Here is a 40,934-nt window from a genome sequence, read left to right on the forward strand (position 1 = left end):
GCACTATCAACCGGCCGACAATACCCGAATTACCACCAATTTTGCTAATCTGGCCAGAGGGGCGCATCGCCGGCAAAATTTGCGCAATGCTTTAACGATGATCAATAACCGTTTTAATGCGTTGGCGCAGTGGGATAACCCCAATGGTGATCGCTACTCGGTTGAGCTGGATATTATTTCGGTCGATATCAATATTGCCGGCACCGGCCATAGCTTCCCGACCATTGAAGTTTTAAAAACCACTATTGTTGACAGCCTTACCAGGCAACGTATTGCCGGTATTGTTGGCAATAACTTCTCGTCTTATGTGCGCGATTATGACTTTAGCGTGCTGCTGCAACGGCATAATAAGCAGCGGGCAGCATTCAGCATTCCCGACAATTTTGGTGAGCTACATGGCAAATTGTTTCAGCGTTTTGTTAACTCCGAGGCGTATCAGCAGCATTTTCACAAGTTACCGGTTATCTGCCTGAGCGTGTCAGATAACAAAATTTACCGGCGCACCGAAAACCAGCACCCTGTGTTGGGAGTAGAGTATCTGCAGAGTGAGTCTTCGCTAACCGAACAGTATTTTAAAAAGATGGGCTTACAGAACCGCTATTTTATGCCGCCGGACAGTGTTGCGCCGCTGGCATTCTATTTCTTTGGCGACTTACTGAATGATTTCAACAACCTTGAATTGATTAGCACCATCGCCACGATGGAAACCTTTCAGCGTATCTACCGGCCGGAAATTTATAATGCTAACGCGGTAGCGGGAAAACTCTATAAGCCTAACCTGAAAAATCAGGATCATTCGATCACGCAAATTGTCTACGATCGCGCTGAACGCAGCCGGTTAGCCATTGAACAGGGCAGATTTGCAGAGGAGCATTTTATTAAGCCGCATCAGGCGATTTTGCAGCAGTGGAGTTTAAGATGAATAAAATATTGCCAACATCGACTGCCGGCAGCCTGCCTAAACCACTCTGGCTGGCTGAGCCGCAAACATTGTGGTCACCCTGGAAGCTACAGGGTAAAGAACTGCATGCTGGTAAACAGGACGCGCTGCGTCTGGCTTTGCTACAGCAGCAACGGGCGGGTATCGATATTGTCAGTGATGGCGAGCAAAGCCGGCAACATTTTGTCACCACCTTAATTGAGCATCTGGATGGCGTTGATTTCAGCAGGCGTGAAACGGTGCGGATCCGTAAACGCTATGATGCGAGCGTGCCAACCGTGGTAGGGCCGGTGTCTCGTAAGGGGTCAGTGTTTGTTGATGATGCGAAGTTTTTAAGGCTACAAACTAAACAGCCAATTAAATGGGCCTTACCCGGGCCAATGACGATGATCGACACCTTGTATGACGCGCACTATAAAAGCCGAAAAGCGTTGGCGTGGGAATTTGCCAAAATTTTGAATGAAGAGGCTAAAGAGCTGGCCGCGGCAGGCGTTGATATTATTCAGTTTGATGAGCCGGCTTTTAATGTGTTTTTTGATGACGTTAATGAGTGGGGCATTGCCTGCTTAGAGCGTGCCATTGAGGGGCTTAAATGTGAAACTGCGGTGCATATATGCTATGGCTATGGCATTAAAGCCAATACCGACTGGAAAAAAACGCTGGGTAGTGAGTGGCGCCAGTACGAAGCGGTGTTCCCTAAACTGCAGCAATCGAAAATCGATATTGTCTCGCTGGAGTGTCATAACTCGCGGGTGCCGCTGGAGCTGCTGGCGCTTATCCGTGGCAAAAAAGTGATGGTAGGTGTTATTGATGTTGCCAGTGACAGTATGGAAACACCCGAAGAAGTCGCCGATACCTTGCGCAAAGCATTACAGTATGTCGACGCTGACAAGCTTTACCCCTGCACCAACTGCGGTATGGCACCTCTGGCGCGGCATATTGCCAACGGCAAGCTGCATGCTTTAGCCGCAGGTGCTGAAATAGTGCGCCAGGAACTGCTGGGTTAACTACTGCATGGTATTGCAACGGCCAATGCTCTCAGCAAATCAGGCGTTGCCATAAATATCTCTGTTAGCCAGCCAGCGGCGGATCAGTTGCAGGCAGGCGGGTTGATCCTGTTGCCAGAGTTTTGCAGCCAGCTGGCGGGCATGCGGAATAAGCTCAGCGTCGCGGCTGATGTCGGCAATTTTAAACTGCAGCAGGCCGGTCTGGCGGGTGCCGAGCAGCTCACCGGGGCCGCGAATTTCCAAATCGCGCTGGGCAATGACAAAGCCGTCGTTAGAGTCTCGTAACACGCTTAATCTGGCCTGAGCGGTTTTTGATAATGGGGCATGGTACAGCAGTACACAATGTGACACCGCACTGCCGCGACCGACCCTGCCGCGCAGCTGATGCAGTTGCGCCAGACCCAGCCGTTCCGGGTTTTCAATAATCATTAAACTGGCATTAGGGACGTCGACGCCCACCTCGATTACCGTGGTGGCAACCAGTAAATCGAGCTCGCCACTGCTGAACCGTGCCATAATGTCTTGTTTTTCAGCGCTTTTAAGCCGGCCATGTACTAAGGCAATATTAAGTTCTGGTAAGGCATCGGCCAGACTGGCTGCGGTGTCTTCTGCCGCCTGACATTGTAATACTTCGGACTCTTCTATCAGGGTACATACCCAGTAAACCTGGCGTTTATCCTGTAACACGCCATTACGCACCCGCTCGATAATTTCCTGGCGCCGGCTGTCAGGAATAGCAACCGTGGTTACCGGTGTGCGGCCGGGAGGCAACTCATCAATTACCGAGGTATCCAGATCAGCATAGGCTGTCATGGCCAGGGTGCGGGGGATAGGAGTAGCGGTCATAACCAGCTGATGCGGATATACTCCGGCAATACCGCCCTTTTCCCGCAGGGCTAAGCGTTGATGCACGCCAAAACGGTGCTGTTCGTCGATAATAATCAGTGCCAGTTTGCTGAAGCTGACGCTTTGCTGAAATAATGCATGGGTGCCCAGCACCATCCGGGCGCTGCCATCGGCCAGCTGGCTAAGTACCTCATCACGGGCTTTACCTTTGGTTTTTCCGCCAAGCCATGCCACCTTGATACCAAGCGGGCTAAACCAGTTATTAAAATTTGCCGCATGTTGTTCGGCCAGCAGTTCTGTCGGAGCCATCAGGGCCACCTGGTACCCCTGGCTAATGGCTGTCAGTGCTGCCAGAGCCGCAACCAGGGTTTTACCGGAGCCGACATCGCCCTGTACCAGACGCAGCATTGGCAGGGGCTGGGCTAAATCATGCCGAAGCTCGGTTACAACCCGCTGCTGAGCTGCCGTTAGCTGAAACGGTAAACTGGCCAAAAAGGCCTGCTCCAGATCCGGTTGCTGCCCCGGTTGCTGGCTCAGGGCAATCGCCCGCTGACGTTGGCTCTGGCAGCGAAGCTGATGCATGCTCAGTTGCTGGGCCACCAGCTCTTCCAGGATCAGCCGCTGCTGAGCCGGGTGTCGCCCCTGTTCCAGCAGGCTAAGCTCTGCATCTGGTGGCGGCCGGTGAATATAAATCAGGGCTTCAGCAAGAGACCAGGGCGAGCTAAGCAAGGTGGCTGGTAAATACTCTGCCGGCGCATAGCGGCTGAGATACTCCAGCGCAGTATCGGTAAGTTTGCGCCAGCTGGCCTGTTTTATGCCCTCAGTTGTCGGGTAAACCGGGGTTAGCGTTTCCGCTACCTGATGCAGTTGTTCGTCTTGCTGCACCCGGTATTCCGGGTGCAGCATTTCAACGCCACGCGGACCACGTTTTACCTCGCCAAACAGCCGTAACTTAATCCCGGGGGTAACTGCGTTTTTCTGGGCTGCGCTGAAATGAAAAAAACGGCAGGTTAAAAAACCACTGCCATCGGTCACTTTGATTAGCCAGCTGCGGCGTTTGCCAAACTGAATTTCGCTGCTGACTACCTCTGCCAGCACCGTGGCGTGAATAGCAGGCATAAGATCAGCAATAGCATATATCCGGGTGCGATCTTCGTAGCGTAGCGGCAGATGGAACAGCAGATCCTGAATACTGGCAATGCCCAGTTTTTCCAGACGCTGCGCCACCTTGGCACCAACGCCTTTGATCAGGCTGATACTCAGGCTATCCAGTCGGGTATGCGGCAAAAGAGGCTCTTACAGTAACGAAAGTATGTTTTAAGTGTAAACCGGGAATGGGCGCACGCAAAGTATTAATCTGCTTACTGTTTAAGCTCTGTTACCTCGGTCCGGCTTTCCGGGGGGCGGATCAGCCGTTTTACCGTGCCATCGTCAATCATCGTTTGCAAATGGTGTTGTAATAAGGGTTGTAATGCGGCATGGGGGCTGTTTCTGGCAATGGCCAGATGAATGTTGTTTGGTGCGTCACCACTGAAATCAAGAGGAGCTATTTTGAAGCGCTGCTGATAGCTACTGACCGCGTTAATCGCTTCCGTGGTGCTGATGGTGGGAGCGACCAGGCCATCAATCCGGTTACGAAGCAGCATTTCAAGGGCAACCTCAATGCTGTCTACTTCAGCGATATGGCGCGACTCTTCGGCAATCAGGGCCATAGTAGCCGGGTTGTACAGGTAGTCACGCAATGTGGCCAGGGTCATACTGCGTAACTGGGCCTTACTTTCAATAAGGCGCACATCGGTTGCCCGCAAAAATAAACTCTCAGCGACATTAGTACTGTAACGCAGCAAAAACATGTAGCTATTGCGTTCGTCGCTGTACCTGAGGTTTGTCATTAAATCGACATCCCCCTGTTCCATCAGTTTCAGGCAACGGGCCAGGTTGGTGCGTGGGGTAAAACTCAGCTGAAAACCCGCCCTTCTGGCCAGTTCCTGCATTAATTCTACTGATGGGCCGGTTGGCACGTCAGTGTTGTCATATTCATGAAAATGTGGAAAGTGGTCCAGGCACCAGACCAGTTTGGGCGCCTCTGTTACCAAAGGCTGAATTTCTGCCACAGCGGCCTGCGGCAGCAAATAAAGCCCAACAGCGAACAGCCAGGAATGACGTATTGTGCCTGTTCTTTTCATTAGTGGGTAGACGGCACTTCCATTACGCCGTCAATCTCAATTTGAGCGCCGCGGGGCAGTGCACTAACCTGAACGGCCGCTCTGGCCGGGTATGGTTCAGCAAAGTATTCGCTCATGATCTGGTTTACCGTGGCGAACTGGCCAAGATCCGTCAGAAAGATATTTACTTTGACCATATTGTTCAGGTTACCGCCGGCGGCTTCGCATACCGCGCTGAGGTTTTTAAATACCTGGTGTGTCTGGCTGGCAAAATCTTCTGACACCATCTGCATGGTGGTGGGCACAAGCGGGATTTGACCCGATAAATAGACAGTAGTACCAATTTTTACCGCCTGGCTGTAAGTGCCAATGGCAGCAGGCGCTGCTTCAGTGCGGATAATGACTTTTGACATGAAATTATTTCCTTCTGTAAACTTTTTGCACGTCTGGCATAACGCGGATTTTACGCATTACATTGGCCAGATGGACCCTGTCCTGCACGGAGAGGGTTATTTTAATCACATATTCCCCGGTATCACGATCGTCGGTCACCAGATCCTGAATATTTGAATTCTGACTGGCAATAAGGGTGGTCAGTTTTGCCAGAACCCCCTGGCGATTGATAATAAACACCCGGATATCACACAAAAACTGTTTGTCGCTGGTGTTATCCCAGCGGATGGGGAAGAACTTAGCCGGATCACGCTCCCAGCCTTTAATATTCCGACAGTCGCTGCGATGCACATTCAGGCCCTTGCCGGGAGTGGCATTGGCAACAATTTCGTCACCGGGAATTGGCCGGCAGCACTTGGCAAAGGTAACCAGCATACCTTCAGAACCCACAATAAAGGCATTACTTTTAGGCAGCGGTGAGCTGTTTTTGCCACTGGTATCATCAGCTTCAAACTCACCCAGTAAGCGCCTGGCGATAGCAACCGGCAGCTGGTTTCCCAGGCCAATTTCGCTGCACAGCGCATCAAAGGATTGCTGATGCACGTTTTTCAGCACTTGTTCAATCCGCTCTGGCGCGATATCTTCAAGTTTAACCTCGCCAAGGGCCGAGGTTAGCAAGCGTTTACCGAGGCTAATGGCTTCATTTTGTTGCTGGCGTTTTAAATAATTCCGAATACCGAGAATAGCGCGGCTGGTTACCACATAATTAAGCCAGTTTGCGTTTGGCTTTCCGCCGGGACTGGTAACAATTTCAACGGTTTGGCCGGTTTCCAGCGGTTTACTGAGCGAATAAGGCCGCCGGTCTACTTTGGCACCAACACAACGGTTACCGACATCGGTATGCACGGCATAGGCAAAATCGACCGCTGTAGCGCCAATGGGTAGCTCGACAATCTTACCTTTAGGAGTAAATACGTACAGCTCTTCGGGGTAAAGCTCAGATTTGACGTTTTCGACAAATTCATAGCTGGTACCGGCACTTTGCTGTAACTCGAGCAAGCTTTGCATCCAGCGATGGGCGCGGATTTGGGCGGTGGTGTCTTTATGTTCACCGTTAGATTTGTACATCCAGTGCGCGGCAATTCCCTTGTCGGCCATTTCATCCATTTCACGGGTACGCATCTGAATTTCTACCGGAATACCATGCGGCCCAATTAACGAGGTATGCAGCGACTGATAGCCGTTTTGTTTAGGGATGGCGATATAATCTTTAAAACGTATTTCAATAGGTTTGTACAGGTTGTGGACCAGGCCAAGAATGCGATAGCAGTTATCAATAGAATTAACGACCACCCGAAAAGCGTAGATGTCCATGACATCATTGAACATCAGCTCTTTGTTTTTCATTTTCCGGTAAATGCTGTAAAGGTGTTTTTCCCGGCCACTGACGTCGGCTTCAATAGCGGCGTCGCTGATCCGGCTCCGGATTTCATTCTGCACTTTTTCCAGCAGCTCGCGCCGGTTGCCACGGGCCAGTTTTACCGCACTGCCCAGCGCCCGGTAGCGCATCGGGTACAATGCCTGAAAGCCTAAGTCTTCCAGTTCGTTTTTAATATTATGAATACCGAGCCGGTTGGCGATGGGGGCATACAGCTCGAGCGTTTCTTTGGCAATTCGCCGGCGCTTTTCCGGGCGCAGGGCACCTAAGGTACGCATATTGTGAGTGCGGTCGGCCAGTTTGATCAGAATGACCCTGATGTCCTGGGTCATGGCCATAAACATTTTTTGCAGGTTTGTGGCTTCAAATTCCTGATAATCTTTAAATTTAACTTTATCGAGCTTGCTGACGCCCTGCACCAGTTCGGCAACAGTATCGCCAAACAGCCGGGCTAAATCTTCTTTGCTGTATTCGGTGTCTTCAATCACATCGTGCAGCAGGGCAGCCATCAGGGTTTCGTGATCCATCCGCATTTCTGCCAGAATACTGGTTACGGCAACAGGATGGGTGATGTAGGGCTCGCCACTGGAACGGGTTTGCGGGGCATGCGCATCGCGCGCGACGACATAGGCCTGCTGCACCAGACTAACCTGTTCGGCAGGCAGATAGGCGGAAATTTGATTTTTCAGGCCTTCAAATAAATACACAAACGCTCCCAAACTTCGACAGCTTAAAATTTATAATGCTGGTTAGTTAAGAATATACGTCTAAAACACGCAGATGCCAACGGCTAAAGCGCCGCTGGCAATGTTTGGCAGGGAGTTTTTACTGATCAGAACCGATAATTGCGGCAACCGCAGCCATTTCAGTGGCTTCTTGTTGCATCTGGTCGCGTTTTTCCTGTTCATCAAGAATGCTGTTGGTAATAAAACCCTGTTCAATTTCACGCAGTGCCACCACAGTTGGCTTGTCGTTTTCACGATCAACCATTGGCTCTTTGCCTTCAACAGACAGTTGGCGGGCACGACGGGCCGCAACCAGAATTAAATCGAAACGGTTACCAATTTTATCTACTGCATCTTCAACTGTTACGCGAGCCATTCGCCACTCCGGAGTGTTCAGGTATATTACAAGACCGCCTAGTTTACGCTATTTTGCCGGTTTCGCCAACAGTTGGTTAAGCAGCGCTTTCTGTTTATACAGCTGACTTTGATAGTTGTTGCGCTGCGCCAGCACGATTCGTTCAAACTCGCCAAGCGCGCTGTCAAAGTTGTCGTTGATAATCAGATAGTCATACTCGTCGGCATGGCTCATTTCATTTTGTGCCTCAGCCATCCGTTTAGCGATAACGATTTCACTGTCCTGACCACGCTTTTCAAGTCGTTGTTGCAGCTCATCCAGGCTTGGCGGCAAAATAAAAATACTCAGGGTACCCGGCGCTTGTTCCCGGATTTGTCTGGCCCCTTGCCAGTCAATATCAAGAAAAACGTCTATACCCTGGCTCAGATTAGCAGTAATGGCGCTGCGGGAAGTGCCATAATAATTACCAAAAACTTCGGCCCATTCCAGAAATTCGTTTTCAGCTATCAGCTTCTTAAACTGCTCGACACTAATAAAATGATAGTGAACGCCATCAATTTCTCCCGGCCGTGGCTGGCGGGTAGTGTGCGATACACTAACCAGCATATCGCCATGTTTGTTTAGTAGTGCACTGATAAGGGATGATTTACCGGCTCCGCTCGGCGCCGAGACAATAAAGAGGTTACCACTGAGTTCTTGCATTGCATTGCTCTGTCAGGCCGGGGGCCGGTTAGAATAAACCGCAATTTTAGACTTTCCGCTGCCATGGTGCAAACCAAACGCTAGCGTTTAGCTTTGGCTTTGACAGACAACGTCAGGGTGAAGGTAGCCATTGGCTCGTCGCCATGTAAACTGGGGCAGGTCACCACCACCGACACCGGTTTATTTACCCGTTCGCCGCTGGCCAGCGACTGGTCAATCATTTGGTCGATAACCGCTCCATCGTTACTGGTGAAATGGACCCTGGCTTCCGGTCTCTTTAAAAACTGGCCCTGAACATCTTTAAAGGCAAAATTAGCATTAATGCCGCGGGCTTTGGCTTTAGAAAACACCAGAAATGCGCCGGCCAGATCGGCGCCGATTGCAAGCGCACCAAAATAAACACTGCCCAGATGGTTTTTGGTGCGCCAGCTATGTGGCATGGTCACTTCCAGCGTGGTGTTATTCATCCGGATAATTTTAGGAGAACAAAAACCAATAAGTGGGATATATCGCCAGGCAAAGAGCTTGAGGCCCCAGTTAGCTTTAAACAAAGACATGATAAGCCTGCTGTAGTTATAACAATTCGCAGAGCTTAGCACTGGTAAGACCAATAGCGCAACATTACCGCTGAGAGGCTAAAAACCACCATTCGTCAGCTTTTGGTAAAAACTGGCACCGGCTTTTTAGTAAAGTAACAGCTATTATCAGAGTGTAAACAGAGCAAGGAGCTGGTCTGGTGTTCAGATATGTTGTCGCGGCAATATCGTTGTTGATGCTATTGTCAGTCAGTGCCGGTGTCGTGGCGATGCCAGGCGTGCTGGATAAAACGTCATTGCTGTTCCGTGGCTGGTCAGTTGAAGCAGGGTTGCCGCAAGTGTCTGTATCGGCATTGGCTCAGGATCAGCAGGGTTATATCTGGTTAGGTACTCAGGGTGGCCTTGCCCGTTTTGATGGTCATCAATTTACGGTTTTCAACACCGCTAATACACCACAAATTCAATCAAATTTAATTACTGCACTGTATTACGACAGCAGCAACCGGCTGTGGATTGGTACGGTAAACGGTTTAAGCTATTACGCCAACAATAAGTTTACCGCTGTTGATACCCAACAATTTAAACCCGGCGCGATAACCAGCTTTGCTGAGCTGCCAGATGGCCGCTTTTTTGTTGGGGCGAATCAGTTATATCAGTGGCAGACTGAGCAATTAGTGCCGGTAGCTGAACATGCGAGGCCGGTTTATCAGCTTAGTCAGCAGCAGGATACTTTATGGATAGGCAGCCAGCATGGCTTTGCGTCGTTGCAGCAACAACAATACCGTTGGTACCCGGCCCCTGAGGTTGATGAAGCAATGCAGGTAACGGAGTTGGCGGTAAAGGGCAACACGGTTTTCCTTGGCACCAACAAAGGGCTGTATCGCTGGCAACAAGGGCGCTGGCAGGCACTTGAGCTACCGGATGGCGTGCCCGGCAGTCGAATTGAACTGATGTATAAAGACAGCCAGCAGCAAGTGTGGCTGGCGACCCTTAATGGCCTGTATCAGGTTTCGGCTGGCCGGATCATTCAGGTGCAGCAACCTGGCAGCACTGGCCAACCTTTTCGCTGGATTGAAAGCATGCTGGAAGATCGGCATAACAATATCTGGCTTGGTAGCCGTACTCATGGCGTTCTTCGTTTACGCAACGCCCTTACCGAGCGGTACAGCACAGCGGTCGGTCTGCCAGATCCCTATAGCTGGGCGGTGCTGCCCTGGCAACGGCATTTAATGGTGGGTACCAGTCAGGGGATGGCGCTGTTGCGAGACGGAGAGTTTCAGCCTTTACTAGCCAATCAACAATTAGCCAGTCCTTATGTTTACAGTATGTTGCATCATGAAAATGATCTCTGGGTAGGAACCCGGGCAGGTTTAAGCTTACTTAATGCCGACACTCTGGCCTGGCAGAAGAACTTTGTGCAAACCGCGCACTTGCTGATTACTACCATGATAGCTGAGCAGCAGCAGATTTGGGTTGGCAGCAATGGCGGACTTTATGTTGTGCAGGATGGTGATCTGTCGCAGTTCGGTATTACACCACCATTAAATGAACTGAGTATCAGGGCGTTGCTGGCAGACAGCCACGGCCGGCTCTGGGTGGGTACGGAATCTGGTTTGTATTTAAGGTCTGCTGACAAGTTTGAACCGGTGCTGGATATGCCACTGGCAAATAAGTTTATCAGTGTGATTGTCGAATTTCCTGACGGCAATCTACTGATTGGCAGTTTTGATCAGGGGTTTGTGCTGGGTAAGCCTGGCAACTGGCAGCATTTTACCCAGCAAAATGGTTTACCGGGCAATGGTGTGATGCATGCTGCTCTGGCAAACGATAAACTGATTATCAGTAATTTTGAAGGTTTTTACCGGCTGGATTATCCGGCTCTGAAACAAGGTGAGATCTCAAAGCTTTATATGTTGGTTGATGACCGTCATCCGGAGGCCGCAACTGACTCGCACCGCTGCTGTAATGGCGCCGGTAGTAATAAAGGTGTGGTGCATCAGGGCCGGATCTGGTTTCCAACACTTGATGGCGTTGTTGCCCTTCGACTGGACCGGCTTAACAGCACTGCGCCGGTGCCGGTCCCGGTTATTGAAAGCTTAACCGTTGCCAATAAACAGGTTATTGGCGATGCTGCCCTGCTGGCACCTGAGCAGCGTGACTGGCACTTTCGCTTTAGTGCACCTTACTATCATCAGGCTTCATCGATTGATACCCGTTATCAACTGGAGGGGTATGAGCAAAGCTGGATAAATGCCGGTAGCCGGCGCGAGGCGTTTTACACCAATTTGCCACCCGGCAGTTATCGTTTCAATGTGCAGGTTAAGGTGGCCGGCGATTATCGCTGGAGTGATGCGGCTACCATGGATATTCAACTACAACCCTACTGGCATGAAACTATCACCGCGCGCTTGCTGCTGACGGGGCTACTGCTGGCATTATTCTGGTTGGTTTACCGGCTGCGCTTAGCATCTCTGGCACACGCCCGTGAAGAGTTAAGTCGCCAGGTAACTGAACGCACGCATGAGTTATATCAGGCTAATCAGAAGCTGCAGCAGATGAGTATGCAGGATGCCCTGACCGAGCTACATAACCGGCATTATCTGGATGTAAATATCGACGCTATGCTGGCCCGGGCGCAACGTAGTGAACAACCGCTGGCCTGGATTCTGCTGGACTTAGATTATTTTAAGCGGATTAACGATGAGTATGGCCATCAGCTTGGCGATAATGTGTTGCAGCATTTCGCCGGCATTTTGCAACAGCACAGCCGCAGTAACGATCATCTGATCCGCTGGGGTGGTGAAGAGTTTCTGCTGGTACTGGAGCAAAGCAGTGAAGTGCAACATTATATCGAGCGTTTGCAGCAATTGGTGCATAACTATCCCTGGCCCCAGCAAATGGGCGTGCCCGTCAGTGTTACCTGTTCAATTGGCGCAACCATTCAGCCACCGGGTTGGGACTGGCAATATGCTTTGTATCTGGCCGATGCAGCGCTGTATAAAATTAAAAACAGCGGCCGGGCAGATTATATGCTGCTGCAACCTGGGCCAGATGCGCCTGCCAATATAGCCGCCGGCGATAAGCGGGCAGAGCTTGATGAACTGCTTGCCAGGAAGTGGTTGATTGCCAGCACAGGCAAACAGCTGGCTGCAGTGTAAGCAAATAATTTAATCAGATTTTATACCGTCAAGACATGCCAGCAATGGCTGAATGATATTGAGAGCCAGTTGTACTTTAGCACTGTCTCTGGGCGATGTTTTGGTAACGATTGACTGGTTAAACGGATACTGATACTGGCTGGGACGGATGAAACGGAGTTGATTATTTTCGATATACGGCCGGGCAATTTCTGCCGGCAAAAAGCCGATATAACCGCCGGATAAAAGTAGCGCCAGCCGGGTATCAAACTGATAAGCACGGGCACTTGCTTTAAGTTTCTGCAGTTGTTTTCGCCCCTCCGGATTAATATCAATACCTGGGTGAATAGCCGGGTAACCGGCCAGCGTTTCATCATTAATATCTTCATCTGTTACTGAATATAACGGATGAGCGGAGCCACAGCACAGAAATATCGGGGTACTGAAAGCATGTTGATACTGCAAGCCATCAATTTGCCGGTAGCCTGGCATCAGTGCCAGATGAGCCTGATCTTTAAGCAGTGCCAGTTCAATTTGTTGCAGCGGCATCACATCTAATGCCAGTGTTAGCCGGGGAGCCTGTTGTTGCAAGGCAGCACATACCTTACTGAGCAGTGTTAATCTTGATTGGTCCAGCTGATCTGCAGTCAGGATAACCAGTTCGCCACTGCATTCGTCGGTTAGGCTGGCAACCAGTTGGCTGAATTGCTGATGGGCCTGCTCCAGTGTCTGAATGGCGTTGTATACCGCCTGACCTTCCCGGGTTAACGAAAATCCCTGTCGGCCGCGTTGACATAAGTTAAGTTTGAGTCGTTGTTCCAGATTAGCTATATAAATGCTGATGGTGGAACGGCCGATATTCAACTCAGTTTCCGCAGCCGTAAAGCCGCCACAGTCAACGACGGTCTGAAATACCCGCAACAGTTTAATATCGTGTTGGGTCAGGTTTTTAGGCAGCTTACTCATATAGATTGATAATTATCAAACTAAGCTTTGAATGTTTGGTATTTAACCTTGTTTGGTTGCGTGTTGCAATAGTCATAATTTGATGGAGATGACTATGCAACAGATTGCTTATCCGGCGTTAATCAGACAAGGCTCATTTATTAATGGTGCCTGGCAGCATACCGAAACCACCTTTAATGTGGTTAACCCTGCAAACCAGAAGCTACTGATCAGGGTAGCTGCTGCCGGTGCCGCTGAAGCAGAGGAAGCAGTACTGGCAGCAGCCAGCGCGTTTAGCGGCTGGGCGGCCCGGCCGGCCGCTGAGCGCGCTGACTTACTGCAGCGCTGGTATCAGCTGGTAATACAACATCAGGGGGATCTGGCCCGCTTACTGACGCTGGAACAGGGTAAGCCCCTGACCGAAGCGAAGGGCGAGATAGCCTACGGTGCCTCTTATATTCAATGGTTTGCCGAGGAGGCAAAGCGACTTTACGGCGATACCATACCAGCGCCGTCTGCTGATAAGCGTGTTATTGTCCAGCGTCAGCCGGTAGGCGTGGTAACCGCCATTACCCCATGGAACTTTCCCAATGCCATGATTGCCCGCAAAGCCGCTGCTGCACTGGCAGCTGGCTGTACTTTTGTGGTGAAGCCTGCTCATCAGACACCTTTATCTGCATTGGCGCTGGCAGAGCTAGCACACCAGGCCGGGATCCCGTCTGGGGTATTTAATGTGGTGGTGGGCACTGATGCCAAAGCGATTGGCGACGTGCTGACCCGGCATCCTAAGGTAGCCAAATTCAGCTTTACCGGTTCTACCGCAGTGGGTAAGCAACTAATAAAGCAATGCGCAGAAGGCGTAAAGCGGGTAACGATGGAGCTGGGTGGTAATGCGCCTTTTATAGTGTTTGACGATGCTGATCTGGATGCCGCTGTCCAGGGTTTACTGGCATCGAAATTTCGCAATGCCGGCCAGACCTGTGTCTGTGCCAATCGCATTTTGGTGCAGCGGAGGGTAGCACAGGCGTTTACTGACAAATTGGCCATTGCCATCACCCAATTGAAAGTGGGTGATGGTTTAACCGGCAACAGCCAGATAGGCCCGTTAATCGATAGCAATGCGGTCGAAAAAGTAGCGCAACTGCAGCAGCAAGCCCTGAGTTCAGGCGCGACCTTGTTACTGGGCGGCAAAACAGATGAAGCCGGCAGCCAGTTTTACCAGCCAACTTTACTGACAGACATCAGGCCAGATATGGAGATTGCCCGGCAGGAAATTTTTGGCCCCGTGGTGGCGCTGCAAACTTTTGACAGTGAGCAACAGGCCATAGCGCTTGCCAATGATACCGAGTATGGCCTGGCTGCCTATTTTTACAGCCGGGATATTGGCCGGGGGTTTCGGGTGGCACAGGCGTTGCAGTTTGGCATGGTTGGTATTAACGACGGCATTATTTCTAATGCAGCGGCCCCGTTTGGCGGTGTTAAACAATCCGGCTACGGCCGTGAAGGCTCACACTATGGCCTGGACGATTATACCGATTTGAAATACCTCTGTTTAGGCGGACTTTAACCGGCCTGATTTAACAAACTTACAAACTAAACCAAGAGCAAGGCAGCAAAATGACGAATCAGCAATTACAACAACGTAAGCAGGCAGTAATGGCGCGGGGGCAAGGCAATTTATATCCGGTATATGTACAGCGGGCAAAAAATGCGGAGGTATGGGATGTGGAAGGAAACCACTATATTGATTTTGGTACCGGGATTGCTGTCTGTAATACTGGCCATGCTCATCCGAAAGTGGTCGCGGCCGCTCAGGCACAGCTGGCAAGATTCAGCCACAGTTGCCTGATGATTAACCCATATGCCGAAGCGGTTGAGCTGGCAGAAAAACTGACCCGGCTGGCACCGGGTAGCAGTGCTAAAAAAGCCATTTTTGTCAGCACCGGCGCTGAAGCCGTGGAAAACTGCATTAAAATTGCCCGGGCCCATACCGGGCGCCGTGGGGTTGTCGCTTTTGCCGGTGGCTTTCATGGCCGGACTAATCTGACTATGGCACTAACCGGCAAGGTTGCGCCTTACAAACACTTGTTTGGTCCGTTTCCGGCTGATATTTACCATGTACCCTTTCCAATGGCGGCGCATGGGATAAGCACTGAGCAATCACTTGCTGCGCTGCACAACCTGTTTAAGGTTGCTATCGGGCCCGATGATGTTGCGGCGATTATTATTGAACCAGTGCAGGGTGAGGGTGGTTTTTATCCGGCTCCGCCGCAATTGCTGCAGGCACTGCGCGCACTATGCGATCAGCATGGTATTGTGCTTATCGCTGATGAAATTCAGACTGGCTTTGGCCGCACCGGTAAAATGTTTGCGATGAGCCACAGCGGTGTTGAGCCGGATTTGATTACGATGGCCAAAGGTATTGCCGGTGGCCTGCCGCTGGCTGCTGTAATTGGCAAAAGTGAGATTATGGACGCGCCATTGCCTGGCGGGCTGGGTGGTACTTATGGCGGTTCGCCAGTGGCGTGTGCGGCGGCGTTGGCGGTGCTGGATGTTATAGAGCAGGAAAATCTCTGTCAGCAGGCCAACGTGATAGGTGAAGCCTTTGCCGCCCGCTTAACTGCTGTGCAGCAAGCTTTTCCACAGCGGATTGCTGAGGTACGGCAACAAGGCGCAATGATCGCAGTAGAGTTTATTCAGAATGGCGACGCCGACCAGCCTGATCCTGCCCTAACCCGGCAAATTATTGATAATGCCGCTGGTCATGGCCTGATCCTGCTATCGTGCGGTTTTTACGGCAACGTACTGCGTTTTTTACCGCCGCTGACTATTGAAGCGAACATACTGCAGCAGGGGCTGGATAAACTGGACGTGTTACTGCGTTCGGTACTGACTGAGCAAGCAAAGTCAGTACAATAACAGCTATGGTTCAGACTGCATCAGGAAAAGCGTTAACCAGCTCTGCCAGTTCAGTCTGATAACAGCGCCAGCGGGCCACCGAGCTGGAATACAGTGGCTGGCGGATTTGGCTGGCACTACCGGTAGTGCTGGCTTGCTGGTTATGCTGATGAAACTGCAGGCATCGCTCGGTCCAGGTCAGGCCACAATACTCAAACAGCGCTTTACTTTGCGTCTCGGGCTGGCTGATTAAATCTTCGTACTGCACGGTATAAATAACCCCCGGCAGCACCTGTTGCCAGTGTGCCATCAGTGCCTGATAGGCCTGATAATACTTCGCCAGCTCGTCCAGCTGATATGAAAACGGGTAAGCATCTGCAAACAGGTGTTTGTATATGGCATAGCAATGATCTATCGGGTTGCGCTGGACATGAATAATTCGCGCCCGGGGCAGGGCCAGGTGAATTAGCCCGACATACAAAAAATTAAGTGGCAGTTTATCGACAAAGTGTTTGTGCTGGCCGGTCAGTGGCCGGGTACTGTCAATGTAGGCCTGGCCCAGCGCGGCAAAGTCCAGTTGTGTTGCCTGTTGCACCAAAGCAGGTTTATCCAGCTTACGGCCTGCTTGTAACTGCGCCTGCCGGGCGAACTGGCTGGCAAAATTGTTCAGCTCTCCGGCTAACTGCACTTGCTGATCGCAACCGAGTATGCGTTCAGCCAGAGTAGAACCGGCCCGGGGCATACTGACAATAAATACCGGTTCATCACTGTTGCAGCCGCCAGCGGACCTTTGCCGGAAAAAGTCTGCACCAAACTGCTGCTGAATGTGTTGCATTACTGCCAGATCATCATCCAGCTGATAGTTGATATGCTGACGGCGCAAGCTTGCACCTGCATGTAACTGCACAAATGACTGCGGGTACTGTTGCAAGTCTTCCAGCTCTTTTGCCAGAGCATAATGCAGTTGCACCCGTTGCTTCGGGCTCAGGTCCTGTTGTTGCAACATGGCGGTCAAGTCAGCGCAGTGATGCCTGGTTGGCTGCTGTTTGCGTAAATTGCTGCGCAGATGCCAGGCATCGGTATCACCCGGCTCTAAGGCGATGGCTTTGTCCAGCATGTGCTCGGCGTCAGTAAGCTGACCACAAAAGCGCAACATGGTGGCATAGTTGTAATACAGGGTGGCGTTATCGGGCTGCAGGGTAACCGCCTGCTGATATAACTGTGCTGCCTGGTTAAAACGTTGCAGCTGACTGCATTGCAGTGCCAGTTCGCTGAGAAAAGCGGCATCTGCCGGCGGTGTCTGGCATAAATGATCGGCCAATTGCAGCGCTGCAGCGGTTTGATGACAGCGTTGCAGACAATGCAAACGCCGCAATTGCAGTGCGGGCGCGTTCGGCGTGAGTGTCAGCGCTCTATCTGTTGCCTGCAATGCTTTGCCAAACTGACTTGTCTGCTCAGCAAATATACTGGCCGCCAGCCAGCTGTCAGCAACGTGCGGAAAATGTCTGATTAGTTGCTGGACGATGGTATTGGCTGTAGCCGGGTTGTTCTGGCCAACAGCCTGATAGAAGGTACTGAGTAAGTGGGTTGGGTCAGTCATCACTGCTTAACTGTCATCAGATGTAATCGTACAATAGCCGGGGCGTGTTGCCGACACAACCCCGGCTGATTAGCAATGCTGGCTGATCAGAACTGATAGCTGACACTCAGGCCAACAGTGCGCGGCTGGCTGATGTAGTCTTTTGATGCATTGCCGTAAAAGTTTTGCTCCGGAGCGGTGCCCATATAGCCTTCTGACAGGGTGCCGGTGACGCCCTCTTCATTAAACAGATTGCGCACAAACAGTGAGAACGTCCAGTTCTCGGTATACAGGCTGGTGCCAAGATTTGTCAGCCAGAAGCTGTTTAAATCAATGGCAAACACCGGGTTGCGCCCCAAAGCATTACGTGACTCTGACTGATAGTAAGTGCTGGCTGAACTGACCAGGTAGTAACCACTTCCCAGGTCAAAGCTGTGACTTAGACCTGCACTGACCGTATGCTCTGCCATACTGGGAAGTTGCTCGCCTTTTCTGGCATAAACGTAGGTTCGGGGGGTGGCAGCTGAACCTGCTGGGGCAATTAAATCATCGGTCAGCTTGGCATCGACAAAGGTGTAGCCAAAGTTGTATTGCAGGGCTTCGGTAAAGTACCCGCGCAGCTCAAGTTCAATGCCCCGCGAGTTCGCAGATTCACCGTTTACTGCCGCATAAAAGCCCCAGTTTGGCGTAGGAATATTTAATTGCGGATCATCCCATTCAGCGTTAAACACTGACAGAGAATAAAAGTGCCGTCCGGTATTGCCCTTAATTCCCAGTTCCATATTCAGCACACTGTCAGAATCGTAGTTCAGGTAAGCCGGGTTTTCGGCAAAACCTCCCGTTACCGGCACTGCACTGGTGCCGCCGCGACGGTAACCTTCAGAAATAGTAGCGTACAACATGGTATGTTCAGACCAGTCGTAAGCCAGATTAACTTTGAACAGGGTACCATTGTCTTTTACCGATGAACTGACATTGGATGCTCCCGGGTACAGGGGTAAATCAATAACAGTGTCGTTGCTGATATCGTTGCGAAAATGTCGCGCACCCAAAGTGGTTCGCAGCGTATCGCTGAAATGATAGGTTAACTCACCAAATACCGAGGTATCTTTAATGTTACGTTGATCGCGGTAGTAGAAATCCTGATCGCCCAGCACACCGCCCCAACTGGCGAGTGTGTCTGCAAAACCACTGGCCAGAGCCCACTCTGAAAAGCCCGGCATCAGGCTGTCCTGGCCGGAGGCGGTATCCTGATCCAGATAAAACAGGCCAACTATCCAGTCCAGACTTTGTTTACCATTGGAAACCAGCCGTAGTTCCTGGCTCAGGCCTTTATCCTGATAAAACCGGTTGGCGCTGGCCATTGGCCGGGGTGAGCCGCCATAGTAGGACGAAAACCAGCCATTCTGGGCGTAGAAACCGCTATTGTCACTGGTTGAGCTACCGACATGATCATAGCCGGAGGTGCTTGAAGTAGCCGTGGCAAAACCCAAATCCCATTCCATCTCGAGTGCCCAGGCATCCACATCCCGCTCACTAGGTTCAAGCTGAACCGCCCCATTCTGATAGTCGCCGTAAGGCTGTTCGGTACCGTCTACCCAGTTTGTACCGCGGGTAACCTGACGTCTGGCACCTATATTGTCCTGCTGAAATTGGTACCAAACCAGGGCATTGAATGTATCGGACGGCTGCCATAGTAAGGCTAGCCGGCCATAGTCAATTTCGACCGTATCGGCATCCTCCACTGACGTAAACACCGGCCGGCCATTGGCCACATCGTTGTCCTGTGCCACCGGAGCACCTGCGGCATTCAGCTGATATACGTTTACGTAGTCAACAATGCCGTCATTATCAATCCGGCCCAGATAGCCTCGCACTGCCACTGTTTCACTGAGCGGCGAGTTCAGCAGCAGATCAAGATTGCGATTAACACCATCTGACCCCTGGCTTTGGCTCAGCACCGCCGAAACCTTACCACTAAAACCCCGTAAATCGGGGCGGTTCATTTTATAGCGTACTGTGCCGGCCAGAGAGCCTGAACCGTACAGTGTACCTTGCGGTCCCCGCAATACTTCAACAGCATCAATGTCTTTCAAGATAAAGTTGGCAAACAATGGTGTGTCATTCAGGTAAGTGGACACTGTTGGCGCCGCATTTAAGGCGAAATCGCCATTGCCGGCTGAATCTATGTTCATACCACGAATAACAATATTATTAATAACGCCTGAGTTGCGGTAACCACGATCCACTACGGTAATACCTGACATTTCACGCATCATGTCAACGGCATCAATAATGTGTTTTTCTTCCAGCTGACTACCAGATATTACCGAGATATTGTACGGCGTTTCTTCCACAGTCTGTGGCCGGCGGCTGGCGGTAACGGTGATCCGCTCAACACTAGCCGCCTCTTTTTCAGTGTCGTCAGCATTTTGCTGAGCATGAACGTTACAACTTAGAAATAGTGCTGAGCTTACTGCCAGTGCCAGCGGGGCTTTGCTAAAAGCGATAGTGCGTGCTGTGTTCGTCATTATTCTGTTCCCTTGCTGATTTTTTATACTTTTGTTCAGAATAGGTAAGTGTGTCAGGCCAGGTAAGCACCAGTTCAAAACGTTTCATTGGTCCAGTTGCGGCCAGCGGGCTTTTCCAGTTTGCCCAGTTGATCCAGATAAGCAGATTGCTGTTGCTGATATTGCGGAAATACCACTTTGGTATCTCGGAAGCTTTTCAATGGCTGCCCCAGGGTATGCCACCCCTGCTGCCGCACCCGGCGCAGGTAGGCTAAATCGAGTTGCAGCACAATAATTTCCTGCTGATCACCAGCCTGATGCACGACTTCACCACCGGGGCCGGCCACTACAGACTGACCATTACCCATGCCGGCAGCAGAGTTGATGTCAACCATGTAACACTGATTCATGCAGGCGTTTGCCCGCGCCATGGCCAGTTCAATATTCCGGTCTACTGTGTTGGTAAGGGTGGGGTGCAGAATTACTTCGGCACCCTGCCACACCAGCGCCCTGATACTTTCAGGAAACCACATGTCATAACAAATAGATAAACCAAACCGGCCGACACCCGGAATATCAAAAACCTTAAACTTATTGCCGGCACTGATCCCTTCTTCATAGGGCAGAAACGGGTAGACTTTGCGATAACGACAATGAACTTTGCCGGTTGGAGTAATGACTGAGCTGGTGTTGTAAATATGGTCACCATCGCGTTCAAACAGCGAGCCGTTGCAAAGCCAGATCCCGGCTTCGATGGCCAGCTCGCAGTATTTGCTTTCAGTATTTCCTGGCAGGGTTTCGGCAAAACGGGGGGCCGGGCCGAACGTACACAGTTCCGGCAGCAATACCATGTCCAGCGCTGGAAAACGTCGTTTAGCTGCCAGTACCTGCTGCCGGATAGCAGCAAAATTATCCTGGTTAGCCGTCAGGGCCAGTTGCAAACCTGCAATATTAAAGGTGGTCATAACAAAACTCCGATGCAGACCGCACTTCTGAAACTGAATTACGGCGTATGGCTTTTTACAGACAGCTTAAGCAAGCCGGTCGGAGCAGGGTAGAACCAGTTTGCAGTGAAGTCAGGAACCAGTTAAGGGTGCAGCGCAAAAAACGCCGAATCGACCAGCTGACCGTTACGCAGCCAGTTAATCTGGTTTTTGGAAATATACAACTCAAAGCCAAGCACTTCGGCATAAGACCATTGTTGCCATTGCCGATACCAGATATCGCCATCCAGCCACCATTTGCCGGTATCCTGTTTTTCATCGTGATAACCTTCAAAGCCCTGCATACTGCCATCGGCAGCAAGCTTTATCCGGTATGGATCACCAAATACGGTGCGGCCAATGAATTCGCATTTACCGGCGAACTGGCGCAATGCTTCGCCGCGTAAGCGTTTACCATAGTCGACAGGGCTTTGCGGTTCCTCACTGTGTTGTTGCCACTGGTGCATCAGCTTAGCCAGCTGGCTGATGCCTTCGCGGATTTTTGGGGTTGGAATACTGCTGACACCCAGCCGGAAATAATGGCTGGGTTTGGCTTTTCCACCATAAAAGCGATTTACCGGTTCAATCAGGATCCCTGTTTTTGCCGCTTCAGCAGCAAATCGCTGGCTGTTCAGAGTGTCGGGGCCCTGGATCCAGCAAGTGCTGCCACCAACGGTGCGGCTGGTAACAATAGCGGTGGATAAATAATGGTTCAGTGCTTCGCGCATTTGCTGCCAGCGCTGGGCAATTTCCTGATTTAACCGGCGCATGGTTTGATCATAATACCCCAACGACAGAAACAGCCCCATAATCCGTTGATTATTGGCCGGTGGGTGGCGTGAAATCAGCGTTCTCAGTTGCCGGGCTTTGCGGATAAGGGGGGCCGGTGCCACCATAAAGCCAAGCCGCAGGCCTGGTGCCAGTACCTTTGAAAAGCTGGATACATAAAGCACCCGGCCGCAACGATCCAGGCTTTTAACGGCCGGATGGGGCTGACTGATAAAATTGCTTTCACATTCGTAATCATCTTCAATGATCAGAAAGTTATCCTGTTCGGCGCGCGCAATCAGCGCTTCACGCTTCTCCAGCGACATCGTTACTGCTGTGGGCATCTGGTGGCTTGGTGTAACGTAAACTAAATCGGCATGGGCAGGGATGTTAGCAACCGCAATACCGTCTTCTTCCACATCAACATAATGCAACGGCGCGTATGCAAGCTGTGCCAGTTGCCGCATGCCCTGATAGCCAGGCTCCTCTATCGCCAGCAAGGTTTGGTTGTTAAGCAGTAACTTGCTTATCAGGTACAACGCCTGCTGTGAACCCAGCGTGATTAGAATTTCATCTGCCGCGGCAAAAATGCCGCGCCTGGGCAGCACCTTGGTGCGTATTTCTTCGGTAAGAAGCTGATCATCATGCTGGCCACTGTCACTGGCCCAGCTTTTAATTTCGCCGACATTCAAGCTTAGTTTTGAGCATTCGCGCCATTGATTCACCGGGAACAGTGACGGGTCGAACTGACCATCGATAAAAGGAAACGGATATTGTTGCCAGTTATGCGGGTAGGGCGGCAGACTGCTTTCCAACCTTAGCTCAGACAACATCTTGTCCCACGGGTACTGACTGGTGCTGGTATCTGTATTCTGTGCCGGGACAGCGGGCTGTTCAAATTGCAGGTCGTTTACGTAAATTCCACTGCGTTCACGGCTGAGCAGATAGCCTTCGTCAATCAGCTGCTGATAGGCATGCACCACAGTGTTACGGGCGATCCCCAGTTGTTCGGCAAGCTTGCGCGAAGAGGGCATTTTGCTGCCAGCGGCGAAATAGCCACTGACAATAGCGCTGATCAGCTTTTGCATCAGCTGTTGCTGTAAATTGGTACTGCCGCTGGCATCAAGCACAAACAGATGCTGCATAGAGTTTTCTTATTATTATTTTACTGCTGGTTTACCCAGCATAATGGCCTGGCATAAGATGTGCAACCGGCAGGCATATGCTACTTAACCGATGGAGCCACATCAGCACCAGGTGCTTTATCTAAAATGCGGCATGGATACAGCGCCACGGCAGCAGCCAGCAACAAAAGGCCCACGGCAATATTGATCAGGCCGCTGTAACTGCCTCCGTCAATAATCAGTGCTGCAAACAGCGGGCCGCTGGCCAGACCCATTTTTGAGGCAAAGCCACCAAGCGCCGCCATTTGCCCGGCTTTATCAAATTCGGCGCACACGCCCAGCAAATAGGCAATGCTAAAGGCCCAGGTGACACCAACTGCCAGGTTAGCCAGCCAGAAAATACTGGCGCTAGCGCTGTAGTGCAGTGCGTAAGTGGCGGCAGCAGTAATAACAATGCTGATAAACACGGGCGCTGCCCTGCCTAACCGGGTTGACAGCCAGATAACCAGCACTGAGCCGAGCAGCCCCAGCCAGGCTGACACCCCCAGCGCAGGTGAGATAATGGCTATGCTCAGCCCTGCTTGTTCACCCAGTTCAATAATGTAGGCATACAGTGCCATATTGGCAGCCTGAAACATAAAAATAGCTAAAATTGCCGCCAACAATGGCCGGTAACGGATCGGTGGTGGCAGTTGAGTTGGGTCAGCGGTTACAAGGGGATAGGCGGGTAAGAAAGCCAGCATCAGCAGGGCGGTCAGGCTGAAAGAAATCAATGCCATAAACAACACCCATGAGCCATACAGAGGCACCAGCGGTGGCAGCAGCATTACGCCTAAACCGCCCAGGCCAAACTGCACCAGCAACAACATGCCAAAGGCCTTGTGTACCTGACCGCAGCGTGCCATTACCGCAAAGGCTATGCCAACCAGCAGGCCGCCGGTTAAGCCGTGTAGTGCACGTAACAGCATCATTGGCAGCGGGTTGTCCAGCAGCATTGATAGCAAATCTATACTGATTAGCAGCAACAGCAAACTGGCACTGGCAGCTTTCCACGGTATTTTTTTTACCAGAAAAATGGCAATAAAGGCACCAACGGCAGCGCCATATACATTGCAGGAACCAATAATGCCGGCGTCCCGGGCGCTGAAAGCCCGGCCTTCAATCAAGCCCGATACCAGTGCCGGCATAATATTAACGTAAAACAGCCCTGCGGTTGCCAGAAAAGCCAGCATCAACCTTGCCAGGGTGCTGTCGGCAGTCGCCGCGGGTAATTGCCGGAAGCGGTTAGGGGCTGCTGGGCTGCTAAGTGTCTGTTGTTGCTGGGTCATAGCGGCGTTACCTTATAGCTTATTGGCGCTTCTTATTATTATTGTTACAGTAGCCTAACAGCTTTTCTGTTAGACAAAAGAGCCAGTTTACGCTTTAGGACGGAACCAGTTGCAGCTCTGTCTGCCAGTTTGCTAGCTGCAGACCGGGCTGATTTTTGCCAGCTCTTTCACCGTTTTGGTAAAGCCGTATTCGCTGTTATCGCTAACGTAGTAGTACACCATCTTGTTGGGTAGCATAACAACGCCAATGCCGCCAAATCCGGACATATAAGGTACCCAGCTCGGGTTTTCGCAGCTTAGCAGGGCCGAGTCACTTAAATTATACGCCCAGAAGCCATAGCGGTAACGGCTGCTGGCTTTACCGGCACTCAGGCCGCCATTAGTGCCCCGCTGCATTGCGTCCTGCAGCATGTCAGGGGCAAGCAGCTGCTGGCCATTAAGCTGTCCCTGTTGCTGATAGGCGAAGCGGCCAAGTTTAATTAAATCATCACTGATAAAGCTCAGGCCATAACCGGCCCAGGTAAGGGCGATCGCATCGTAGGTTCGTTTGCTGTTATAGGTAAGGGGGCTTAGTTGCAGCGGTCGCCAAAGCTCAGAAACCAGTAATTCTGTGTAGTAGTCAGTACTGGCACCAGCCAGGCTGCGATAGTACTGTTGCATAGCGCGACTGAGAATGTAGCTGTCAGAGCTATGGTAAACAAACTGGCTGCCAGGCTTGGCTTTGCGCGGATAGGCACAGGCATGCTGAATTTTCTGCTGATGGCTGGCCGCCAGAAAAAAGTTATCGATGGTTGCTTGCGCGCTTTCATCTGCTGAGAGTTTAACCGAGGTGTAGTTGCCGGTAGCCATATCAAGAGTCTGGCCAAAACTGACATCAGCCCAGCGGCTGGCGGCACATTCCCTGACATAATCGCTGATCGCCAGACCACGTTGATTGCCAGCATATTTTTGTTCCAGCCGCATCAGGGCGAACCCTGCAACTACTGATTTTGCTACAGAGTATGATGGCAGCACCATCTGCTCACAGAACGGATAATCGCCAGTGCGGGTTGCGCACCTGCCGGCATAATGCACGCCATTATAGTAGACGCCATACGCTGATAAATGGCTGCTGCTTTGGTCGGACCCAAGATTGCTCAGCACTATACCGGCCTGCGGATAGTCATTGATTAAAGCCGTGAGCGGTTTAACCGGTAACCGTTCGGTTACCTCTCGGACATAAGCGGTTTTTATGGCGGCTGCACCGCTTACGGTGGCAGGCTGGTAGCTGGCATTCAGGATGCCATGCAGGTTAAATTTAAAGTACTGACAGGTTTCCTGGGCTATCTGATAAGCCACTCTCGACACATTGCCATCATCTTTGAACAGGAAGGTCATCACACCGTTGTGAGTGCAGTTGGCATTAACTTCCTGCAGCGCAAACGGCAAGGCTACCCTGCTGTAGCCGTTGTCTGTGATCTCCTGCCATACCCTGCCAGGCAGCAACAAATATTCCCAGGTTGGATGACTGGTAGTGATTAACTGACGTTGTACTGGGATCAGGTGGCTGCCGTACTGCACAAACTGGAAACTAAAATCCGGTAAGCGATCAGGGTTAGTGTAGCTGCCGGCGAGATCTGTACCTTGCTCGGTTAAAGTACCGTTGACAATATTCAGGGTTAAGGTGCCGCTAAACTGGTTTAATGGGTTAGCTGCATTGGCGGGCAAGGCGAACTGGCTGTAGTTTTGCAGGCTGATATTGCCGGTACCGGTAAGCTGACTGTAACTAAGACCAGTGCGTGACACCCTGCCATCGCCAGGCAGGTCCAGACTGCTGGCTGGCTCAGACTCCACCGCTCTGTCAGAAAACTGGTCGGCAACTGCGACGTGGCATAATAACGCCACTATCACAGCAAATAGGCATCTATGCATTGAGCTAGCTCTGGCTGGATAAACATCAACTTGACTTTCGCACAACAGCTGAAAGGTCAGAAGGGCCAGTTTGCCAGAAAAAGCAGGGCCAGATTACAGCCTGGCTAAAAATCGCCGAAAGGGTTATCTGGCAATATCCAATTGTCGCATTGCGTTGCAGCCGCGCGGCAGTTATAACAGAGGCAGCCAGGTTTTGAGGAAAAGTACTGTGACAATAAGTACCATTGAGAAAGCTGAAATCCAGCTGGTTTACATCAGTGAGCGCTGTGCCGGCACCAACGATGCGGCGATAGCTAAGATCAAGCTGCGGGCAGAGCACAATAACCATCGGCGTAATATCACCGGCGTGTTGTTGTATTCCGAGCGTTACTTTTTGCAGTATCTGGAAGGTGAAGCGGCGGTAGTTGATGCACTTTACGCCAGTATTTGCCGTGATTCACGCCATACCAATGCGCGCCTTCTGTTACGCAAACCGATAACACAACGGGATTTTTCGCGCTGGAGCCTTGGGGTAAAAAAGCTACTGGATATTGAAGAAAACCAGGACCTGTTGGCGGTGCTGAATATGATAGGAGAGGCCAGTAACGTATCAGAAAGCCAGCTTGAATGGTTTAAACTGACGTTAAAGTAGCGAATACCTTAACGCCTTGATCTGATTATTCCACGTTTTGGATCTATTTGTAGAGTGTAAATTTATTTTTGTTTTAAATCAGCAGTTTGAGTTTTATGCTGTTGGTATTTTTGTAGTTCTACCCGCCGCTTTACCCACCGTTTTTCTTTTGCTTATGCTGAGCGTTATTGCTAAAAATTTGGTTCAAGCTTTAGTAAGAAATGCCTCTGTAAACGCCTCTGTAAATATTGCTGGTTTAAAAACGCTTGAGGCGATTATGTTATTGCTGCAACAAAATCTGCACTTAACGCGCCAGCAATTAGACAATCTAGTAGGTAAAATGCCGTGATACATTCAGTAGATCCGCCGCTTCTTAAGTAGTTAGCTCCGTGTGGATTGGCAGCAACTGTTGTTCGTCGTCTATCTTTGGCGGTAATCCTAATTATCGCCGAACTGTTGCTCAAGCTTATGCGAGTTAGATCGACTATTAGGTTTACAGTTTATTACCTGAAAAGTGTGTTCTTGTGCACTATTCGATTGACTATTATCCGTTTTTATCTACACTTTATTACGTATTTGGTTATTTGGTGTGTACCTATGTCAAAATCTGACAAATTATTGCTCGTTTTTGCCAACGCGGTAAAGGCTGGCGGCGGTATTCATAGCGCTGCAGAGCTAGCTTTTATGTTAGGTGAGCCATACACACCTGCTTTTACGAAATTTCTGGCCGACCGGGTAAAAAAAGGTCAGCTTAGGAGAGTAGCTAAAGGGTTATACGAAAGTGTGCTAACGCCGCCAGAGCCTGAAACAGCAATTTATAAAATCATCAAAAAATTGCGTAGCGATGAACTGAGTTATATCAGCTTGGAAAGTCAGCTAAGCCATACTGGTGAGATTTCGCAAGTGATGATGGACAGGGTTACCGTAGTGACAAAAGGTAGAAGCGGCACCTTTGCCACGCCTTATGGCGTGATTGAGTTCACCCACACCAAAAGGCCTGTCGAGCAACTTGTTGCTAATCTGTATTTTGACCCTGACATTAAAATGTATCGCGCCAATACCGAACAAGCACTGACCGACCTGAAATACTGTCAGCGAAATCTGCATATGCTGGAGCATGAATAGAGAGAGGATCAGGATGTTAAAACAACAGCTTCGTCAAATTGTACAAGCGAATCCAGACTATGCCGCTATTACCCCTGTTATTGAGAAAGAGATCCTGCACCACGACATTATGGCGGTCTTGATCAAGCAAGGTGCGATGCAAAGTCTGACCTTTATTGGCGGGACTTCTTTGCGTATGTGTTACAACAGTGCACGCCTATCAGAGGATCTCGATTTTAACGGTGGCCATAATTTCAAGCCAGCAGATTTCGATGGTCTGGAAGCCGACATTCAAAACTATATTCAGAATAAATATGAAACTGAGGTATGGGTAAACAAACCTGCAGCAGACAATCAGGGAGATACGGTTTCCTGGAAAATCAGTATCGTAAAAGAAGCGAACCGTCCGGACTTGCCTCGGCAAAAAATGCATATTGATGTCTGCGCCATTCCGTCATTCGACATTGAAAAAAGGCCCTTGTTAAACCATTACAATATCGTGGTACCCACCGAGGGTATTTTGGTGCCGGTGCAATCATTGCAAGAAACGTTGGCAGATAAATTTATTGCCGTCGCTTATCGGGCCAGAAGAATTAAACCGCGAGATATCTGGGATATCGTCTGGATCAAACAACGAGGCGTAGCGCTATCAAAAGAACTGGTAGAAAAAAAATTAGCGGCAAGACATAAACATAAAGACGACTTTAGAACCGCGCTTGAGCTGCAGATCAAAAAGTTACAGCAAGATGATGAAGTACGTGCTGATTTTAATATGGAGATGAGCCGTTTTATCCCAAGTCAGATCAAGGAACGTACGGTGGATAACCCGGAATATTGGGCTTATGTGCAGGCCGAAGTCAGTGCGATGGCATCGCAGTTACTCAGTAATGGTTCGCCAAAAACCAGGTTTGATATGGGGATGTGAAGCCTGTCTAACGATACTTAGAATTTTCTTAGTGCGTCTGATGAGGTGATTAACCTTACTATTCGCCTCACTGTGTGAGCAGATTAGCTAGCGTATTCACCTAAATCATGTAAGCCCGGCAACTGCGAGCTTGTACAACAAAGTGCCGTATTTTTGCTAAGCTACTGCCAAGAAATGCCAGAGGTGCCTTGTGCCAAAGTTAAGTTTAAAGCAACAGGTTGAGCAGCAAATTAGTCGCACTAACCAAGATGTTTTTCTGCGTGCTGATTTTGAGCAATTGGGTGGCTATGATCAGGTAGGGCGGGCACTTCGAGAGTTAGTGGCTGAGGGTAAGCTACTGAAAATTGGTTATGGCTTATATGCTAAAGCCCGGATCAGCAGCATCACAGGTAAACCTATGCTGGCATCTAACGGCGGTTTTAAGGCCGTATCAGAGCAAGCCCTAGAGCGGTTAGGTGTTGCCTGGCAGCCATCAGATGAACTTGTGCGCTACAACAAAGGTGAAACCACTCAGGTTCCTGTAAATACCACAGTTATTATAACAAGACGTTTTAACCGCAAAATTTCTTTGCGTGAGATGCAGTTGCGGGTTGAGCGCGGCTCAAAGCGTTAAAATAGCAGCTTAAATGGGCTTAACCTTGTTACTGTTTCCGGCAGTTTTTGCTTTAGCAGGCAGTCCAGATATTCTTCCGCAGTAAAAGGCGGATTTTTTAGGCTGGCTCTATGCCGTCTTACCGCCTCCAAAACAGCCCCAATATTTAATTCCATCAGATCGGTTATAAAGTCATCAGGGTGCAGTGCTTTAAGGCCGTATTGCCTCAGGGATTGGTCTGGAAAATCTTTTAAGTTAAAAGTGACAATTGCTTCTGCGCGGGTTTGAATAGCAGCAGCTACAACATGTCGATCGTTTTCATCTGGCAGTGTTATTGATGGAATCAACGGTTGGTAGTTTGTCACTAATGAACCAGGTACATGTAGGTCCATTAAATCGCGTACTTTTTCAAGTTGGGTCCGGGTTAAGTCTGCTCTGGTTACCAGCAAGTTTCTGATCCACTCGTCTTGAATATCAGCAGACCAACGGGCTCTAAACTGGCCGCTTAATGCAAGATACATTAAGAGGCTTCTTAATGGCGCTGGGTACAACACGCAGGCATCAAATACTACGGTGTAGTTCGAACTCATTAATAGCCCAGTCCTAATTCCTGGTCGAGTTGAGTAAGCTCATCTAGCGCCAGTAATCGCTGCGCTTCTAACTGGCTTTGGTAGCGCCGTAAATCATTAAAGCGTACTTTTCTGCGATTGCCCGTGCGATGGAATGGCAGCGCACCTTCATCAAGTAGCTTAATTAACGTGGGCCGAGATACGTTTAATAGATCCGCCGCTTCCTGAGTAGTAAGTTCCGCATGGATTGGTACCAGCTTGACAGTATTACCTTCACCCAATTCGGTGAGAATGTTTACCATCAATCGAAGCGCACTGACAGGGATCTCAACTTGCTTTAGTTGACCATCTGGTGAGCTCAGAGCAAGCGATTGTACATCCAGTTTAGTTTCTATGACGGCCGCCAGTTCCTGGCTACAAAGCTTGGCGAGTGCCGCCTCTTGTGCCGTCGGAAGTTGTTCATAGGCTTGCATGGTAAATTACCTTAAAAATTGAATACTGTGCAATTATTCGCAATATTCGAAAAATGTCAAGTTTTCGTATTATTCGAAAATTGAAGGTTTCGGTTTGCAGGCAGCGGTTCAATTGCCGCTACCACCTAGTCTAAATATCTTGCTAGACAAATAACTCATTAAATTTCTTACTGATAAGTATAGAAAGCATTCGCTTCTCAGATACATTCTTTTTCTTAGCAATTTCTCTTAATTGCTGCATGTCTGATGAACTTAACCATACGTTTGCTCCTTTTTCTGATTGCGGTTTACTGCGGAATTTTTTCGACTGATATGCTTGATAGACTTTATCCAGTGTAATTATTCGTGAGTCTTTAAGTGGTATTTGGGCATAAAGATATGCCAAAACACAGGCTGATTTCGTCGTCTCCGCTTGTGAGGTGGCGGTGCTAATAGGTATACCGATTACATCTGCAACATAATCGCAGAACCAAGCTGATACCTCTTTATTACTTGTTTCAAGATGCTTGAGCATTTTATGTTTAAAAGCAGCGTGGAGATTCCACCTATCCCTGAGAAACTTTAGGCACAGGTATTTTATCGATTGCGGAACATCCCACAGTGCAAAAAAATAGAGTATGAGTTCTCTGCATTCAATGGGTGATGAGGGGTGGTTGTCTCGCCATAAAGCGTCATAGCAAGTTTTTTCATAGCTAGTGTGGAAATCGTACGGCATTTTCAAAGTGAACAGAGGTTCAAGATTACTGGCCTCTGGATCAAAGCATATCTGTTTTAATTCCAGCCAGACTGTGTAGCAGAGTAGGGGGTTCTTTGTAGTGACCCATTCAAATTCGTTTAAAGGGACGCATTGGTCCTCAAAGAGTTTCAACTGAGAATCTAGCTCGTCACGTCTATGCCGCTCTAAATCGATCCGAGCTAGTAAACGTTCAATCTGTGTTCGGATCTGTTCAACCGATAGATTGATATTTCTTGGCGGCGACGGTGTTTGACCATTTAATTTCTTTAGCAAGGACGACAAGATAAATATAGCTTTATATTTACAATTCACTTTCTCAATTTCAGGAACTTCACTAGTATCATCACTCATGGGTGTCTAGACCTCTATAAATCTACATGTCCAATTTTTGGAAATTATTTAATCTGTTTTTTACTCATTTAGAATTAATTTTAAATTGGTATTTAATCGATTTTTTTTCAATCATAATTTGCTTACTTATATGCTTGTCAATCCATATAGGCAAGTAGTAATTGAAAAGTGGTATAACTCCAGAGCTCTAAAAATAACACATGAATATAAATCACAGCAGGGAGGGCGGAAACTAAGTACGTTGATAGGAGCTTTTTCCGCATAGCCGGTGACGGTTATAGTAGTATTAATTGTTAATGAAATGCTGATAATAGAGTCTTGGGTATTTAAATTTAACTCTCCTCACCTATCCCTGTGAGCATAATCACAGGAGACCAATCACCATGCCGCGACAACAATCAGCAGGTTCAAAGTTAAGATTAACCAACAGCGATGAGTACAAAGGCTATCCAATTTTGACGAACAGAGGACCTTTAGTTGAAGGATACTTAGAGCAGGCATTAACCGTAATCCATAATGCGGTTGCTGAACATCCGCGTACATTGGCTATCCGTGTTGATTTACGTTTACCCATGTACTACCAGGTAGTAAATTCTGATTTGATGTCTAAGTTTACCGAATCCCTTAAGGCGCAAATTCGGGCAGACTTATTGCGTAAAGAAGCTCAGGGCAAACGTGTTTACCGTTGTTCGTTAAGGTACATTTGGGTGAGAGAGCGTAGCAGTTCCGCAAATCCCCACTTCCACGTTTTGTTGTTGCTAAACATGGATGCCTATTTCACATTAGGCGATTTCACAGTTGAACATGGCAGAAACATGGCTACGCGCATCAAAAAAGCATGGGCTAGTGCATTGGGAATAAAGGTGGAGCAAGTTGCTGGATTGGTCGAGTTTCCCAAGAACCCGGTTTATCGACTTAACTATTACGCTGATAACTTCGATCAAGTGAAAGTCGATCTGTTTAGACGGGTTAGCTACTTTGCCAAGTTAGAAACCAAAGAGTATGGCACGGGAAGCCGTAGCTTTGGTTGTAGCCAACGATAGTCAATTAAGGTGTTTTTTAAAGATAATATAGGTCTGAGTTTTTACCGGTATCGCCAACCAACAAAAAAATAACCCCCAGCACAAAGGCTACCGCCGAAGCGGTAGCCGATAGCTGTGTTAAATTTCCAGTTCAACGAAGTCTTTATCAATATCCTCCTGGGTAATACCGATGTAGCGCAGCGTTACACCTTCAGAACTGTGGCGCAGCATTTTCATTACCCGGCCGATGTCCTTGGTGCTTTTGTATAAGTGGTAGCCTCGGGTTTTACGCATTGAGTGCGTGCCCAGGCTGATACCAACATCTTCACCGATTAGCGCAAATGCACGACTAACATAGCGGCGTGACAAAGGCGCGGGTGGCACGTTGCCGGCGCGCTGGTTTCGATACGACTGAAACAGATAAGTGTGATCGGGATACTGCCGTCTTATCCGGTTGGTAATTTCAATCGTCTTCTGGTTCAGTTTAATATTGGCTACCTTGCCGGTTTTTCCTTCCTTTAATAGCAGCCGCTCAGCCTGGATATCTGAAAAACGGATCGACAGCAAATCTGAGATCCGCAGTGCCAGGTTTAACCCCACATTCCAGATATCCGCCATTTGTTGGCCGTAGTGCCTGTCCAGTAAGTGACTAATCAGTTTCACCGTGTCCAGGCTTTTGACCGCTTGTACCTCAGCCATAGTCAACTTCCTCTTTTCGATTAAAACGCAGTTTTGAGAACTTCAGCACAGTGCAAAAAGTGACAGTGCCGGTTTATAAGGCTTTCCAAGTTCCCAAAAGACTAATTTGGGAACTTGGCATTTATGCCGTTTTGCGGTTGGTGTAAAAGCTTGCCGTTGGCGCTAAATAAGCCCGCGTTCAGCAAATGACACTGGCGTTTCACCCACAACGATATGGTCCAGCACTTTTACATCAATTAGCGCCAGCGCATCGGTTAACCGTTTGGTAATGCGCTTATCTGCCTCAGATGGCTCGGCCACACCAGATGGATGGTTATGTGCAAAGATCACAGCGCCAGCGTTATGCTCCAGTACCAGTTTCACTACTTCACGCGGGTAAACCGGTGCCGCATCAATGGTGCCGTGAAACAGCTCACAGAACTCAATAAGCCGGTGCTGGTTATCCAGCAGGATCACCGCGAAGACTTCACGCTCATGATGCGCCATACGGTATTTCAAATATTCCTTGGTGACATCGGGGCTAGTAAAGGCGTCTTTGCGCGCGTACTTCTTAGCAATTAGCGTTGCGGCTTTATCCAGAATTTCCAGTGCAGCAACGGACCATTTAACAACATCGGCAGGGGTTGGTTTTGGTGTCATGGTATATCTCCTTAAAGGCATTTATTTGCTTATGCACATAGGTGATATAGGTCTGAGATTTTTTCGATTTGGCTGCTGGCGCCTTTAAGTTAAAAAATACGCATCAGGCACATGGTCTGGACTAATACGAGGACCTGACCATGAAACTTATCAAATTAAAAACCGTAATGGATTGCACCGGCCTGGCACGCTCAACCGTGTATAAATTTATCGCTGAGGGGCGCTTTCCAAAGCCAGTGAAATTAGGTGCCAGAATGGTGGCTTGGGTAGAGAGTGAGATTCAGGAGTGGATCAAAGAGAAGATTGAACAGCGGCAGCACGTGCAAGCTAGTTAGCTTTAAAGAGAATAAGGAGAAGAAAGAAACTGATGGGTAATAAAAACAAAACCGAGCCACAAGGACTCGGTTAACCATTAGGATTAACAAAATGACATACTTTCGCACGACATATTGTTAAGGTAAAGATTATCTGAAGAGTAAGTTATTGTCAATACGAGTTAGTAAATTTTAAATTTTTGCGATTTTAGTTGGTATATCACTATGCCAGAGAAACTAGTTCTGATTTAATGATTGCAAAGATGTTTATACTCATAGTTCTGATTTGCGCCAAATCAAATCTACTAACCGGACATGGAATGAGATGCATAAAGTTCAACAAAGCTACAAGGCAAAAAATCTATCTTCATTAAAATCTTCAACCAACTCATACGAAAGTAGGAAAGTAACACGAAGCGAGTATGAATACTTAAAATTAGGCCAGGTAATGAAACGGCTTTATGGTTTAGGCTTTAAAGTTAAATGGAATAAGCCTTTAAGTAAAAGCATTTACCGTGAAATTCGAGAAAATGTGTCTAAAGACGAAATAAGCAGTCGAGATCTTTATAACGCAATTGGTTATCACGTAAGATCTATTAAGTATCTATTGAAAATGAGGCCAGGCCATGGTCGTTTTAACATCTATGGAAAAAAAGTTGACGAAGTCACATCTGAAGAGTCAAAAAATGCTTTAGGTCAGTTACTTAGCTACCATTCAGAATTCATGCGTAAAAGAAAACAAAAAAGTAGCAAAATCGCAGGAACAAAAAAGGCAGCAAGAGCAGAAAAGCGATAATGCGCTAAAACGCATGCCGCTTAACTTCATCTAAATTCGCCACCATAATTTGCTGCGCCTCCGGGCGCGCTTCAATTTTTGCCAAATCCAGGTTTAACGCCTGCACGGCATAAGGCACCAGCGCAGAGCGCACTGAGAACACCCGCTTGCCATGTTGCATATTGTAATCTTCGGCAATAATGGCTTTTTGATAATCGGTTAAGCGGGAATCGGGTACCAGTATGATATCAATGGTAGTATTCCAGCGCTCATCCTGCTCTTTGGTCATTTCGGCATCGCCTTCAATACCATTGATGCCGCGAAAGCGGCTTAACACAAAATCCCGAAACTCGCGGTTCTTCTCGCAGTAGGCGCGCACATGCCAACGCAGTGGCGTGCATACCAGCGTATGCGGGGCAATAATGCGGCTTTCTTCATCCGGGCTGGTGAGTGATACATAACCCATATCAATCTTTTTACCGTCGCGTGCGGCTTGTACCAGTGCCCGCAGAATATCCGGGTTTACCTGGCGTAGTGGTGGCGTGAGCATTTCGGTATGGGCAAAGCCTAAATCGAGCTGGCTAAAGGTGTGGGCAAAATCTTTGGTGCTGGCCAGCGCATGCAGGTATTCATCGGCCAGGCCACTGGTCACTTTGGGGGTAAAACAGGCAGCAGGTTTATAGCCTTTTAGTTTGCCGTCATACACCAAATTACCCGGCGCAATATCGCGCAAATAGGCGTTAATATCTTTTGATGCCTGCTGGCGCGCGATACCAAAGCTATTGCATAAATGCTTGGTAGTTAAACGGCCTTCCCATAGCGCGACTATTTCAATTAGCCGGTAACGCATTAACAGCTCCCAGCGCAGCGGCCAGCCGCTGGCAACTAAACAGCCGTTGACCTCAGGGTTACTATTGTTATCTGTCGAAAGCGGTTGATTAGGTTGAGGGTTTTGCATCTAAACTCCTGTAAAATGTGTCTGATTAGCATACATATCTGCAATCAATATGTTTCAGGCGTTATCCGTTTCTGCATTAAAGGTAGCAACCGGCCAGGGTAAATTAAACTGCTTTAAAATGGCTTGCTCTGCCGCTAACCATTGGCTGAAGTTATCAATCTTTAAGTCATACGGAATAGCCAGCACATAATATTCATAAGCCAGATAAACCAAATCGGCATAGCGCCAAATACGCCCAGCATACACCACTTTATCGTGCTTAGCGTTGACTAAGTGTTCAATAGCATTGATAGTTTTACACAGCTCTTGCAAGCGGGTTAGCCGGGGCAAGTCCTCAGCGCGAATGGGCTGGTTGTTCATAGTTAGCTCGCGTTATGTTGGGTGTTGCCCCAACTCTAAGCCAGTACGCGAACGTCTTAAAGGGCTTGGCGCAAACACTCAAAAACATCTGCCTGAAAAACATACACTGAACGCCTGCACAGTATGGCGTGAAAAAAGAAACAGCCTAAGATGGTGGCTTATGGATGACATGTCACTAACCATGACAGCAAAGGACAAGATAGCAGGATGCTATCAACAGGGTAGGAATTTACTGGCAGGGATGCCCATACTTGGAGGAAGTTGGAATGACGGTACTGCAACAAGATCTATTCTTAATAACCTTAGAAGCGCAATTTCGCGATCTATTCCAGGCCAGTAAAGCGGGCAAAGATAACAGCGAGCAACGCTTGCGGGCACAAGGCTTTATTCATGCTGGTGAGCTATTGCAACTATGCAGCCGCCAACAAGTGCAGCAACTAATGGAAAAGGTGCACTTAGAGGTATTTGGTATCAGCATTGCCGAGCGCAAGCCCTCAGCGCAGGCGCGCCGCCAGCAGGCTTTGCAGCTGGGCGATTATGCTTATTTTGAAGAGCCGGCGTTTAATCGGTTGTATCAAACCTCTGATGAATAATAAAACTGCAAATCAGTCTATTGACGACCTGGCTGGATTAACGCTGTTTAAACGCTTTGAAGGCGGAGCAGTGTACACCCAAGAGAGCAATGGAAAATACTGCGTGGTTATTGATGAAAGCAGCATTGCTAGTCTGCTTCCACCGGAAGAACTGGATGACATGGATCTTATCAAGGTGCTTGAGTTTAATACCGAGCAGGAGCGGTTAGTTTATTTAACTGCGAAATTTGGTAAGAATAGGTAATTTTTTTATGCTGACATAATAATTTTGCAAATGCATTGCGGTTAGCCATTCAGAATGTTGCTTCAATATGCAGGTAATAATTTGAAATTAATTGTTATTTATTCTTATCCATGTAAAGTAAGGCTTGTTAACTATATCAGGGACGAGTTATGGGCATAACAATTCAAAAAGTCATTATTCATGAGCTAGTTAAAGAACAGCATAAGCCGTTCGAGAAGGCTGTCATCAAATCAAATGTATTACCCGCAGATAATGCTGTGGTACTCCAGTTACTTGAAGGTGTAACAGGGTTATATGGGCGGCGTAACAACAGCGCGCATTACGGTACTTTTTTAGATGGCGCTAAAGCGGGCTACTTTCCTCCTGCATTTAAAAGCTATTTTGAACAGCCTAAACCTTCGGATGAGTCTTTTATAACACTGTCACATACTGCAATGGATGAGCTTGAGCGAGCCGCACTTGGTGCACCGGCTGCATCCGGTGGTTATATTCTTGCAGCTGATTATGAAAGCGATCAAGGACGCTTCTTTCTGATTGCGATGCTGAAAAAAAAGGCAGGCATCAAACTTTCAGAGCAACTAGTGCCAGAAACGGTGCAAGAGTTGGATCTGAACAGTTTGCATCAAGCTGCCCGGATTAACTTTGAACGGTTTAGCCAATACGTAACAGCAAAACAGGAAGAAAAGTCAGAGATTAATTACCTTAGCTTTGTAAGCCCTTCGACAAATAAATCAACGGCAGGTTACTTCATTAAAGCGCTTGGCTGTTCGAAAGGAACAGCGTCCGCAAAAGCAACAGATTTGGTCATTACTGAATCCTCTGCTTTTTTTAAAGCCAAACCGGAATTAGCTAAACAGCGCATTAAATTTAAACAAGATCTAACCTCTTACCTCGCTGAGTGTGCACAAACTGGCCAGTCAGCAACTTTAAGTAAGGTTGAAACGCTCGCCCGTAAATATTTTCCAGAAGATGATCACCAAAAAGCTGATGAGTGGGCTGAAGAGTTATACGCACGATTAAATGGTGAAAAAAATGCCGTTCCAAATGAGTTTCCAGTTAGCTCGACAGTGCTTAAGAAGCATACGTTTATTAAGTATAAAGCAGACAAATGGGATATTAATTTTGAAGTAAATGCGCTTGGTATAACGCCAGATGCGGAAATTCAGTATGATAAGCAAGGGGCAAAGCTAACTATACGACACCTGCCTGCCGAGATGAGAGAGAAGATAGAAGAAGCATTACGTGATCTAAAGGTAGAGAGCTAGGTTTATGCTTGCAAATCTTGTCATGTTTTATCGATCTCTTGGAAATCCATCAATCAAGGATGATCTTTGGCTTGATACCTCAGTTGTACTTAATGATGAACTTTATCAGCAACTAAAACAGGTCGAACAGCATCGCCTAGTTAGCTTTGATGAACTCGTACTAGATGGGGAAGAGAAAACGTTAGATGAGATAAGTGCTACTGATTATGGCAAAGAACTTCATGTTACTTGCCGAATTAGCACTGGTGACTGCAAATTTTACAGCGATATAAAAGATCTACTTAAACGTAATAGCAGTCTTAGTAAAGGTGATGTGAATGTGGCGTTTTACGTAGCAGAGGATGATTATTACTCAGCAGAGCAAAAACAACATTTATCAAAATACCAGCAGCTAAACGCTATTGTTCTTTTAATTCATGAACTCAAAGATCTAGCCCATTATCACGACTCAAAAGTTGGACAAGATGCTTTAAATTTAGTTTTTGTTAGGGAAGCAGAAGGAACAAGCTCAAAATCCTTGCAGCTGACGCCAAGATTAAGTTCAAATCTGGTCGAAGTACCACCAATCGATATTTCTGTCATAGTCGAAATAGGTCAACAGTCTGCCATAAACCCACATATTGGCAGAGAAAAGTCTGTTTTTCGCTCGACGGTAATTGAATTCTTAACTAACTCAGCCGGTAATGTTCAGGATAAGTTCGCTTATTTGGTGTTGCATTGGGCTGAATTTATTAAGCTATTCAAGAAGAATTTTGATACATACATCAGCGGTTTTGCTTTCCACAAAGCACGAAAAGAAGTGGCCGATGCTGAGGTAGCCGCTGCAGACCAACTTGCTAAAGTACTTAATGATATTTCTGGTAAAATCCTTGGTATACCGATATCACTCGGTTCACTTCTCCTGATAGTTAAGGCTGAGAATGTATTTGAGCAATTAGTTTTGGTTTTAGCCACTTTACTAGCATCTTGGTTACTTGCAGAGCTCATGCACAACCAACAGTTGCAGCTTGCACGCATCAAAGATGCTCGTTCGATTTTATTCGATGAGATAAATATCAGAGCAGTAGATTACCCGGAACCTTTACGCAAAAAGATCGAAAGCACCACCGAGTGTCTGGATAAGAACGAAAAAAAGGTAACAAGACTGCTTCTCTGTCTAAGGCTTTTTAGTTGGTTACCAGCAGTTGCAGCAGCTTTACTACTGATACATCTCAATGCATCAAGCCTTATGCTCAGCATTGAGGTGCTAGATAACTATTTTAGTAGCTTGCTCAGGTAGCGAATGCTGAGCAACTTTTGCGTATAGCGCATATTTTTTAGATGTAAAAAAAGAAGACAAAATGGCAATTGAAAAAATTACTCTTTCCCAACTTGAACAATATCTGTCCAAAGCAGCCTGGATCCTAAAGGGCCCAGTCGATGCTTCAGATTTCAAAGTTTACATTTTCCCGTTGCTGTTTTTTAAGCGCATTTCTGATGTATACGACGAAGAATACCGCAACGCATTAGCCGAATCTGACGGTGATGAGGTTTATGCCGCATTGCCAGAAATGCACAGGTTTGAAGTGCCTAAAAATTGTCATTGGTCTGATGTACGCGAAAAAACCGTCAACGTTGGTGAAGCGATTGAAAACGCGCTTCGTGGCATTGAGCAAGCGAACCAATCGTACCTGTACGGGATATTTGGTGATGCGCAGTGGAGTAATAAAAATAAGCTGTCGGATAAACTGCTGATAGATTTAATCGAGCATTTTTCGCAATACACGCTGGGCAATGTCAACGTAGACCCCGATATGCTGGGTCAAGCCTACGAATATCTAATTAAGCACTTCGCCGACTTATCGAATAAAAAAGCGGGGGAATTTTATACCCCGCGCTCAGTGGTGCATCTACTTGGCTTAATCTTAGATCCCCATGAAGGCGAAACCATTTATGACCCAGCTTGCGGTACTGGCGGTATGTTGCTCGAATGTGTTGACCATCTCAAACACAACAACGAAGACTATCGCACCTTAAAGCTATTTGGTCAGGAGAAAAACCTAACTTCTAGCTCAATTGCCCGCATGAACATGTTTTTACATGGCATTGAAGATTTTGAGATTGCCCGCGGCGATACCTTACGTAACCCTGCATTTTTTGCCGCCGATGGCTTAAAAACCTTTGATTGCGTGATTGCCAACCCGCCATTTTCATTAAGTGATTGGGGCTCTGAAAATTGGGCCAGTGATCCTTATGGGCGCAATATTGCTGGCGTGCCGCCGCAAGGCAACGGTGATATGGCCTGGATACAGCATATGGTGAAGTCCATGAATAGCAACGGCCGGATGACCGTGGTATTTGTAGTGGTCAAGTAAAATTGGCCACGGTTTTATAGTAAAGCCAGTATCTTTTCTCTGACTCATTTGGTGTTAAACC

38 protein-coding genes and 1 pseudogene (1 of these 39 cut by a window edge) are annotated in these 40,934 nt (G+C 48.4%); 18 read left to right on the forward strand and 21 right to left on the reverse strand.

All coding sequences use genetic code 11. The features are described from left to right. Together KQY15_RS16000 and KQY15_RS16005 are read left to right on the forward strand one after the other, a co-directional pair. A protein-coding gene (locus tag KQY15_RS16000) for a DUF1852 domain-containing protein (protein WP_217670921.1) crosses the window boundary here: on the forward strand, positions 1–922 show its 3' portion. Its footprint begins 47 nt before the window's first position; only the last 922 of its 969 coding nucleotides appear in the window; its start codon lies off the left edge, out of view; the stop codon is at positions 920–922. Next, positions 919–1,947, forward strand: a complete 1,029-nt coding sequence (locus KQY15_RS16005; protein ID WP_217670922.1) for a methionine synthase — start codon at positions 919–921, stop codon at positions 1,945–1,947. Before KQY15_RS16000 ends, KQY15_RS16005 begins: the two co-directional genes overlap by 4 nt. Before the next feature lie 39 nt (positions 1,948–1,986). Here the strand turns inward: KQY15_RS16005 and recG are convergent, their stop codons facing one another. The 7 genes from recG to KQY15_RS16040 all read right to left on the reverse strand — a co-directional run bounded on the left by recG (position 1,987) and on the right by KQY15_RS16040 (position 9,128). Next, positions 1,987–4,080 (reverse strand): ATP-dependent DNA helicase RecG, encoded by a 2,094-nt coding sequence (gene recG, locus KQY15_RS16010; RefSeq protein ID WP_217670923.1) that lies wholly within the window; start codon positions 4,078–4,080, stop codon positions 1,987–1,989. Positions 4,081–4,154: 74 nt separating this feature from the next. Then, positions 4,155–4,907, reverse strand: a complete 753-nt coding sequence (locus tag KQY15_RS16015; protein ID WP_308160257.1) for a substrate-binding periplasmic protein — start codon at positions 4,905–4,907, stop codon at positions 4,155–4,157. Between the two features lie 71 nt (positions 4,908–4,978). Then, complete coding sequence (ridA, locus tag KQY15_RS16020) at positions 4,979–5,371, reverse strand: deaminase RidA (RefSeq protein WP_217670925.1); 393 nt, start codon at positions 5,369–5,371, stop codon at positions 4,979–4,981. 4 nt (positions 5,372–5,375) lie between these two features. After that, positions 5,376–7,496, reverse strand: a complete 2,121-nt coding sequence (gene spoT, locus KQY15_RS16025; protein ID WP_217670926.1) for a bifunctional GTP diphosphokinase/guanosine-3',5'-bis pyrophosphate 3'-pyrophosphohydrolase — start codon at positions 7,494–7,496, stop codon at positions 5,376–5,378. A 118-nt stretch (positions 7,497–7,614) separates the two neighbouring features. Further along, positions 7,615–7,890: a DNA-directed RNA polymerase subunit omega gene (gene rpoZ, locus KQY15_RS16030; protein WP_214000530.1), complete on the reverse strand. Its 276-nt coding sequence runs from the start codon at positions 7,888–7,890 to the stop codon at positions 7,615–7,617. A 48-nt stretch (positions 7,891–7,938) separates the two neighbouring features. Further along, entirely contained in the window at positions 7,939–8,571 is a 633-nt protein-coding gene (gene gmk, locus KQY15_RS16035) for a guanylate kinase (RefSeq protein ID WP_217670927.1), read from the reverse strand. Between the two features lie 80 nt (positions 8,572–8,651). Then, positions 8,652–9,128, reverse strand: coding sequence for a DUF4442 domain-containing protein (locus KQY15_RS16040; protein ID WP_217670928.1), 477 nt, complete (start codon positions 9,126–9,128; stop codon positions 8,652–8,654). Positions 9,129–9,307: 179 nt separating this feature from the next. Here KQY15_RS16040 and KQY15_RS16045 point away from each other — a divergent pair, with 179 nt between their 5' ends. Continuing rightward, positions 9,308–12,265, forward strand: a complete 2,958-nt coding sequence (locus KQY15_RS16045; RefSeq protein WP_217670929.1) for a ligand-binding sensor domain-containing diguanylate cyclase — start codon at positions 9,308–9,310, stop codon at positions 12,263–12,265. A 9-nt stretch (positions 12,266–12,274) separates the two neighbouring features. On the opposite strand, the gene KQY15_RS16050 is transcribed toward KQY15_RS16045, so the two are convergent. After that, positions 12,275–13,210: a LysR family transcriptional regulator gene (locus tag KQY15_RS16050; protein ID WP_217670930.1), complete on the reverse strand. Its 936-nt coding sequence runs from the start codon at positions 13,208–13,210 to the stop codon at positions 12,275–12,277. A gap of 94 nt (positions 13,211–13,304) precedes the next feature. Here KQY15_RS16050 and KQY15_RS16055 point away from each other — a divergent pair, with 94 nt between their 5' ends. Together KQY15_RS16055 and gabT are read left to right on the forward strand one after the other, a co-directional pair. Then, positions 13,305–14,756 carry an NAD-dependent succinate-semialdehyde dehydrogenase gene (locus KQY15_RS16055; RefSeq protein ID WP_217670931.1) on the forward strand — a complete coding sequence of 484 codons (1,452 nt, stop codon included), beginning with the start codon at positions 13,305–13,307 and terminating at the stop codon, positions 14,754–14,756. 50 nt (positions 14,757–14,806) lie between these two features. Next, entirely contained in the window at positions 14,807–16,108 is a 1,302-nt protein-coding gene (gabT, locus tag KQY15_RS16060; RefSeq protein ID WP_217670932.1) for a 4-aminobutyrate--2-oxoglutarate transaminase, read from the forward strand. Between the two features lie 10 nt (positions 16,109–16,118). Here gabT and KQY15_RS16065 read toward each other — a convergent pair whose 3' ends face one another. The 6 genes from KQY15_RS16065 to KQY15_RS16090 all read right to left on the reverse strand — a co-directional run bounded on the left by KQY15_RS16065 (position 16,119) and on the right by KQY15_RS16090 (position 26,290). Beyond that, positions 16,119–17,687, reverse strand: a complete 1,569-nt coding sequence (locus tag KQY15_RS16065) for a tetratricopeptide repeat-containing sulfotransferase family protein (RefSeq protein ID WP_217670933.1) — start codon at positions 17,685–17,687, stop codon at positions 16,119–16,121. An 86-nt stretch (positions 17,688–17,773) separates the two neighbouring features. After that, entirely contained in the window at positions 17,774–20,197 is a 2,424-nt protein-coding gene (locus KQY15_RS16070) for a TonB-dependent receptor (protein ID WP_217670934.1), read from the reverse strand. Between the two features lie 74 nt (positions 20,198–20,271). After that, a complete protein-coding gene (locus KQY15_RS16075; protein ID WP_217670935.1) occupies positions 20,272–21,141 on the reverse strand; it encodes a carbon-nitrogen hydrolase family protein in 870 nt (289 codons plus the stop codon). A gap of 122 nt (positions 21,142–21,263) precedes the next feature. Then, on the reverse strand, positions 21,264–23,072 hold the full coding sequence (gene pdxR / locus KQY15_RS16080; RefSeq protein WP_217670936.1) for a MocR-like pyridoxine biosynthesis transcription factor PdxR: 1,809 nt from the start codon (positions 23,070–23,072) through the stop codon (positions 21,264–21,266). Between the two features lie 80 nt (positions 23,073–23,152). Next, complete coding sequence (locus KQY15_RS16085) at positions 23,153–24,379, reverse strand: MFS transporter (RefSeq protein ID WP_217670937.1); 1,227 nt, start codon at positions 24,377–24,379, stop codon at positions 23,153–23,155. Positions 24,380–24,511: 132 nt separating this feature from the next. Further along, the gene (locus tag KQY15_RS16090) at positions 24,512–26,290 is read right to left on the reverse strand and encodes a serine hydrolase (RefSeq protein ID WP_217670938.1); all 1,779 of its coding nucleotides are present in this window, start codon (positions 26,288–26,290) and stop codon (positions 24,512–24,514) included. Between the two features lie 208 nt (positions 26,291–26,498). Between KQY15_RS16090 and KQY15_RS16095 the strand changes: the two genes are divergently transcribed. From KQY15_RS16095 to KQY15_RS16115, 5 genes are all read left to right on the forward strand, one after another. Continuing rightward, positions 26,499–26,921: a BLUF domain-containing protein gene (locus tag KQY15_RS16095; protein ID WP_217670939.1), complete on the forward strand. Its 423-nt coding sequence runs from the start codon at positions 26,499–26,501 to the stop codon at positions 26,919–26,921. A gap of 37 nt (positions 26,922–26,958) precedes the next feature. Further along, entirely contained in the window at positions 26,959–27,249 is a 291-nt protein-coding gene (locus tag KQY15_RS16100) for a hypothetical protein (RefSeq protein WP_217670940.1), read from the forward strand. Positions 27,250–27,497: 248 nt separating this feature from the next. Beyond that, positions 27,498–28,025, forward strand: a complete 528-nt coding sequence (gene abiEi, locus KQY15_RS16105; protein ID WP_217670941.1) for a type IV toxin-antitoxin system AbiEi family antitoxin — start codon at positions 27,498–27,500, stop codon at positions 28,023–28,025. 13 nt (positions 28,026–28,038) lie between these two features. Beyond that, positions 28,039–28,929 carry a nucleotidyl transferase AbiEii/AbiGii toxin family protein gene (locus KQY15_RS16110; protein WP_217670942.1) on the forward strand — a complete coding sequence of 297 codons (891 nt, stop codon included), beginning with the start codon at positions 28,039–28,041 and terminating at the stop codon, positions 28,927–28,929. 190 nt (positions 28,930–29,119) lie between these two features. Continuing rightward, on the forward strand, positions 29,120–29,542 hold the full coding sequence (locus tag KQY15_RS16115; protein ID WP_217670943.1) for an S-adenosylhomocysteine hydrolase: 423 nt from the start codon (positions 29,120–29,122) through the stop codon (positions 29,540–29,542). Here the strand turns inward: KQY15_RS16115 and KQY15_RS16120 are convergent. The 3 genes from KQY15_RS16120 to KQY15_RS16130 all read right to left on the reverse strand — a co-directional run bounded on the left by KQY15_RS16120 (position 29,539) and on the right by KQY15_RS16130 (position 31,650). Then, a complete protein-coding gene (locus KQY15_RS16120) occupies positions 29,539–30,111 on the reverse strand; it encodes a PIN domain-containing protein (RefSeq protein ID WP_217670944.1) in 573 nt (190 codons plus the stop codon). The two genes, KQY15_RS16115 and KQY15_RS16120, sit on opposite strands and share 4 nt — an antisense overlap. Next, complete coding sequence (locus KQY15_RS16125) at positions 30,111–30,563, reverse strand: helix-turn-helix domain-containing protein (RefSeq protein WP_008606811.1); 453 nt, start codon at positions 30,561–30,563, stop codon at positions 30,111–30,113. Before KQY15_RS16125 ends, KQY15_RS16120 begins: the two co-directional genes overlap by 1 nt. Before the next feature lie 142 nt (positions 30,564–30,705). Further along, a complete protein-coding gene (locus KQY15_RS16130) occupies positions 30,706–31,650 on the reverse strand; it encodes a hypothetical protein (protein ID WP_217670945.1) in 945 nt (314 codons plus the stop codon). Positions 31,651–32,033: 383 nt separating this feature from the next. Between KQY15_RS16130 and KQY15_RS16135 the strand changes: the two genes are divergently transcribed. After that, on the forward strand, positions 32,034–32,693 hold the full coding sequence (locus tag KQY15_RS16135) for an inovirus Gp2 family protein (RefSeq protein ID WP_217670946.1): 660 nt from the start codon (positions 32,034–32,036) through the stop codon (positions 32,691–32,693). 117 nt (positions 32,694–32,810) lie between these two features. Here KQY15_RS16135 and KQY15_RS16140 read toward each other — a convergent pair whose 3' ends face one another. Both KQY15_RS16140 and radC read right to left on the reverse strand, forming a co-directional pair. Further along, positions 32,811–33,371, reverse strand: a complete 561-nt coding sequence (locus tag KQY15_RS16140; protein ID WP_217670947.1) for a tyrosine-type recombinase/integrase — start codon at positions 33,369–33,371, stop codon at positions 32,811–32,813. Between the two features lie 162 nt (positions 33,372–33,533). Further along, positions 33,534–33,953 (reverse strand): annotated as a pseudogene (gene radC, locus KQY15_RS16145) (RadC family protein); the annotation flags it as partial. A 197-nt stretch (positions 33,954–34,150) separates the two neighbouring features. On the opposite strand from radC, the gene KQY15_RS16150 reads away from it, so the two are divergent. Further along, complete coding sequence (locus KQY15_RS16150) at positions 34,151–34,345, forward strand: helix-turn-helix transcriptional regulator (RefSeq protein ID WP_057787568.1); 195 nt, start codon at positions 34,151–34,153, stop codon at positions 34,343–34,345. A gap of 304 nt (positions 34,346–34,649) precedes the next feature. Next, the gene (locus KQY15_RS16155) at positions 34,650–35,120 is read left to right on the forward strand and encodes a ProQ/FINO family protein (protein WP_057787570.1); all 471 of its coding nucleotides are present in this window, start codon (positions 34,650–34,652) and stop codon (positions 35,118–35,120) included. 4 nt (positions 35,121–35,124) lie between these two features. Here the strand turns inward: KQY15_RS16155 and KQY15_RS16160 are convergent, their stop codons facing one another. Beyond that, a complete protein-coding gene (locus KQY15_RS16160) occupies positions 35,125–36,057 on the reverse strand; it encodes a helix-turn-helix transcriptional regulator (RefSeq protein WP_254795770.1) in 933 nt (310 codons plus the stop codon). Between the two features lie 54 nt (positions 36,058–36,111). Continuing rightward, entirely contained in the window at positions 36,112–36,417 is a 306-nt protein-coding gene (locus tag KQY15_RS16165; RefSeq protein WP_217670948.1) for a hypothetical protein, read from the reverse strand. A 266-nt stretch (positions 36,418–36,683) separates the two neighbouring features. Here KQY15_RS16165 and KQY15_RS16170 point away from each other — a divergent pair, with 266 nt between their 5' ends. The 5 genes from KQY15_RS16170 to KQY15_RS16190 all read left to right on the forward strand — a co-directional run bounded on the left by KQY15_RS16170 (position 36,684) and on the right by KQY15_RS16190 (position 40,873). After that, the gene (locus tag KQY15_RS16170) at positions 36,684–37,010 is read left to right on the forward strand and encodes a hypothetical protein (protein ID WP_217670949.1); all 327 of its coding nucleotides are present in this window, start codon (positions 36,684–36,686) and stop codon (positions 37,008–37,010) included. After that, positions 37,003–37,254: a hypothetical protein gene (locus KQY15_RS16175; protein ID WP_217670950.1), complete on the forward strand. Its 252-nt coding sequence runs from the start codon at positions 37,003–37,005 to the stop codon at positions 37,252–37,254. The genes KQY15_RS16170 and KQY15_RS16175 overlap by 8 nt, the downstream gene beginning before the upstream one ends. Positions 37,255–37,403: 149 nt before the next feature. Further along, positions 37,404–38,519, forward strand: a complete 1,116-nt coding sequence (locus KQY15_RS16180) for a nucleoid-associated protein (protein ID WP_217670951.1) — start codon at positions 37,404–37,406, stop codon at positions 38,517–38,519. Positions 38,520–38,523: 4 nt separating this feature from the next. After that, entirely contained in the window at positions 38,524–39,798 is a 1,275-nt protein-coding gene (locus KQY15_RS16185) for a hypothetical protein (RefSeq protein WP_217670952.1), read from the forward strand. A gap of 61 nt (positions 39,799–39,859) precedes the next feature. Next, positions 39,860–40,873: a type I restriction-modification system subunit M gene (locus tag KQY15_RS16190; protein WP_217670953.1), complete on the forward strand. Its 1,014-nt coding sequence runs from the start codon at positions 39,860–39,862 to the stop codon at positions 40,871–40,873. Positions 40,874–40,934: the final 61 nt, after the last annotated feature.

This window comes from Arsukibacterium indicum, from assembly GCF_019100565.1.
Taxonomy (GTDB): domain Bacteria; phylum Pseudomonadota; class Gammaproteobacteria; order Enterobacterales; family Alteromonadaceae; genus Alishewanella; species Alishewanella indicum.

Bases quoted from the DNA above. Each gene is read 5' to 3' on its own strand.
- KQY15_RS16155 (WP_057787570.1), top strand. From the start codon at position 34,650: ATGCATAAAGTTCAACAAAGCTACAAGGCAAAAAATCTATCTTCATTA.
- KQY15_RS16120 (WP_217670944.1), bottom strand. From the start codon at position 30,111: ATGAGTTCGAACTACACCGTAGTATTTGATGCCTGCGTGTTGTACCCA.
- KQY15_RS16185 (WP_217670952.1), top strand. From the start codon at position 38,524: ATGCTTGCAAATCTTGTCATGTTTTATCGATCTCTTGGAAATCCATCA.
- KQY15_RS16070 (WP_217670934.1), bottom strand. From the start codon at position 20,197: ATGACGAACACAGCACGCACTATCGCTTTTAGCAAAGCCCCGCTGGCA.
- pdxR (WP_217670936.1), bottom strand. From the start codon at position 23,072: ATGCAGCATCTGTTTGTGCTTGATGCCAGCGGCAGTACCAATTTACAG.
- KQY15_RS16165 (WP_217670948.1), bottom strand. From the start codon at position 36,417: ATGAACAACCAGCCCATTCGCGCTGAGGACTTGCCCCGGCTAACCCGC.
- KQY15_RS16135 (WP_217670946.1), top strand. From the start codon at position 32,034: ATGCCGCGACAACAATCAGCAGGTTCAAAGTTAAGATTAACCAACAGC.
- KQY15_RS16055 (WP_217670931.1), top strand. From the start codon at position 13,305: ATGCAACAGATTGCTTATCCGGCGTTAATCAGACAAGGCTCATTTATT.
- ridA (WP_217670925.1), bottom strand. From the start codon at position 5,371: ATGTCAAAAGTCATTATCCGCACTGAAGCAGCGCCTGCTGCCATTGGC.
- KQY15_RS16085 (WP_217670937.1), bottom strand. From the start codon at position 24,379: ATGACCCAGCAACAACAGACACTTAGCAGCCCAGCAGCCCCTAACCGC.
- KQY15_RS16180 (WP_217670951.1), top strand. From the start codon at position 37,404: ATGGGCATAACAATTCAAAAAGTCATTATTCATGAGCTAGTTAAAGAA.
- KQY15_RS16170 (WP_217670949.1), top strand. From the start codon at position 36,684: ATGACGGTACTGCAACAAGATCTATTCTTAATAACCTTAGAAGCGCAA.
- KQY15_RS16075 (WP_217670935.1), bottom strand. From the start codon at position 21,141: ATGACCACCTTTAATATTGCAGGTTTGCAACTGGCCCTGACGGCTAAC.
- KQY15_RS16040 (WP_217670928.1), bottom strand. From the start codon at position 9,128: ATGTCTTTGTTTAAAGCTAACTGGGGCCTCAAGCTCTTTGCCTGGCGA.
- KQY15_RS16190 (WP_217670953.1), top strand. From the start codon at position 39,860: ATGGCAATTGAAAAAATTACTCTTTCCCAACTTGAACAATATCTGTCC.
- abiEi (WP_217670941.1), top strand. From the start codon at position 27,498: ATGTCAAAATCTGACAAATTATTGCTCGTTTTTGCCAACGCGGTAAAG.
- rpoZ (WP_214000530.1), bottom strand. From the start codon at position 7,890: ATGGCTCGCGTAACAGTTGAAGATGCAGTAGATAAAATTGGTAACCGT.
- KQY15_RS16150 (WP_057787568.1), top strand. From the start codon at position 34,151: ATGAAACTTATCAAATTAAAAACCGTAATGGATTGCACCGGCCTGGCA.
- KQY15_RS16175 (WP_217670950.1), top strand. From the start codon at position 37,003: ATGAATAATAAAACTGCAAATCAGTCTATTGACGACCTGGCTGGATTA.
- KQY15_RS16160 (WP_254795770.1), bottom strand. From the start codon at position 36,057: ATGCAAAACCCTCAACCTAATCAACCGCTTTCGACAGATAACAATAGT.
- KQY15_RS16065 (WP_217670933.1), bottom strand. From the start codon at position 17,687: ATGACTGACCCAACCCACTTACTCAGTACCTTCTATCAGGCTGTTGGC.
- KQY15_RS16125 (WP_008606811.1), bottom strand. From the start codon at position 30,563: ATGCAAGCCTATGAACAACTTCCGACGGCACAAGAGGCGGCACTCGCC.
- KQY15_RS16140 (WP_217670947.1), bottom strand. From the start codon at position 33,371: ATGGCTGAGGTACAAGCGGTCAAAAGCCTGGACACGGTGAAACTGATT.
- gmk (WP_217670927.1), bottom strand. From the start codon at position 8,571: ATGCAAGAACTCAGTGGTAACCTCTTTATTGTCTCGGCGCCGAGCGGA.
- KQY15_RS16005 (WP_217670922.1), top strand. From the start codon at position 919: ATGAATAAAATATTGCCAACATCGACTGCCGGCAGCCTGCCTAAACCA.
- KQY15_RS16050 (WP_217670930.1), bottom strand. From the start codon at position 13,210: ATGAGTAAGCTGCCTAAAAACCTGACCCAACACGATATTAAACTGTTG.
- KQY15_RS16090 (WP_217670938.1), bottom strand. From the start codon at position 26,290: ATGCATAGATGCCTATTTGCTGTGATAGTGGCGTTATTATGCCACGTC.
- KQY15_RS16110 (WP_217670942.1), top strand. From the start codon at position 28,039: ATGTTAAAACAACAGCTTCGTCAAATTGTACAAGCGAATCCAGACTAT.
- gabT (WP_217670932.1), top strand. From the start codon at position 14,807: ATGACGAATCAGCAATTACAACAACGTAAGCAGGCAGTAATGGCGCGG.
- KQY15_RS16130 (WP_217670945.1), bottom strand. From the start codon at position 31,650: ATGAGTGATGATACTAGTGAAGTTCCTGAAATTGAGAAAGTGAATTGT.